55 protein-coding genes and 5 tRNA genes (1 of these 60 cut by a window edge) are annotated in these 57,172 nt (G+C 52.7%); 29 read left to right on the plus strand and 31 right to left on the minus strand.

Going from position 1 to position 57,172, the window contains the following annotated elements; translation table 11 throughout:
* Positions 1–1,329: amino acid permease (locus ACFFLD_RS20195; RefSeq protein ID WP_386043482.1), on the minus strand; the 1,329-nt coding region annotated here is incomplete at its 3' end.
* 473 nt (positions 1,330–1,802) lie between these two features.
* Here ACFFLD_RS20195 and ACFFLD_RS20200 point away from each other — a divergent pair.
* Positions 1,803–2,378 carry an adenylate kinase gene (locus tag ACFFLD_RS20200; RefSeq protein WP_386043484.1) on the plus strand — a complete coding sequence of 192 codons (576 nt, stop codon included), beginning with the start codon at positions 1,803–1,805 and terminating at the stop codon, positions 2,376–2,378.
* Positions 2,379–2,402: 24 nt separating this feature from the next.
* Here the strand turns inward: ACFFLD_RS20200 and ACFFLD_RS20205 are convergent, their stop codons facing one another.
* From ACFFLD_RS20205 to ACFFLD_RS20220, 4 genes are all read right to left on the minus strand, one after another.
* Entirely contained in the window at positions 2,403–3,323 is a 921-nt protein-coding gene (locus tag ACFFLD_RS20205; RefSeq protein ID WP_386043486.1) for a LysR family transcriptional regulator, read from the minus strand.
* Between the two features lie 173 nt (positions 3,324–3,496).
* The gene (locus ACFFLD_RS20210) at positions 3,497–4,126 is read right to left on the minus strand and encodes an SDR family oxidoreductase (protein ID WP_386043488.1); all 630 of its coding nucleotides are present in this window, start codon (positions 4,124–4,126) and stop codon (positions 3,497–3,499) included.
* An 81-nt stretch (positions 4,127–4,207) separates the two neighbouring features.
* A complete protein-coding gene (locus ACFFLD_RS20215; RefSeq protein WP_386043490.1) occupies positions 4,208–5,242 on the minus strand; it encodes a DUF2235 domain-containing protein in 1,035 nt (344 codons plus the stop codon).
* A gap of 28 nt (positions 5,243–5,270) precedes the next feature.
* Positions 5,271–6,881, minus strand: a complete 1,611-nt coding sequence (locus ACFFLD_RS20220; RefSeq protein ID WP_386043492.1) for a PQQ-dependent sugar dehydrogenase — start codon at positions 6,879–6,881, stop codon at positions 5,271–5,273.
* A gap of 147 nt (positions 6,882–7,028) precedes the next feature.
* On the opposite strand from ACFFLD_RS20220, the gene ACFFLD_RS20225 reads away from it, so the two are divergent.
* Positions 7,029–7,964, plus strand: coding sequence for a glycerophosphodiester phosphodiesterase (locus ACFFLD_RS20225; RefSeq protein WP_386043496.1), 936 nt, complete (start codon positions 7,029–7,031; stop codon positions 7,962–7,964).
* A gap of 56 nt (positions 7,965–8,020) precedes the next feature.
* Here the strand turns inward: ACFFLD_RS20225 and ACFFLD_RS20230 are convergent, their stop codons facing one another.
* Positions 8,021–8,929: a dihydrodipicolinate synthase family protein gene (locus ACFFLD_RS20230; protein ID WP_386043498.1), complete on the minus strand. Its 909-nt coding sequence runs from the start codon at positions 8,927–8,929 to the stop codon at positions 8,021–8,023.
* Between the two features lie 489 nt (positions 8,930–9,418).
* Between ACFFLD_RS20230 and ACFFLD_RS20235 the strand changes: the two genes are divergently transcribed.
* From ACFFLD_RS20235 to ACFFLD_RS20250, 4 genes are all read left to right on the plus strand, one after another.
* A complete protein-coding gene (locus tag ACFFLD_RS20235; protein ID WP_386043602.1) occupies positions 9,419–9,763 on the plus strand; it encodes a hypothetical protein in 345 nt (114 codons plus the stop codon).
* Positions 9,732–10,949, plus strand: a complete 1,218-nt coding sequence (locus ACFFLD_RS20240; protein ID WP_386043500.1) for a hypothetical protein — start codon at positions 9,732–9,734, stop codon at positions 10,947–10,949. The genes ACFFLD_RS20235 and ACFFLD_RS20240 overlap by 32 nt, the downstream gene beginning before the upstream one ends.
* Before the next feature lie 31 nt (positions 10,950–10,980).
* Positions 10,981–13,806: a bifunctional diguanylate cyclase/phosphodiesterase gene (locus tag ACFFLD_RS20245; RefSeq protein WP_386043502.1), complete on the plus strand. Its 2,826-nt coding sequence runs from the start codon at positions 10,981–10,983 to the stop codon at positions 13,804–13,806.
* Between the two features lie 61 nt (positions 13,807–13,867).
* Positions 13,868–14,680 (plus strand): PEP-CTERM/exosortase system-associated acyltransferase, encoded by an 813-nt coding sequence (locus ACFFLD_RS20250; RefSeq protein ID WP_386043504.1) that lies wholly within the window; start codon positions 13,868–13,870, stop codon positions 14,678–14,680.
* Positions 14,681–14,697: 17 nt separating this feature from the next.
* Here the strand turns inward: ACFFLD_RS20250 and ACFFLD_RS20255 are convergent, their stop codons facing one another.
* The 4 genes from ACFFLD_RS20255 to ACFFLD_RS20270 all read right to left on the minus strand — a co-directional run bounded on the left by ACFFLD_RS20255 (position 14,698) and on the right by ACFFLD_RS20270 (position 17,873).
* Positions 14,698–15,342, minus strand: a complete 645-nt coding sequence (locus ACFFLD_RS20255) for a hypothetical protein (RefSeq protein ID WP_386043506.1) — start codon at positions 15,340–15,342, stop codon at positions 14,698–14,700.
* 60 nt (positions 15,343–15,402) lie between these two features.
* Entirely contained in the window at positions 15,403–16,368 is a 966-nt protein-coding gene (locus tag ACFFLD_RS20260) for a zinc-binding metallopeptidase family protein (RefSeq protein WP_386043508.1), read from the minus strand.
* A gap of 161 nt (positions 16,369–16,529) precedes the next feature.
* Positions 16,530–17,261: an oxygen-insensitive NADPH nitroreductase gene (nfsA, locus tag ACFFLD_RS20265; RefSeq protein ID WP_386043510.1), complete on the minus strand. Its 732-nt coding sequence runs from the start codon at positions 17,259–17,261 to the stop codon at positions 16,530–16,532.
* Positions 17,262–17,381: 120 nt separating this feature from the next.
* Positions 17,382–17,873 (minus strand): metallophosphoesterase family protein, encoded by a 492-nt coding sequence (locus ACFFLD_RS20270; protein WP_386043512.1) that lies wholly within the window; start codon positions 17,871–17,873, stop codon positions 17,382–17,384.
* Between the two features lie 234 nt (positions 17,874–18,107).
* On the opposite strand from ACFFLD_RS20270, the gene ACFFLD_RS20275 reads away from it, so the two are divergent.
* On the plus strand, positions 18,108–18,875 hold the full coding sequence (locus ACFFLD_RS20275) for a class I SAM-dependent methyltransferase (protein WP_386043514.1): 768 nt from the start codon (positions 18,108–18,110) through the stop codon (positions 18,873–18,875).
* 77 nt (positions 18,876–18,952) lie between these two features.
* On the opposite strand, the gene ACFFLD_RS20280 is transcribed toward ACFFLD_RS20275, so the two are convergent.
* Together ACFFLD_RS20280 and ACFFLD_RS20285 are read right to left on the minus strand one after the other, a co-directional pair.
* Complete coding sequence (locus ACFFLD_RS20280) at positions 18,953–20,632, minus strand: methyl-accepting chemotaxis protein (protein ID WP_386043516.1); 1,680 nt, start codon at positions 20,630–20,632, stop codon at positions 18,953–18,955.
* A gap of 131 nt (positions 20,633–20,763) precedes the next feature.
* Positions 20,764–21,339 (minus strand): bactofilin family protein, encoded by a 576-nt coding sequence (locus ACFFLD_RS20285; protein WP_386043518.1) that lies wholly within the window; start codon positions 21,337–21,339, stop codon positions 20,764–20,766.
* 207 nt (positions 21,340–21,546) lie between these two features.
* Here ACFFLD_RS20285 and ACFFLD_RS20290 point away from each other — a divergent pair, with 207 nt between their 5' ends.
* Entirely contained in the window at positions 21,547–22,122 is a 576-nt protein-coding gene (locus ACFFLD_RS20290) for a bactofilin family protein (RefSeq protein WP_386043520.1), read from the plus strand.
* Positions 22,123–22,156: 34 nt separating this feature from the next.
* Here ACFFLD_RS20290 and ACFFLD_RS20295 read toward each other — a convergent pair whose 3' ends face one another.
* The 5 genes from ACFFLD_RS20295 to hemA are packed head-to-tail and all read right to left on the minus strand — an operon-like array spanning position 22,157 to position 26,697.
* Entirely contained in the window at positions 22,157–22,912 is a 756-nt protein-coding gene (locus ACFFLD_RS20295; protein ID WP_386043522.1) for a HesA/MoeB/ThiF family protein, read from the minus strand.
* 4 nt (positions 22,913–22,916) lie between these two features.
* Positions 22,917–23,417: an Lrp/AsnC ligand binding domain-containing protein gene (locus ACFFLD_RS20300; RefSeq protein WP_386043524.1), complete on the minus strand. Its 501-nt coding sequence runs from the start codon at positions 23,415–23,417 to the stop codon at positions 22,917–22,919.
* A 33-nt stretch (positions 23,418–23,450) separates the two neighbouring features.
* Positions 23,451–24,299, minus strand: a complete 849-nt coding sequence (gene prmC / locus ACFFLD_RS20305; RefSeq protein ID WP_386043526.1) for a peptide chain release factor N(5)-glutamine methyltransferase — start codon at positions 24,297–24,299, stop codon at positions 23,451–23,453.
* Positions 24,299–25,387, minus strand: coding sequence for a peptide chain release factor 1 (gene prfA / locus ACFFLD_RS20310; RefSeq protein ID WP_386043527.1), 1,089 nt, complete (start codon positions 25,385–25,387; stop codon positions 24,299–24,301). Before prfA ends, prmC begins: the two co-directional genes overlap by 1 nt.
* Entirely contained in the window at positions 25,384–26,697 is a 1,314-nt protein-coding gene (gene hemA, locus ACFFLD_RS20315; protein WP_386043529.1) for a glutamyl-tRNA reductase, read from the minus strand. Before hemA ends, prfA begins: the two co-directional genes overlap by 4 nt.
* Positions 26,698–26,953: 256 nt before the next feature.
* On the opposite strand from hemA, the gene ACFFLD_RS20320 reads away from it, so the two are divergent.
* From ACFFLD_RS20320 to ACFFLD_RS20360, 9 genes are all read left to right on the plus strand, one after another.
* Positions 26,954–28,774: a tetratricopeptide repeat protein gene (locus ACFFLD_RS20320; RefSeq protein ID WP_386043531.1), complete on the plus strand. Its 1,821-nt coding sequence runs from the start codon at positions 26,954–26,956 to the stop codon at positions 28,772–28,774.
* A 151-nt stretch (positions 28,775–28,925) separates the two neighbouring features.
* Positions 28,926–29,573 (plus strand): lipoprotein insertase outer membrane protein LolB, encoded by a 648-nt coding sequence (gene lolB / locus ACFFLD_RS20325; RefSeq protein WP_386043533.1) that lies wholly within the window; start codon positions 28,926–28,928, stop codon positions 29,571–29,573.
* Positions 29,574–29,587: 14 nt separating this feature from the next.
* Entirely contained in the window at positions 29,588–30,439 is an 852-nt protein-coding gene (gene ispE, locus ACFFLD_RS20330; RefSeq protein WP_386043604.1) for a 4-(cytidine 5'-diphospho)-2-C-methyl-D-erythritol kinase, read from the plus strand.
* 30 nt (positions 30,440–30,469) lie between these two features.
* Positions 30,470–30,544, plus strand: a tRNA-Gln gene (locus ACFFLD_RS20335).
* Positions 30,545–30,602: 58 nt separating this feature from the next.
* Positions 30,603–31,544 (plus strand): ribose-phosphate pyrophosphokinase, encoded by a 942-nt coding sequence (locus ACFFLD_RS20340; protein WP_386043535.1) that lies wholly within the window; start codon positions 30,603–30,605, stop codon positions 31,542–31,544.
* Between the two features lie 96 nt (positions 31,545–31,640).
* Entirely contained in the window at positions 31,641–32,285 is a 645-nt protein-coding gene (locus ACFFLD_RS20345) for a 50S ribosomal protein L25/general stress protein Ctc (RefSeq protein ID WP_386043537.1), read from the plus strand.
* A gap of 156 nt (positions 32,286–32,441) precedes the next feature.
* Entirely contained in the window at positions 32,442–33,029 is a 588-nt protein-coding gene (gene pth / locus ACFFLD_RS20350; protein ID WP_386043539.1) for an aminoacyl-tRNA hydrolase, read from the plus strand.
* Positions 33,030–33,146: 117 nt separating this feature from the next.
* Positions 33,147–34,238, plus strand: a complete 1,092-nt coding sequence (gene ychF, locus ACFFLD_RS20355) for a redox-regulated ATPase YchF (RefSeq protein ID WP_386043541.1) — start codon at positions 33,147–33,149, stop codon at positions 34,236–34,238.
* A gap of 77 nt (positions 34,239–34,315) precedes the next feature.
* Positions 34,316–34,392, plus strand: a tRNA-Met gene (locus tag ACFFLD_RS20360).
* Positions 34,393–34,459: 67 nt separating this feature from the next.
* On the opposite strand, the gene ACFFLD_RS20365 is transcribed toward ACFFLD_RS20360, so the two are convergent.
* On the minus strand, positions 34,460–35,779 hold the full coding sequence (locus tag ACFFLD_RS20365; RefSeq protein ID WP_386043543.1) for a M18 family aminopeptidase: 1,320 nt from the start codon (positions 35,777–35,779) through the stop codon (positions 34,460–34,462).
* A gap of 138 nt (positions 35,780–35,917) precedes the next feature.
* On the opposite strand from ACFFLD_RS20365, the gene ACFFLD_RS20370 reads away from it, so the two are divergent.
* Positions 35,918–38,026: a carboxy terminal-processing peptidase gene (locus tag ACFFLD_RS20370; protein WP_386043545.1), complete on the plus strand. Its 2,109-nt coding sequence runs from the start codon at positions 35,918–35,920 to the stop codon at positions 38,024–38,026.
* Between the two features lie 280 nt (positions 38,027–38,306).
* Here the strand turns inward: ACFFLD_RS20370 and ACFFLD_RS20375 are convergent.
* From ACFFLD_RS20375 to ACFFLD_RS20385, 3 genes are all read right to left on the minus strand, one after another.
* Positions 38,307–38,382 (minus strand) — tRNA-Asn (locus tag ACFFLD_RS20375).
* A gap of 46 nt (positions 38,383–38,428) precedes the next feature.
* Positions 38,429–38,504 (minus strand) — tRNA-Asn (locus ACFFLD_RS20380).
* Between the two features lie 58 nt (positions 38,505–38,562).
* Positions 38,563–38,638 (minus strand) — tRNA-Asn (locus tag ACFFLD_RS20385).
* A gap of 196 nt (positions 38,639–38,834) precedes the next feature.
* Here ACFFLD_RS20385 and miaB point away from each other — a divergent pair.
* The 5 genes from miaB to lnt all read left to right on the plus strand — a co-directional run bounded on the left by miaB (position 38,835) and on the right by lnt (position 44,446).
* Positions 38,835–40,178 (plus strand): tRNA (N6-isopentenyl adenosine(37)-C2)-methylthiotransferase MiaB, encoded by a 1,344-nt coding sequence (gene miaB / locus ACFFLD_RS20390; RefSeq protein WP_386043547.1) that lies wholly within the window; start codon positions 38,835–38,837, stop codon positions 40,176–40,178.
* Between the two features lie 86 nt (positions 40,179–40,264).
* Positions 40,265–41,347 (plus strand): PhoH family protein, encoded by a 1,083-nt coding sequence (locus tag ACFFLD_RS20395; RefSeq protein WP_386043549.1) that lies wholly within the window; start codon positions 40,265–40,267, stop codon positions 41,345–41,347.
* Positions 41,348–41,358: 11 nt separating this feature from the next.
* A complete protein-coding gene (gene ybeY / locus ACFFLD_RS20400) occupies positions 41,359–41,850 on the plus strand; it encodes an rRNA maturation RNase YbeY (protein ID WP_386043606.1) in 492 nt (163 codons plus the stop codon).
* A gap of 151 nt (positions 41,851–42,001) precedes the next feature.
* Positions 42,002–42,904: an HlyC/CorC family transporter gene (locus tag ACFFLD_RS20405; protein WP_386043551.1), complete on the plus strand. Its 903-nt coding sequence runs from the start codon at positions 42,002–42,004 to the stop codon at positions 42,902–42,904.
* 60 nt (positions 42,905–42,964) lie between these two features.
* Positions 42,965–44,446 carry an apolipoprotein N-acyltransferase gene (gene lnt, locus ACFFLD_RS20410; protein ID WP_386043553.1) on the plus strand — a complete coding sequence of 494 codons (1,482 nt, stop codon included), beginning with the start codon at positions 42,965–42,967 and terminating at the stop codon, positions 44,444–44,446.
* 120 nt (positions 44,447–44,566) lie between these two features.
* Here lnt and ACFFLD_RS20415 read toward each other — a convergent pair whose 3' ends face one another.
* Entirely contained in the window at positions 44,567–45,628 is a 1,062-nt protein-coding gene (locus tag ACFFLD_RS20415; protein WP_386043555.1) for an NAD(P)-dependent alcohol dehydrogenase, read from the minus strand.
* Positions 45,629–45,829: 201 nt separating this feature from the next.
* On the opposite strand from ACFFLD_RS20415, the gene ACFFLD_RS20420 reads away from it, so the two are divergent.
* Positions 45,830–46,723, plus strand: coding sequence for an AraC family transcriptional regulator (locus ACFFLD_RS20420; protein WP_386043557.1), 894 nt, complete (start codon positions 45,830–45,832; stop codon positions 46,721–46,723).
* A gap of 45 nt (positions 46,724–46,768) precedes the next feature.
* Here the strand turns inward: ACFFLD_RS20420 and ACFFLD_RS20425 are convergent, their stop codons facing one another.
* Positions 46,769–47,194, minus strand: a complete 426-nt coding sequence (locus ACFFLD_RS20425) for a VOC family protein (RefSeq protein ID WP_386043559.1) — start codon at positions 47,192–47,194, stop codon at positions 46,769–46,771.
* 134 nt (positions 47,195–47,328) lie between these two features.
* On the opposite strand from ACFFLD_RS20425, the gene ACFFLD_RS20430 reads away from it, so the two are divergent.
* Positions 47,329–48,213, plus strand: coding sequence for a LysR family transcriptional regulator (locus tag ACFFLD_RS20430; RefSeq protein ID WP_386043560.1), 885 nt, complete (start codon positions 47,329–47,331; stop codon positions 48,211–48,213).
* A gap of 30 nt (positions 48,214–48,243) precedes the next feature.
* Positions 48,244–48,474, plus strand: a complete 231-nt coding sequence (locus ACFFLD_RS20435; RefSeq protein ID WP_386043562.1) for a DUF3820 family protein — start codon at positions 48,244–48,246, stop codon at positions 48,472–48,474.
* Here ACFFLD_RS20435 and ACFFLD_RS20440 read toward each other — a convergent pair.
* Complete coding sequence (locus ACFFLD_RS20440) at positions 48,471–48,821, minus strand: hypothetical protein (RefSeq protein WP_386043564.1); 351 nt, start codon at positions 48,819–48,821, stop codon at positions 48,471–48,473. The genes ACFFLD_RS20435 and ACFFLD_RS20440 overlap by 4 nt on opposite strands.
* A gap of 205 nt (positions 48,822–49,026) precedes the next feature.
* Here ACFFLD_RS20440 and ACFFLD_RS20445 point away from each other — a divergent pair, with 205 nt between their 5' ends.
* On the plus strand, positions 49,027–49,794 hold the full coding sequence (locus ACFFLD_RS20445; protein WP_386043566.1) for a DUF1499 domain-containing protein: 768 nt from the start codon (positions 49,027–49,029) through the stop codon (positions 49,792–49,794).
* A gap of 10 nt (positions 49,795–49,804) precedes the next feature.
* On the opposite strand, the gene ACFFLD_RS20450 is transcribed toward ACFFLD_RS20445, so the two are convergent.
* The 5 genes from ACFFLD_RS20450 to ACFFLD_RS20470 all read right to left on the minus strand — a co-directional run bounded on the left by ACFFLD_RS20450 (position 49,805) and on the right by ACFFLD_RS20470 (position 55,216).
* Entirely contained in the window at positions 49,805–50,167 is a 363-nt protein-coding gene (locus ACFFLD_RS20450) for a ribbon-helix-helix domain-containing protein (RefSeq protein WP_386043608.1), read from the minus strand.
* 172 nt (positions 50,168–50,339) lie between these two features.
* A complete protein-coding gene (locus tag ACFFLD_RS20455; RefSeq protein ID WP_386043568.1) occupies positions 50,340–50,909 on the minus strand; it encodes a DJ-1/PfpI family protein in 570 nt (189 codons plus the stop codon).
* Between the two features lie 95 nt (positions 50,910–51,004).
* Positions 51,005–53,104, minus strand: coding sequence for a methyl-accepting chemotaxis protein (locus tag ACFFLD_RS20460; protein WP_386043570.1), 2,100 nt, complete (start codon positions 53,102–53,104; stop codon positions 51,005–51,007).
* Positions 53,105–53,160: 56 nt separating this feature from the next.
* Positions 53,161–54,345, minus strand: a complete 1,185-nt coding sequence (locus ACFFLD_RS20465; protein ID WP_386043572.1) for an ABC transporter substrate-binding protein — start codon at positions 54,343–54,345, stop codon at positions 53,161–53,163.
* 256 nt (positions 54,346–54,601) lie between these two features.
* On the minus strand, positions 54,602–55,216 hold the full coding sequence (locus ACFFLD_RS20470) for a flavin reductase family protein (protein ID WP_386043574.1): 615 nt from the start codon (positions 55,214–55,216) through the stop codon (positions 54,602–54,604).
* Positions 55,217–55,424: 208 nt separating this feature from the next.
* On the opposite strand from ACFFLD_RS20470, the gene arfB reads away from it, so the two are divergent.
* Entirely contained in the window at positions 55,425–55,841 is a 417-nt protein-coding gene (gene arfB / locus ACFFLD_RS20475; RefSeq protein WP_386043576.1) for an alternative ribosome rescue aminoacyl-tRNA hydrolase ArfB, read from the plus strand.
* A gap of 44 nt (positions 55,842–55,885) precedes the next feature.
* Positions 55,886–56,173, plus strand: a complete 288-nt coding sequence (locus tag ACFFLD_RS20480) for a DUF1289 domain-containing protein (RefSeq protein WP_386043578.1) — start codon at positions 55,886–55,888, stop codon at positions 56,171–56,173.
* Here the strand turns inward: ACFFLD_RS20480 and ACFFLD_RS20485 are convergent.
* Positions 56,076–57,146 (minus strand): proline racemase family protein, encoded by a 1,071-nt coding sequence (locus ACFFLD_RS20485; protein ID WP_386043580.1) that lies wholly within the window; start codon positions 57,144–57,146, stop codon positions 56,076–56,078. The genes ACFFLD_RS20480 and ACFFLD_RS20485 overlap by 98 nt on opposite strands.
* Positions 57,146–57,172 carry the end of a zinc-binding dehydrogenase gene (locus tag ACFFLD_RS20490; protein ID WP_386043582.1) on the minus strand. Its footprint extends 1,164 nt past the window's final position, so the window shows 27 of its 1,191 coding nt (coding positions 1,165–1,191); its start codon lies beyond the right edge, outside the window; the stop codon is at positions 57,146–57,148. The genes ACFFLD_RS20485 and ACFFLD_RS20490 overlap by 1 nt, the downstream gene beginning before the upstream one ends.

Below are 57,172 nucleotides of genomic sequence, written 5' to 3' on the forward strand. Positions count from 1 at the left end.
CACGCCGAAGTAGAGCGCCACGCGCTGCTGGGGATCAAAGGCGATGCCAATACACGCCGCCAGGCAGGCCGCAAAGGCGATCAGCGGTACCCAGGGGTAGAACGGCGTGCGGTAGACCAGATCCTCAAGACGCCCTCCTCCGCGCAGATAGTGGCGGCGGAAGTTGAGCTGGCTGAGCGCGATCGCCATCCACACCACCACCACAGCCAAGCCGGAAATCGACACCAGCACCAGATAGACGGTCTCAGGGGCATACATGCTGGAAAACAGCGCGCCGAAACCGCCGATCATGCTGAGCAGCAGCGCGTTCATGGGAATGCCGCGTTTGTTAAGTCGACCAAGTGACTTGGGCAGAGTGCCCTGATCCGACAGTGTCCAGAGCATGCGCGATGAGGCATACAGGCCCGAATTGGCCGCCGAGAGCAGCGCGGTGATAATCACGAAGTTCATGATATCGGCAGCACCCGGCACGCCCAGACGCTGGAATACCGCCACGAACGGACTTTGACTGAGCCCGGCTTCGCTTTGGGGTAGCAGCGCCGCGATCACGATGATAGTACCAACGAAAAACAGGATGAGCCGCCACAGCGTCGCGCGGATAGCCTTGGGCACATTACGCGCCGGGTCGACGGTTTCGCCAGCGGCAATGCCGATCAGCTCGGTGCCGGAAAAGGCAAACATCACCGCCAGCAAGGTGGTGCCAATGGCCAGCAGGCTCGGCGACATGGCGCCTTCGCCCCAGAACGCCGACAGCCCAGGCGATGCCACCCCGGCGCCGCTTGCATCCTGCAGCGGCACCCAGCCAATAATCGCGCCTGCGCCGACAATGACGAACACCACTACCGCGATCACCTTGATCAGCGAGAGCCAGAACTCGGACTCGGCAAAAAAGCGCGAGGTAAAGGCGTTCACACCAAACACGATGGCCGCGAACATGCCGCTCCAGTACCAGCCGGGGATATCCGGAAACCAGCGCCCCATGAACACCGCCGCGGCGGTAAATTCCGAGCCCAGCGCTACCGTCCAGGTGAGCCAATACATCCAAGCCACCATATAGCCGGTGCCGGGGCCGATATAGCGGCTGGCGTGGGCGCTGAACGCGCCGGAGTCCGGCATATGCACGGCAAGCTCACCCAGACACATCATCACCAGCCAGGCGACGATGCCGCCCACCAGATACGCCAATACCGCGCCCGTAGGCCCGGCCTGCTGCACGGTATAGCCGGAGCTTAAAAATAGCCCGGTGCCAATCACACCGCCAAGCGACAACATCACCAAATGACGCGTCTGCATACTGCGCTTGAAGTGCGCGCCCTCTTGCTCGTTCATAGTGCGTCCTAGATTTGCCTAACGGGCCATTGGTGCCCTGCGGTATCACTCATTAGGCGCACTATATTAGTGCAAATCAAAACCACCAAAAAGGAATAAAAAAATAATTTTATATTCCTTTTTTATATACACCTTTTGTATACATGCTGAACTGCAACGCCAATCGTTCAGGGCTTTGTTTCAACATGCACGATGGCGAGGAGAAATGAACAGCGGGGTCACCCCGCTTTATAATGAGCAGATACCGGCATGATCAGTAGTGACGCCAACATCAAACAAGGAGATGGGCGCCGCCTTAACGCAAGGGTTGATGCGCGACATTAGTGAAGGAGGCCCCTTGCTTAGACAAAGGTGCCTTAATGATTGGAGGCAATGAGCGTACCGCCCGCGGCCATGAACAAGCCGCCGGTTGCCAGATTTGCTCGCCCTATGCTTTGAACATAAACTGTTGCGCCGCAAAAAAGAGATTCGTCATGAAGATCAATGTGGTCGGCAGTAGCGGCAGTGGTAAAAGCACGCTCTCCCAGCGGCTCGCCAAGACACTCGACGTTCCCTACATTCAGTTGGACCAGCTCTTCTGGCGGCCCCATTGGCAAGGCACCCCTGACGAGGCGTTTTTCGCCAAGCTGCAAGCGGCGCTCGAAAGCGCCCCGGATGGCTGGGTGCTGGACGGCAACTTCAACCGCACGCGCGATATCAAATGGCGCGAGGTCGACATGATCGTATGGCTCGACTACGGTTTCTGGCGCACCTCCTGGCAGGGATTCAAGCGCGCAGTCGTGCGGATCAAAAGCCGCGAGGAACTGTGGCCAGGAACAGGCAACCGCGAAACCTTCCGTCAAACCTTTTTAAGCCGCGACTCTATTTTACTCTGGATGCTCACACACTGGCGCTCGAACCGCTGGCGTTACTTTGACGATTCTATCGACGCGCGCTACCGCCACATCAACTTTATCCGGCTCACCCACCCTGATGAAGCAGACGCACTTATAAAGTACCTGGCCGCGCAGCAGGCTCAATCCACCTCCCCTACTGCGCCCATGTATTGATGCCTTCATGACTGGAAAGCGACGTTAGCCGTTTAGCGGTTCTTGATGATGACTGACCAACTCCGCCAGAAAATCAGCCACTGCACGCACACGACCTGACTGGGTGAGATCTGTCTGAATAACCAGATAGATCGGCTGGCTCACTCCTATATCGGCAGCCACGCAGGCTAGCCCGGCCTTGGACGCCAAAAAATGGGGCAATACAGCAAGTCCAAGCCCCGCCTTGGCGGCGGCTACCTGAGTAGCGATTGACGTGGTGGTGATCGCCGGTTCACGACCTTGCAACGTATCCTCGATCCAGCGGGCGGCAGGCAAATGAGCGTATGTTTCATCCCAGGCAATATAGGACTCCGCTTCATGTTGGCTCGCGTCTTCGCCGGTATTGCGCGCGACATAACGTTCGCTGGCGTAAAGCCCATAGCCCAGCGTTCCCAGGCGGCGCAGCGTGACGTTGCCCCGCTCGGGCTTGACCATGCGCAGCGCCAGATCAGCATCGCGCCGGTGTAGGTTGGCGGTCGCGATATCGGTCACCAGTTCCAGCGTAATCCCGGGATACTGCTCATGGAAACGCGTCAAGGCTGGCAAGATCAGCGCGGTGGCCAGATTCTCGGCGGTAGCCAGGCGCACTCGGCCGGTTAGCTGGCTGGCGTGGGTAACGCCGGTGCTAAACGCGGCTGCTGCGGCCTCCAGGGCTTCGGCTTTTTCCATTAGCCCTGCGCCTTCCTGGGTTAACTGATAGCCCGACTGGTGGCGCACAAACAGCGGCAACTTCAAGGCTTTTTCCATGCGCTCGATACGTCGGGCGAGCGTGGCTATACCCAGCTTTAATTGCGTTGCTGCGCCACTTAGCGTGCCGTGGCGGGCCACTGCCAAAAAGGCACGCGTATCATCCCACACCCACCCTGGGGGCATTTGCTTTTCAAAACCGGGAAGTGGCATGTTCATTTCGCTCGTTATAGTGAATCGCGACAGGTGTTGGCGTGATGGGAGGCAGAGTCTACTGCTAGATGACTAAAGACAACTTGCACGGCCACCGAACATTGGCCGGTGACCGCCATGTGCCCAAAGGCACCAAGAGGGTGAGTGCCGTTGGGGCTTCGGTGTGGCTCACGCCACGCTTACAGAATTATATCGCCAATCGCGCGTTGCCCATCCAGCAACAGATACTCCTGGTTGATCACACTGGGCGTTTGCACGGTGTGGAGTAGCGCATGAGCGACATTGGCGCGCGAGATCTGATTATCGCCTGCTTCATCAAATGAGCTGGCAAACTGCTGGCTCGCCTCTTCATCGGTCAGCCGTCCAGGTTTAAGAATGACGTAGGAAAGGCCACTGTTGCGCAAGTGGGCATCCGCGGCAAACTTGGCGGCCATATAGGGGCGCATCTTTTCAGGTGCCTCCAAAGGAACTTCCGAGCGCATGGCGCTGATCATGATGTAGCGCGAGAGACCTTTTTGCTTGGCGATATCGGCGGTACGAATGGCCCCAAAAAGATCGATCATCAAGGTCTTGTCCGGACCGGTATGAGGGCCAGAGCCCGCCGTAAAGATCACTTGATCGCACCCTTCAAACGCGTGCTCAAAATCACCTTCCAGGTCTCCAACCACGGTATCTATACCGCGGTCTTTAAACCAGGCAGCCTGCTCCTCGTTGCGAATCATTGCTTTAATCGACGTGCCCGCTTGGTGGGCCAGCTCGCAAAACTGCTTGCCGATCTGCCCGTTCGCACCAATCACTAACGTTGTCATAACGCCTCCTTGTGAATTTGCTGTCGCTTTATCTATGCAGGCACCTAAACGAAATTCAACCGTTGGTTGCTATTACGTTTATCACGTTCCCAGTGGGAGCCCTTCCCAACCGTATTGTTCCACCAACGCTTTTAAGGCAGGTGGGCGATAGTTATCGTCCCGCTCATAGCGCGCCTTAACGCTAGGATGAATAAGCATGGGATGATCGTTAGGCATTAACGCCCTGTCCAAAGGACGCTTAAAGCGATAAACATGCTTGCGAGACTGGTGGATATTGCCTTGCACACCGTCAGTCAGGCGATTGTGCAGATGTGATTCCGTTATTAAACCAGCGGCGTTGGCTTCCTTTAGCATCCAGGCAAGGGGTGTATCTGAGGCCTGGGTCCCGTTTTTATCCGGTGAGTAGGCGCCGCCAATATCCGCATGCGCGCCAGCGAACCATATCTGTTCAAGATCAACGCCTTCTCTGGGTGTCCAAAGCGTGGGCGCAAAATCTTCACGCTTTTCATCAATCGCCAGTGCGTGGCGAGCAATATCGACGTTAGCCCCCATTTTGGTGTCGTAGAACTCATCGTGGCTATCAAATAGCCCCATCAGGCTGAACGGAATACCCAGCGCGCCTACGGTGTCCCATACGCCGATAAAATGTATATCGCGTGAAGCGTGACTGTAGTCGGCCCGGAATTGCCGGGCCGCCTTACCCTTAGGGTGGTTGGTTTTGGTTGGGCTTTTATAGATTTTCCAGGCCTGGGTGATTAGCTGAGCATCTTCACGCTTTACAATGCCGCAGTTGTTGATCAAACCACTAAGCGCCCGCACAGTGTAGGCACCACGGCTAAAGCCGAAGAAGTAGAGCTGGTCACCTGGGGCGTAGTTCTGAATAATATAACGGTAGCCGTCAACGATATTTTTATGAATCCCAACGCCGGTAACTCCCGCACTGATGCGGCTGTGGTAAGAACCCAATCCCCAATCGTAAAACACGTGTTGTCTTAACTCACCGGTGTCAGGCTTGATCGCGCGGGCAAGCTTTAGCACATTGGTGGGAAAATCTTTTTCCAGGTCTTCTTCGGGACGGTTCCAGGTGCCATCTGCACAGATCACGATATTGGCCATAAAGTTTTCCCTGTTACAGTGTCTCCATTTATTGCTGGGGGGTTACCCGTAGCACCCTGCCGTCAGGGCTGTCGGTCAGTAGATATAACGCTCCCTCAGGACCCATAAGCACCTCTCTAATGCGCTCTCCCAATTCGCCGAACAACCGTTCAACTTCCGTTGCGCGAGTACCCTCATCGTCGATATGCACACGGCGTACGTCACGAGAAGCCAGTCCCCCGACAAATAGATCGCCCTGCCATTGGGGAAATAGCGCTCCCGTGTAAAGCGCCATGCCAGAGGGGGCGATGGAGGGCGTCCATTCCAATAGCGCTGATTCGGTGCCTGGATACGTGTGGTAAGGCGTTATGTGCGCGCCGTTATAATCCAGCCCGCCCGTGGCCATAGGCCAGCCGTAGTTTGCGCCGGGTTTAATGATATTAATTTCATCGCCTCCACGCGGGCCATGCTCGTGAGCAATCAACCGCTGGTGCTGAGTATCGAATAACAGTCCCTGCACGTTGCGATGGCCATAGCTATAGATTTCGGGGCGCGCATCGTCGCGGCCAACAAAGGGGTTGTCGTCCGGCACGCTGCCGTCCTGGTTCAAACGCACGATACTACCGATATGGTTATGCAGATTCTGGGCCTGTTCACGGTAATCAAAGCCATCGCCCAAGGTGAGAATCAGCGTGTCATCCGGTAGCCAGGCCAGGCGGCCGCCAAAGTGAGAAAAGTGCTTTTTGGAAGGCTGGACACGAAATATTTCAGTCACGTTTTCCACGCGGGTATCCGCCAGTGTACCGGTGCCCAGGCAGGTATGGTTGGCTTCGTGAGTGCCACAGGCATAGCTAAAGAAAATCTTCTGATCAGTTTCAAAATCCGGCGATATCAGGATATCGAAAAGCCCTGCATTGCCACCCGTGTAAACAGCCGGCATACCGCTAAGCGACGCCACCAGCGTATCGCCATCCGGCCCAAGCAGGCGCAGGCGGCCTGGGCGCTCTGTCACCAGCAGGCGGCCATCCGGCAGAAACGCGAGCGACCAAGGGTACTCAAGCGAATCAGCAAACGTAGCCACGTGGTAGGACGGCTCGGCTTGCGCCTGTACCGGGGGTACGAGCGTCATAAGGCCGCTGACGCCCCCTACCAACAGAACACTGTATAGCCCGCTAGCATTGCGCACCTTAGGCGCTGACGAGTACCTTTCCGAACGCTTTTTGAGTACCGCAAACAACCAGCCCGCCAGTGCCGCCGTTATCAGCATGGCGACCAATCCTAACGTGCCTCGGGTAGCCGCGATAAACGTGGGCATAGGGGCGAAGGCATCAACGATTTTTATGCTAACCAGTAACCCTAACGCTGCTGCGCCCGTACTTAAGAGCGCCAAAAACCTACCACCCAGCCATTTGCAGAGCACGATCGCCGCCAGTTGTGACAATAGAAACCCTACTGAGAATAGCAGTGCGTAGATCGGCGCAAAGCTGACCAGATCGATAAGCGTGGTTTCCAGGCGTTGCGCTAGTGGAATCTCTACACCAATACCTTGAAGCGCGTTCAGATTGAACTGGGTTTGCACCACGCTGCCCAGCGCCACCCCGAACAGCAGAGCAATTGCAAAACTGATCAGGGAGGGCAGCCATCGTTTCGTTTTGGTCATAACGTGTTCCCTAGCGCTTGGCTCATATCCATTTATTCACTTAAAAGACTAGCAGTTTTCGCTCACGTGAAGACGAAAAGCGCGACTAGGTTTTATGGCTAGATCCGTGTAGGGTTATTAAACAACCATTCAATATAAGGAACAGCCATGCAACGGCATTTATTGATTATCTCGACCACAGTGGGTCTTTTTGCTGGTGCTGCTAGTACCTCTGCACTCGCAGATACCTCGCCACTTGAGCAACAGCTAAAAGATCTAGCGTCGTTTCAGGTAATTGCCCACCGTGGCGCCAGCGGACACGCCCCAGAAAGCACGATGGCGGCCTATGAACTGGCCCACGAGTGGGATGTCGATTACCTGGAGCTGGACGCTCAAATCACCGCCGACGGTGAGGTAGTCGTGTTTCATGATGACACCATTGAGCGCACCAGTAACGGCGAAGGCGCGATCACCGACTACACCCTGGAAGAGCTCAAAGCGCTGGATACCGGCACTTGGTTTAATGAGGCAAACCCCGGTAGTGCCGACCCCACCTTTGTAGGCGCGAAGATACTAACGTTGGACGAGGTATTAGAGCGCTTTGGCCACGATGCTCGCTACTACATAGAAACCAAGTCGCCGCATTTAAATCCTGGCCTGGAAGAGGCATTGGTAGCCATACTTGAAGAGCACGACATGATCGACAGTGGGCACGTACTGGTGCAGTCTTTTGAGCAAGAAAGTCTGCAAAAAATGCACCAACTCAACGAAAACGTTCCGCTTATCCAATTGGTATGGTATTACCCAAGCGAAGAAGACGACTCGCGTCTAGTGGAGTGGACAGGAGTGACACCTGGGCCTGCTGACATCGCCGACGAGGATTTTCAGGCAGTGGCGGAATACGCGGTCGGCATTGGCTCTAATTTCATCTATGAAGGCCAGGAAGTGATTGATGCTGATTTTATCCGCCAAGCTAATGAAAACGACCTACAGGTACATGTCTATACCATCAATGAAACCGATGAGATGAAACGCTTAATGGATATGGGCGTAAACGGGTTATTCACTAACTATCCCGATCGCCTGCTTGAGCTCGTTGAGTAATTGCCATGCAGACATGCCCTCGCCCAGCCTTGGCTGGGCGTTTTATTGGCGCTGTGTTAGTACTTAAATTCAGCTGCTAGGCTTAGTTTTTCCAGCACCTGCTCCACTTTTATGCGGTCATCACCCTGCAGTGTTTTTAGCGGTTGAGGCAAGCAAGGCTGACGGACGTTGCCCGTCACTTCTGCAATCGTGGCGGCCACCCTCAAGCTACCCCCATACTCACGATAAAGCGCCCATAACGGTTCTAGTGCATCAGAAAGCGCCTCGGCCTGTTTAGCATCCCCTGCTTGAGCAGCCCGAGTGAGTGCCAGTGCAGCGTTAGGATATAGCCCACCGATAACGGAGTACCACGCATCGCAGCCAGCATTTAGCCCCACCGCCGCTACCGGGTCGCCGCTGATACCGATAGTGACATCGTGGGGGATCAGCGCACGCAACCGAGCGATGCGCTCACGTGCTGTTGCCAGGTCGTTGATGACTGGCGGAATCTTGATAGAACGAATCTGAGGCAGGTGAGCAATACGCCCGTGCAGTTCATCGCTAAATTCAAAATGTGTAGTGCCCGGATTGTCGTAAACACATAGCGGCACACTCAATGAATGACAGACGGTTTTATAAAGATCGAACACTTCATCATCGGTCAATTTTTGATAGGAAACGGGAGCTAGCAGAACTCCACTCGCACCCGCTTTCTGGGCATTATCGGCGTTCGTCAGTACATCGCGGGTGCGAAGCGCACCAATCCCCACCACCACTGGCACATCCCCAGCGTTCTCGACGCAATGTTTAGCGACGCGAGCGCGCTCCTCAACACTCAAATAGGCGTAACTGCCGGTCGACCCCAGCACGCCAATGGAATCCACCTGGGCCTCGGCCAAGCGCGTAACTAAACCAATTAACGATTGCTCTTGGATGCCCTGCTCGTTCAAAGGGGTGAGTGGAAACGCACTTAGGCCAGTAAACATGATGCATTATCCTTGTGGTTAGGGTGGGCCAATACATGAAATGAAAAAACAGTAATAACAAGACTGAAACATTCATCATATTGGTACTGCCGATGACTTAGCGACTGATACTGTTACCCAAGGTTATAACCTTACCCCCCCTGTAATTCTCATTAATTTGTTGTAGTGTTTAGAAATAAATTGTGCCGAGATGGCAGGATAGGGTTTTGTATTATTTTACATTTAAATCAAAAAATTAGCTTGACAAAATTATAATGCCTTAGGAGGCAATGTCATCAAGTCATATGCACAGCAAGGACAGAGACTCTCTTCATGGTGCATGGGCTTGGCATCACGAAAATACCGGAACAATATCTCACAATGATACCGTTTGTGATAATCGGCGGCTGTGTTCGACGAGCCTACCGATCACTCATTTCCCTATTGATCATGGCTTGGCTATTAATCGCTTCAACACAAGTGGCGTCTCGGGAGCCACCTGTCTTGCTAGTGGCCAATTCAAATGTATCCACCCAATGGCTCAATCGCGACACGACGCGCGCCATATTTGCTATGCGCCAACGTACCTGGCCCTCCGGTCAAGCTGTGCAGGTATTTGTTTTAGGGAGCAACCACGCTATTCATGCCCGCTTCTGTAAAGAGCATTTATCGGTTTACCCACACCAATTACAGCTGGCATGGGACCGCATGGTTTTCTCCGGCACAGGCCAAGCACCCAACCGGGTAAAGGATCAATTGGAAATGCGTGAGAGGGTTGCCAATACACCTGGCGCAATAGGCTATCTTGAAAGGGAGTATCTGGATGACAGTGTCCAAGTCATTTCAATGGAATGAACGTTACGTTTTAGCCGCTACCGTAGGCGCAATAACGTCATGCTTTTCAGCTTATGCGCTAAGTGATAATGGCGTCATGGACACACTTCAAGTGCATGGTTTTCTTAGCCAAGCACTCGTCATTACGGATGAAAACAATTTTTTTGGTCAAAGCAGTAAAGATAACGGTAGTTTAGAATTTACCGAGATTGGCCTAAACGCCTCGCTACGCCCTCATCAAGACGTGTTGCTTGCTGTTCAGGCGCTAAGCCGCAATACGGGTGATAACTTGGCTGATGCAACTCCCAAGCTAGATTACGGCCTCATTGACTATCAGATTATTTCTAATCAACAACGTACCTCAGGTATTCAGCTAGGTAGATTCAAAAATCCGTTTGGTTTTTACAACCAGACTCGAGATGTCGCCTTTACTCGTCCGAGCATATTACTCCCTCAATCCATTTATTTTGAACGCACTCGCTCCTTAGGCCTTTCAGGAGACGGTATGAGTCTCTACCACGAAGAAAGAGTTCCTAATGGAATAGTGCGAACACAGATAGGTGTGGGGCGTGCTCGCATGGAAGATGATGTAGAACAAACACTGGGGCTTGATCAATTCCCGGGTTCTCTGGATGCAGGCTCTTCCGTGATTGGTCAAGTCCGCTATGAACATGACGGAGGCCGTTTTGTGACTGCCATTAGTGCTGCAAATGCTAATGCCGATTACTCATCCACCTCTGATGCTCCCGGTGATGGCTCTTTCCGCTTTCGACCTTGGGTGCTTTCTTTCCAGTACAACCAAGAACATTGGACATTAACTACTGAATATGCAATTAGAACATTAGAACTTACAGGTTTTGACTCCTTTCCCGATTCAAGTCGAACTGGTGAAAGTTGGTATGTTCAATTTACTCGCCGCTTAGATAGCCAATGGCAGTGGCTTGTCCGCTATGACAGTCTTATTAATAACCGCGATGATCGCTCCGGTCGCACATTTGCAGCAGAAGGCAAAGGACCTGCACATTCCCAATATTCAGACGACTTAACGTTCGGTTTGCAATGGACTCCCCACCCTCAAATCATGGTCGCTGGTGAATACCATTATATAGATGGTACTGGATGGCTTCCAAATAGGGACAATATCGACTCAACACAAATTAGTCAGCGTTGGAATATGTTTTTATTCCAATTATCGCTGCGTTTCTAAACAATAATCTATATAGCTGGAAACAGTAGCGATGAAAAAGATTATGCAATTTCGTAATTTTTATCGATTCGGTCTTACATGGCGAGTCACCGCTTTAAGTAGCCTATTACTACTTGTATTGGTTTCGTTGTTTACCTGGATTGGTCATGAGAATCTGACGCGCCAATTTGCAGAAAGCCGGTCGCAACATCACGAAAGACAGCAGCGTGAGATTCATCTAGCTCTGAAAAGATCGTCCGACAACCTTCGCCAGCTAGCCGGATTAACCGCTGCGTCAGCAGGGTTGGGGCTCCCCCTCCAAACAAGAAACTTACCGGAGCTTGAAAGTGCATTAGATGCGTTATGGCCAACGTTACAGCTTGAAGCAGGCATTGATGATATTTTAGTAGTTGATAGTAACGGTAGAACGTTAGGTAACTGGGGCATTAACGACACTAAAAATAGCTTGCCAATACAAAGCTGGATCAATCAGGTTTTAAATAATGAGGTGCCATTAACGACCCTACGCTGCACTTCCAGTTGCCAACAATTTGCAGCAGTACCTGTATTGGTAGAAGGAGAAAGCGTTGGGATGGTAGTCCTATCTCGCTCGCTAGCGGATGTCACGCGACAAGCCAAAGAAGTATCTAATAGTGAGATTGCACTCCTGGTCACCGGTTCCTTTAACGAAAGCACCGTCGGTTCTAGTCGTCAGTTAACAGGTTGGAATGGGCATATTGTTGCTTTAACTCATGAAGAGCATAGTTTAGAGCCACTTCGACATGCAGCCAGCAACGTTTCAGTGCAGCAGCTACTAATGTCACCATTGCGCTTACAGCATGAAGGACGCAACCTGGAACTTAGCGCAGTCTTTATGGAAGAAGAGTATCCCAGCAGCAATACCGGCTATTTTCTTTTAATTTCCGATATCACCGAGCAATTGATGGCTATCAAACATGATACTCGTCTTTTATTAACGGTGGGCGTGATCGGCTGGTTAGCGGCCGAGTTAATGCTGTTATTAATTCTAATGGGGCCCATGTCCAGGTTGCGCAGGGTAGCCGATTTATTGCCACGGTTAGCGAGTGGAGGTTTTGATGAAATTCGCACCGCAATACCAGCAAAGCAAAGCGCCATTCCTGATGAAATTGACGTACTGGAAAGCACTACGTTAGCACTTTCTCTACAGCTTGAAAGCCTGGAAACTGAAGTAAGAGATCGAGGCAATCAACTAACGGAGCGAATCAACGATTTAGCAAACGAGCGCGACTTTATAGGTAGCTTATTAGACACAGCACAAGTCTTTATTATTGCCCAAGATAGCGCTGGCCGTATCAGTCTCGTCAACGACTATACCTGTAAAATGCTGGAATTAAGCGAACCTTCACTGTTAGGTCGCCACTTTGTTGATATTTTCTCACCTGGTTCTCCTTCTCCCGTCGCAAGTTTTGACACACCTTGCCATGAAGAACAAACCTTTATCTCACCTAGTCAGTATTTACATACCATTGCCTGGTACCACGCCCCGCTTCGCTCGAGCGATGATGGCTACGTTTCCAGGATTTCGGTTGGCCTGGATATTACCGAACGTAAGTCTGCCGAGGCACGTTTAGTGTGGCTAGCAGAGCGAGATTTACTGACTGAGCTTTATAATCGCCGTCAGTTCCAGGAAGAATTACAAAAAGCCATTTGGCATCACCAGCACGGAGCCGTGCTATTACTGGACCTGGACCAATTCAAAGAAGTGAATGAGCTTAACGGCCATTACATAGGTGATAAATTATTACGCGAGGTAGCCAATACGCTTTCTCTCAACCTTGGTCATCGTAGCGTTATTGCTCGGTTGGGGGGCGATGAATTTGCATTATTGTTAGTAAACGCGGATGCCAACCACGCCACTGGAATAGCCCAGCAAATAGTTCAACTACTGGATAGCATGAGCTTTAAAGTTGCTAAACGGCGATTAAGAGTAACGGCGAGCATCGGTATTGCACTGTTTCCCGACCATGGAGGCTCTGCGGCAGACATTATGGCAAGTGCCGACGTAGCGATGTATAAAGCGAAAGAAAATGGGTTACAGCACTGGCATCTTCTATCTAAGACTGAGAATACCAAAGAAGCTCTGCAAGAACGTGTTTCCTGGGTTGAACGTATACGGACAGCGCTTGAAGAAGACAGCTTCGAACTGATGGTACAGCCGATTATGCGACTGGAAGATCAGGACGTTAAGCACCATGAAGTGCTGCTAAGAATGCGTGATCCAGATGGCAATCTAATCTCTCCTGGCCACTTTATACCTGTTGCTGAACAAAGTGGGCAAATCATCCAAATCGATAGATGGGTATTACGCCATAGTTTAAAAGCGCTCAGCCAGCTTCAGCAAAAAGGCATTACGCTGGCGGTAAACCTCTCTGGACAATCGTTACACGACGAAGGATTAAAGCAGTTTCTTGCCAATGAATTAGCAGCAAGTGGTGCCGACCCCCATCATTTGATTTTGGAAGTCACTGAAACAGCCGCAGTGACTGACTTCTCCACCGCTCGTGGTGTGTTGCAGGCATTTAGAGATTTAGGCTGCCGAGCAGCCTTGGATGATTTTGGAGTTGGGTTTAGTAGCTTCCATTACCTGGGTCAGTTGCCGGTTGATTATATTAAGATTGATGGCTCTTTTATTCGAAGCCTACTGATCAGTCCTGATAGCCGTGTTATTGTTCGAGCCATTGCCGATATTGCCACTGGATTTGGCAAACAAACGATTGCTGAGTTTGTTGAACAAGAAGACTTACTTCCAATATTGAAGTCGTATGGTATAACTTATGGTCAAGGTTATCACTTGGGAAGGCCTGGAAAAATAACTGAATTGATTAACAAACCATAAGTATTAATGACATCTGTCATTAATTAGCATTAGCAAACCATACAATGACTAGGAAAAAGGCATGGCCCCAACAGAAAACATTCGCCCTCCGAAATCCTTAGATACAATGCCGTTCAACAAACTGCTAGAAGATTACGAATTTACGATTGCAAGAACTAGCGAGGAAAGAAACCGAGCTTTGTTTTTAAGGCATGAGGTTTTCTTGCAAGAATTCAATTATGAAATGACGGAAGATCAAACTAAAAACTTTGAAATTGATGATTATGATACAACCTCTATTCACTGTTTAATAGAACATAAAAGAAGCGGCATGCTTGCAGGCTGCATGAGGTTAGTAATGCCATCGGCTGACACCTCCTCTAAACTCAGCAAGCTACCGGTAGAGATACAAGGTGATGGTAAACTTAATCATGATACATTTCACCCTGGCTTGATGCCTAAACAACAGACATGCGAGGTGTCACGCCTAGCAATTTCTCGTCGTTTTCGTGCCCGTCAAAAAACAGACACTCCGGTAGATAACGCAGCTGATGGTAAAAAATTCACACTGGAAGAAGAAAAGACATTCCCATTAATAGCTATTGGACTTTTCTTATGCACTTACTCCTTAGTTGGGTTAAGTAAAAAAAGACACGTGTTTGCGATGATGGACGCACGTCTACCTAGACTTTTAGCACTGTCAGGTTTTTACTTCACCAAAGTCAGCGAAGCAATAGAATACCATGGCTCAAGATATGCTTTTTACATTGATCATACTAAAGCAGAAAAAGAAATGCATAAGGACTTAATGCCTTTCTATCTACATATTAAGCAGACACTAGCTCCTCAGCTAGAAGAGCTCTTGGCAGCCCAAGAGACCAGCGCTGTAAACTAGCAAACCACTAAAAAGCATTACCCTCCGACATGCTCACCCGATGCTGTCGACTTAAAATCGCTTACCGATACGCTAGTGAATTTCTCCAGGAAAAACACTAGCGTTTCTGGATAACGAAAACGTTCTTCAAACCGCTCCTGCCCTGTTGGCGTTCGCCGCGTCACGTGGGCTCTATATCCCTCTATCGACTTTGTCACTTTAACGCTGTTCTCTCGCTCACTATCGCGGTGGGTGGCGATTAAAAAAGAGCGCCCTGCTAACATTGCGTCTAATTCACGCCCTGCTTCCCGCTCCTTCTGGGATGCCCAGAGTGGTTGGTCACGATCTCCATAGCGATAAAGCAGGATCGCGAGCATGACTGAAAAAATGCTGCTGGCTAGCATCCAGGTTAAGAGAACGCTCGACACCGTCGTTGTCAGCATAATAATTAACTGCATGACACTGCCTACCGCTAGAACAACTGCCAAGGGCCGCCACATACGTGGATTCATAAACCTGCGTTTTAAGATGTATCCCCAGAGACCAGCCACGGCGATAGCGCCCAATAGTAAATACACAGGCGCTAGCAATGTACCCCCGCCTATCGCTAAAGCGATCCCCCCCATGAACAGCATTAAGGTGAAAAAAGCGGCTAACAGACGATAAGCGCGGTCTAGGTTCATCACTCACCTCGATAGTTTGCTACAAACTCTCGTTATAGTTTTTGAGTTACAGTCCTTGAGTTATAGTCCTTGCGCCCCGCGGCGCAACCAATCATGTACAAAGGCAAGTTTGCTCCGTGCTGTATCTGATAGCACAAAGGGATAGAGATCAGGCAGCCCCATTGAGCGATTGACGTGATTAACACCCATCGTTAGTGCTGCTGCCACATAGATGAGCTGGTCAGCGTCGTGCTCAGCATACGGCTCCCAGTGACTGCCTGGCAGTTCTGGAGAGGAGAGTCCGGAGGCTGCAAAGCTATCGGCAATATCCGTCAAGTGCAGCAAATGAGCCGCCGTTTCAGCCCAATCCTCGTGGGGGTGTGCCGAGGCATAAGTGGTCAAGTAACGCTCTTTCCAATCAGGCGGGGGGCCTTCTTGATAGTGGCGCTGAAGCGCAGCGGTATAATCCTGGCGCTCATCACCAAACGTCTCGCGGAATGCGTCAAGGAAATCCTTGCGCAGACTCAGCCGCCACCAAAGCATATGCGATATTTCATGTCGCATATGTCCAATCATGGTGCGATACGGCTCTTCCAGCGCTTCACGTCGAGTGGCCACCAGCACCGGATCTACCTCGGCAACACTAATCGTCACGACACCTTCAATATGCCCCATTGGAACTGGGGTCTTACCCTCCGCAAGCAGATGGAACACGGGGGGCGCGCCGGGATCCTCAGGGCGAAACCAATGCCAACGCCCCAGGTTATCCAGTACCCAGCGTTTAGCCGCTTCCGTTTGCGCCCAGTTCGGTATCGCATTCGGCAAACTAGGATCGGGCGCCAGGGCAGTCATGGCGCAAGAGCGACAAAAAGCGCCCTCTTCAGGCGCGATCCAATTACAGCCAATGATATCCCGATTAATACAAAAAGGCGGCATGGGCACAAAAGCCCTGGCCTGTGGGTCATAGGCAACGGGGGTACCGTTGGCCGTGGCAAGATTGTCAAACCAAAGGGAGCCAGAACCGACGGGATTAGAAAAAACGCGCATGCGGTTGAGCTCCTGATAATAAAGAAAAGAGAACGTGCATCACTTCTTGAACGTTCTCTTGTTGTATAGATGATTAAATAGAATCTAGCCTATTTATTTATTACCTTTCCTGGCTATTTCATCTCAAGGCCAGTTCATCTCAAGGCTATTTCATCTCAAAGCTACTTCATTTCAAAGCCACGCTTCACCAAAAATTCATGCATATGAGGGCGCAGTTTGGTATCAAATAATGGCTTAAGGTTTTGCGACCAGTCAGTATCCTTGTTGCTGCTCGTACGAGCCTGATAATAATCGTGCATAGTGGCGTCGAATGTTTTTACCTGCTCGTCATCTTCAGTGTAGTAGTCTTCTTTCAGAATAGCTTCCACGGGGAGTCGCGGTTTCACTTCAGGGGCGTGGTCAGGGTAGCCCAGACACATGCCAAACACGGGGTAGACATGCTGAGGTAAGCGTAGCAGGTCGCTAATTTCCTGAGGATTGTTACGAATACCGCCAATATAGCAAATACCTAACCCTTCGGACTCGGCGGCCACTGCTACGTTTTGCGCCATCAGTGCTGTATCCACCGTCGCCACCAGCAACTGTTCGGTCATCCCTCTGACTACATTTGCCCCTGTCTGCTCAGAAGCTTCCGTAGAACGTTTCATATCCGCACAAAAGACTAAAAAATCCGCACAACTAGCGATATAACTCTGACCTCCCGCAAGCTCAGCTATTTGCTCACGGTTGGCCTGATTTTTGACATGAATGACACTATACGCTTGAACATGACTGGACGTAGCGGCCCCCTGCCCCGCCTGAATAAGCTCGATCAGTAATTCACGTGCAATGGGACGGTCACTAAATTTGCGGATCGAACGGTGGGATTTAAGAAGATCAATAACGTTGCTCATAGAACCTCGCTTAGTTGGATAACACTTAACCGAATAATATGAGAATAGGGTAACAGAATCTCCGCACGTGACAGGATTTGCTTGGCATGCCCCGTCAACTGAAGTGGCATGCTTATTCAACTACAGCAAATGGATAATCGCCCCGCGCATACCGTTCTGATCTATCCATAGCTTGCCTAACGTAATAGGCAGCTTGAAGCGACGTTTCCCCGCAGCGCCAGGGTTAAAGAGCAGTTTTCCCGCCTGACATTCATTACGAGGTTTGTGGGAGTGACCATGCAATACCGCGTCGCAAGGTGTTGCTGAATCAAAATCTTCTAAACGATGAACAAGATGCAGGTGACGATCATTAACGATGAGATCCTGATGTAGTGGTAAACTTGCCGACCATGCTGCCGTGTCAATATTACCGCGCACGCAATGGACGAGGGCGATTGCTTCCAGGCGCTCCAGGATCGCTTTATCCACATCTTTGTTACCCACATCTCCTAAATGCAGAATTAGTTCGCATTCTTGTAGTAATAAGCACACCTCATCACGCAAGAGCCCATGAGTATCGGCAAGCACACCGATAGGCGAAGCAATGCTATAACGCATAATGGGTGGTTTCATTACTGTCCTTTTAGCTTACCTGTCTACATTGGGCGGCAACCTTATCGTAGCGCTTGGCAATAAAGCACTGCGCAACCGTCAGTCTGAAGGCATTAACCAAAACAAGGCAATGATCGAAATTATTGCTTCGATTTTCATTAGCCGCTAATAAGTTAGAGATTAGCAAGCTATACTAGTGTAGCACTATTTTATGACGCCCCCTTGATGGAATAATAACGACGCCAGGAAGCCGATATGACCAATACCCACCCAAGTGTGCCAGGACAAGAGTGGAACGCCAGCGGCTATGCTCAGAATGCCAATTTTGTGCCTAAGCTAGGCAGCGAAGTAGTTAAGCTTTTAGCACCACAACCCGGCGAACGCATTTTGGATCTTGGCTGTGGCGATGGCGCACTGTCAGAGCGCTTAATGCAACTTGGCGCCGATGTACTAGGCATAGACGCATCAGAAGAAATGGTTGAAGCCGCCCGTCAACGTGGCGTTACTGCTCGCGTGATTGATGGGCACCAAATGCCTTTTGATCATGAATTTGACGCGGTGTTTAGCAATGCAGCGCTACATTGGATGCTTGATCCCCAGGCCGTTTTATCTGGGGTTAAAAGGGCGTTAAAGCCCGGCGGACGTTTTGTTGCTGAGTTCGGCGGTCATGGCAATGTCGCCGCTATCTGTACGGCGCTGATAGCCGCACTTCAGTTTCGTGGCATTAGTGTGCGTGGCAGGCACCCCTGGTACTTTCCCACTCCCCAGGAATACGGCCACATATTGCAAACAGTAGGCTTCAAAGTAGACAGCATTGAGCTGATTCCGCGACCAACGCCGCTACCTACCGGCATGATTGGATGGCTTGAAACCTTTGCCAGCCCTTTCCTACATGGGTTGGATGAAGACATTCGTGAAGCCGTGCTTGAAAACACCTTAACGCTGTTAGGCCATAGCCTACGCGATGAGCAAGGAAACTGGTCGGCTGACTATGTTCGTTTACGTGTTTCGGCCCACGCATAGCGTTTAAGTGATAGTAAGCACTCACAGCCGCCGTTAATAGCCATACTTGATTAGCGGCGGCGTTGAGTTAATAACGGCTAGAATTCATCCCACTCATCAGCGGTGACTTTGTTACTTTTCGGCTCTTGCTGTGGCGGCAATGCATGGCGACGCTGCTTGATTTTTGTCTCTTGAGCAGCACGAGGCTCGGTTAGTGTTACGTTACTCTCTGCATTCTCATCTATACGGAAAGTAGCCATTAAGTCGGCGAGCTCGCGGGCTTGTCCTTCCAAAGAATTGGCAGCTGAGCTGGTTTGTTGCACCAGCGTAGCATTTTGCTGTGTTACGGAATCCATTTCGGTAAGCGCAGCGTTAATCTGCTCAATCCCACTCGTTTGCTCTCGGGTGGCGGTCGAAATTTCAGCCATCAGTGTCGTCACCTGGCGAATCGCGTCTACCGTTTGATGAATCGTCTGCCCACTGCGCTCTGCTTGCTCAGCCCCGCCGGTAATCTTCGCGGTGGTTTGCTCGATCAAATGACGGATCTCTTTCGCTGAGTCGGCGCTACGCGTTGCTAATGTGCGTACTTCGCTGGCCACCACCGCAAAGCCTCGCCCCTGTTCGCCTGCTCGCGCAGCTTCAACCGATGCATTAAGCGCTAGGATATTGGTTTGAAAGGCAATCGAATCAATCACACCAATAATATCGTTTACCTGACTTGCGCTGGCAGAAATATCGCGCATTAGCGCTACTGTGCGCTCGACCTCCTCACCGCCGGATTCGGCTGAATGTGACGCCGCGACCGAAAGATGATCCGCTTCTTGTGCCGTTTCAGCATTTTTCCTGACAGTAGCCGACATCTCCTCCATGCTAGAGGCGGTTTGCTGAAGCGCAGAAGCTTGCTGTTCAGTCCTTGAAGAAAGGTCCTGACTGCCCACTGAAATATCACCTGCCCCGCTAAAGACCTGCTCGCTACTGCCGCGCAACGCGATTACCAGCGTTTTTAACTTTTCCTGCATGGCAGCTAACCCAATGTACAGCTGACCAATTTCATTGCGGCCGCGATCTTCAATGTGGCTTGTCAGATCACCATCGGCAATCCGTGAAAAATGCTCACTGGCCTCACGAAGCGGCCTGACCACTATGCGCATCATTGCCCACCTGATCACCAGCGCCGCCGCAATTGACACTAGTAGAAGCGCAATGGCAATGACGCCAATCACGGTTTCAAGTTGATTGACCTGTCGAAGGACGTTCGCCCCGCGCTCTTCGGTATAGGCAATAAACCCACTCATTGCCGCATCCAACTCGGTGCTTAAGGCTCCCAGCGCTTCTTGTCTACGCTGAATTTGAAAAGGGGCAGCGTCTAATAAAGGCACCATGCCTTCCGTCACAAACGCTGTATAGGCACTGATAATGGCATCACGGTGGGGGGCTAGCGTGCCGTCAGGATCGATGGGCACGTCACGAAATTCCTGAAAGCGCGCCTCAGCATCTGCAACGGCCTGGGCCGCCATGGCAAGGCTCTCCTGGCCTTTTTCTGGGTTACCCTGAGTACTAAAATTTGCGGAGCGATCCAGGAAGGTTTGCGCTCTTAGTGCATTGACTTGTGTCCGGTTAGCTAGGTTCGTGAGCCGCACGTTAGTAGAGGCTAGCTCTTCCAGTACCTGCGAACTGTTGTTGTTAGCATAAAATCCAAGACCGCTGATCAGCCCTATCATAAGCACTAGCAAGGCTAACGCAGCCGTCAGGCTCCATTTAAGAGAAAGGTGCTTCATCCCGTTGATCCTTTTTTAGTTTATAAGCTGTTTATACTTAAGTATCAGCCAAGCAAAGGATCGCCGAAACACTCCAGCGCAGTGATTAAGGTTGGCAACGTGCACCCTGCCATAGATGACCCGTATCTGACTTACGACACCATGGCCACTTTTGGGCGACTGGCTTTTTTGGCCACATCTACCTGAAGCCAGGCGCCCGCCGCACACTCCAGACACGGGGCTTCGATTGCCCCCTGAAGGCGCGCTCTCGATAGCAGCGTGGCCTTCTTATTAGCTCTCAACGTCCCGGCAAGATGTCCATCAATATCGACACAGTCCCCCTCGACGTAAGACGTGACATAGCCAGTCGAAGTGATTGTGACAGGGTGATTGGGAGCAAGGAGCGTGCCTTCTAAGCGACCTTTAACCAGCACGGGTTCGTCGGCGATCAGCTTGCCTGAAATCTGAGTAGCTGCGCCAATGAGGCTGCCCTCGCGGATACGTTTTGGCTCGGGCTTCGCGATGGGAACGACAGCGGGCTTTGCAGCAGGATGTGAAAACGCTAAATACGGCACGCTAGCGGGGAGAGACGCATGAATCGCAGATGCATGTTGACGGTTAGCAGTGTGGTTAGAAAGACGCTCTTTTGCTTTCAGGCGCTTACCATCCCATACAATCAGCGTCATTGAGATAACGCCTAATATAATAAACCATGCTTGAATGCCCATATCTTTATCCTGCCGCCTCAGATGTGGTTAGCCCAGTTAATGTTATACGCGTTCTACTTTCTGATGACGGCGTGAATAAGCCACCTCACTCGGCTTAACTCTGGGCTTTGTTAAGGGAGCAAGCAGACTAAAGTGGAGGATGACTTTTTTCATGCTCGTTACCTCAGCCTAGATAGTTCGCTGACGCCATTCACCAGGAGTTACTCTATGTTTAACAAAGCCAAGCATGCCACCACTGAGGATAACGCCAAGACGTTAGTAGCGCCTGAAACTCGGCCAGCATCGTCCTCTGGACCATCAAGCCGGCCAAGCCTTTCGGTGATTGGCAGCCAAACGCAAGTAGAAGGCGATATTAATAGTGATGAGGATTTGACGATTGAAGGTCGCGTCAGTGGCGTTATTACCTGCAAACAACATACGGTAACGCTAGGAGCCAATGGCTATGTTAACGGCGATGTGTTTGCTCACACGCTACATGTATCGGGTGAAATAAACGGCAACTTGGTCGTCCTCAATCGTGCCACGATTCACAAAGGCGCGCAGGTGTCAGGCACGATCATTGCCCCATGCCTAGTATTGGAGGACGGAAGCGTTTTCCACGGTAGTATCGATATGAACCCGAACAACGAAATACTAAAAAGTGCCTTTAACGACACGAAACCAAGCGCTCCAACCTCATCAGCGCGTCGCAACGACTCGGCGCCTGTCGTGCAAAACGCCGCTACTGACACCCAGACTAACGCGCCGAAAACCGTCGAAAAACAAGGTAAAACAAGCGCTTAAAGAGGCTAAAACGCCCTCAGTTGCTGTGTGGATATTAATATCGTTGAGCGCAGACCGGGCACGCGGGGTCGCGTGGCACCTTAAAGTGGCGCCATTGGCCGCTTAATCCCTCAAACGTTGAGAGACCTTGATGAATAGTGCCTGCCCCACTCAATAGCTTGAATGCCTCTACCGCTTGAAAGCAGCCTATTACGCCTACCAGCGGCGCCATCACCCCGCTTTCAGCGCAACTGAGTGCTTCATCGCCCTGATCATCAGGCGGATAAAGGCAGGCGTAGCACGGGCAATTTACATCACGCGGGTCAAATACCGCTAACTGGCCTGAAAAACGGATTGCCGCCCCGGAAATCAGCGGTACTTTTGCCTTCTGCGATGCAGCGTTGATCATGTACCGGCTTGAGAAGCGGTCAGTACAATCCAGCACCACATCGGCTGACGCCACCAGTGCCTCAAGCGGTTCGCCTTTCACATCCTGGTCTAACGCGACCACCTCGCAGTGCGGATTAAGCGCCTGCATACTGGCCTGGGCAGAGTGCGCTTTATTCATCCCTAGACTGTTTTGATGGTGGGCAATTTGGCGTTGAAGATTGGAAAGTTCGACCTGATCGGCATCGGCAATCGTGATTTTCCCTACCCCGGAGGCGGCTAAATAAAGCGCTGCCGGAGAGCCTAGCCCCCCTGCGCCAATAATCAACGCATGAGCCGAGTGCAGACGCGTCTGCCCCTCAATATCTACCTCAGGAAGCATAATCTGACGGCTATAGCGCAGCAGTGCCTGGTCATCCATCATCGGGTTACTTGTCCTCAAATTCCTCAAAAGCGGGAATATGTAGATTGAAGCTCTCTTTTACTTCTTCCATCACCACGTAGCTTTTAGACTCTTTAACGCCTGGAAGCGTCAGCACCACGTCTCCCAGCAGTTGACGATAAGCGGCCATTTCTGGAATGCGGCATTTTAAAATGTAATCGAACTGCCCCGACACAAGGTGGCACTCCTGTATCTGCGGCAACGTCTCGACAGCGCGACGAAACTCATCAAAGACCGCAGGTGACTGCGTTTCTAAACTAATTTCAACAAAAACTAATAAATTAGCTTTTAACGCACAGGGATCAAGAATCGCCTGGTAGCCACGAATGATACCCGCCTTCTCTAAACGTTTGACCCGCTCAAGGCAAGGGGTGGTCGATAGACCCACTTCCGAAGCTAAATCAACGTATGAAATACGTGCATTTTCCTGCAGGCAGCGCAGAATTTTAAGGTCGATACGGTCCAGCGTTCTATTTTTAGATTTCATGCCAGGATCCAATACTGATAAATCAGGGAGTTATCAAAGATGCCCTAGGGTAACCCGTTCATGGCCGCCCAGATCAAAAACGCTTTCAACGTTTTGATAGCCAGCATTAATCAACGCTTCGCGCACCTGGGCTGCTTGGTTATAGCCGTGTTCAAGCAGCAACCAACCTGACGCCGTTAAATAGTGCTGTGCTGACGTTACCAGATACAGTAAATCAGCCATGCCATCGGCGTTTGATACCAACGCTGAGCGTGGCTCAAAACGTACATCGCCTTTGCTTAGATGAGGATCATCGGCGGCGATATAAGGGGGGTTACTAACAATAATATCGAACTGCGTATCAGCTTCACCGGCAGCCTCCAGCGCACTAAACCAGTCACTTTGCGTAAACCGAGCATTCTTTATCGATAATGCGTCCGCATTACGAGTCGCCAACTCGACCGCTTCTTTACGTAGATCGACGCCAAGTACGTGCCAGTGTGGCTGTTCGCTGGCAAACGCCAGCGCAATAGCGCCAGTCCCGGTTCCCAAATCCAGTAGTCGGCCTTGTGGGCTTAGCGCTCGGCTCAGCGCCTGCTCTACCAAGGTTTCAGTATCGGGCCTGGGAATTAACGTGTCAGGTGAGGTCGCTAAGCGCAACCCCCAGAATTCGCGTTCACCAGTAAGGTAAGCAACCGGTGTGCCCTGGGCACGGGCCGCTATCAATGCATCGAACCTATCGCGCTCTCCTTGCGGACATTGTTTATCCCCCCACGTATAGAGCCACGTACGGTCACGTCCAAGAACGTGACCTAACAGCACTTCAGCATCGACGCGAGGCGAATCGATGCTGGCGGCCTGTAGCCTCTGAACGGCCTGCTTAAGCAGTTCATCAAGCGACATTAGGCGTCCTGAAGGGCTGACAGTTGTTCTGCTTGATACTCATGAATCAGCGGATTAATCACATCATCCAGTTGCTCACCGCTGACCACTTCATTGAGCTTATAAAGGGTTAGATTGATGCGGTGATCGGTAATCCGCCCCTGGGGAAAGTTATAGGTGCGAATACGTTCACTGCGATCCCCCGAGCCAACCAACGAACGACGCGCATCCGCTTGCTCCTGGCGCTGGGAATCCACGGCGTTTCGTTTCAGCTTGGCGGCCAGCAGTGACATCGCTTTAGCACGGTTTTTATGCTGACTGCGCTCCTCCTGACACTCCACCACCACACCGGTAGGTAAGTGAGTAATCCGGATGGCCGAGTCGGTGGTGTTAACGTGCTGCCCACCGGCGCCACTGGAACGGTAGGTGTCGACGCGCAGATCAGCCGGATTGATATCGATATCGCCCACGTCATCGACTTCAGGCATGACCGCCACGGTGCAGGCAGAGGTGTGGATACGGCCCTGCGACTCTGTCGCTGGTACGCGCTGTACGCGATGGGCGCCGGATTCAAATTTCAGCTGTGCATAGACGCCATCGCCCTTCACGCGGGAAATAATCTCTTTATAGCCGCCCTGCTCGCCGTGGCTGGCGCTGACGATTTCGACCCGCCAGCCGCGTTTCTCTGCGTAACGTGAGTACATACGAAACAGGTCGCCAGCAAAGATAGCCGCCTCATCGCCGCCGGTACCCGCGCGCACTTCCAGAAATATGCCTCGACCATCGTCAGGGTCTTTAGGTACGAGCAAGCGCTTCAACTCTGTGTCTAGCTCAGCTAGCCGCTCGCGCCCTTCGCTAAGCTCCATCTCCGCCAGCTCGCGCATGTCAGCATCACTATCGCGGCTAAGCTGCTCGGCTTCTTCCATGTTGGTTTCGATATCACGATAGCGCTGCCAAGCTGCCACGAGCTCCTCTAGTTCAGCATACTCACGGGAGTAGTCGCGAAAGCGCTGCTGATTATTGATTACGTCAGGATCCGACAGCAACATCGCCAGTTCTTCAAACCGTTCCGTAAAGCTGTCTAAGCGTTGGCGCAAGGTCTCTTTCATGCGGGCGTATCATCCTTCTGGCGGTTTTTTGTCGTCGCCGGTGCAGCCTCAAAGGCTGGCTTAGCAGGCAATAGCAGTCGCGTTGCCGCATTTAAAAGCTCGTGTTGCTCTTCAGAAGCGGCGTCGCGTATTGCCTGAGTAGGCTGGTGGAGGAGACGGTTAGTCAACTGATGTGCCAAACGTTCAATGATTTTAGCAGGGTCTTCGCCACGGGCGAGCCGCTCCAGCGCCTGGTCACGAGAAATATCACGTAGTTCTTCGCCATGCTGGCGGTAGTCACGAATCAATTCACCGCCGTGGCGAATGCGTCGCTCGTGCTGCCAACTACCCACGCCATGCTCAATCAGCGATTCGGCTTGATCAGCAGCAACCTGGCGATGTCGGCGATTTTCCTGGATCACTTCTTCCAGGTCGTCCACGGTGTACAAAAATACATCCGCTAACTCACCTACTTCAGGTTCGATATCGCGTGGTACTGCAATATCCACCATAAATACTGGCCGGTGACGGCGTTTTTTAAGGGCGCGCTCGACCATTCCTTTACCAAGAATGGGCAGAGGGGCCGCGGTGGAGGAGATAATGATATCAGCATGCTCAAGCGCCTCAGGGATTTCCTGAAGTGTAATGGCGGTCCCGTTTAAAGGACCTGCCACGAGTTCGGCACGCTCTCGGGTACGGTTGGCGACTGTTAGCTGGTGAACGCCGGCTTCGTGTAAATGACGGGCGACCAGTTCAATGGTTTCACCAGCACCAATTAGCAGCGCGCGGGAGCGGCTGAAATCGTCAAAAATGCGGCTGGCCATACTGACCGCAGCATAGGCCACCGATACCGGGTTTTTACCGATGCCTGTTTCGGTACGCACTTGCTTGGCCACGGCGAATGTATGCTGGAATAGCCGCTCAAGCTCGCCTCCCAACCCTTTCGATTGACGCGCCTGCTGATAAGCGTCTTTCAACTGACCGAGAATTTGCGGCTCGCCCAGTACCATTGAGTCCAGGCCCACCGCCACACGCATTAAATGGCGCGCGGCATCATTATCTAAATAGTGATAGGCACAGCGCGTTAGCTCATCGACGCGTAAGTTATGAAAGCGTCCGAGCCAATTGAGGACCGCCTGCTCGCCAGCAGCATCCGTGACGCAATAGAGTTCCGTGCGGTTGCAGGTAGAAAGCACCGCCGCTTCACTCACTTGTGGCAGGCCACGCAATTCAGTCAACGCGGTTTCAAGCTGCGTTGGCGTAAAAGCGACCTGCTCACGTACAGCCACGCTGGCGGTACGATGATTTATTCCCAGGGCAAGAAGCGTCATGCGTTATGCGTCTTCGCTAGTGTGTCGGACTGTTCGTCAACCGCCGGTCTAATAAGCGGCTACAGCGTCAATTAGGGCTTGCTAAAACAAGTCTTGGGGATAGGGTGAGCACGACCTAACAACATGTATATGCGTTGCTCCCCACTTTTTTCAAGGGAAACATTCTAGCACAGCAGGCCATCATCTGGCCCACACCACTTTGCCGCAGGCAGGCAAGCCGCTATGCTGGGCATTCGGCCACCAAATCGAGAGACGCATGCGACCTCGCTCACACCTTTTTAGCTCTACCTTGTCGAGCTTTTCATTTCCGAGCTCTGCATTAACGCGCTCGGCGCTATTGCCCGTGGCCGCCGTCGCTTTGCTACTCAGCGGCTGTCAGTCCTCGCCTAACCTGCAGGATAGGTCATCGGCCAGTTGGGCTGAAGACCCCATGCGCAACGCGCCGCCGATCACCCGCGGGCTGGATGCCAACAGTTTAAGCACGCTGCTGGGTGCTGAGCTTGCTGGCCAGCGGGGCGATTACCGTTACGCAAGCCAGGGCTACCTAGAGGCAGCACAACGCTATCCGGCCCCCGAGCTTGCCGAACGCGCCACCTTTGCAGCCCGCTTTAGCAACGATGCCCCTCTCATTGAGGCGTCCGCGCTGCGCTGGCGGGAACTGGCGCCACAGGCTGAAGCCCCGAACCGTCTGCTGGCGGCGTTTTCGATGCAGCGCGGCGACTGGCTCGACAGCCTTGCCCAGCGTCTGGACATCGTTAAGGCGGGCGGCCATGGCGACGTGGCCGCCTTTGCTGAAATGGCGGTAGCGGAGGGCGCGCCGTTAACATTAATCGCCCAGCAGCTACACGAACATTTAGCCCGCCCTGATGCCGACCAATTGGAGCACCACAGCGACGTACTGCTAGCCACGGCGTTAATTGAAGCCGCACTCGGCGACACCGCTCGCGCTCAGCAGCGGCTGGATCACGTCGCCACGCTTACTCCTGAGTCAGCAACCTTGTGGTTAGTAAATGCTCGCTTGGCGCTGAATACAGGGGATTACTCGGCGGCAAGGCAAGCGGCCCGCCAGGGCCTGGCGCTTGCGCCTGACGATGTACGCTTTATCTTGCTGCTGGCCCAGGCGGAAATTCGTCTCAACAACATTAGTGCTGCCGAGATTCAAACAGATGCCTTGCTGGAGAGCCATGGAGGCAATGAGGATCTACGCGTATCGCTGGCCCAACTCTATTTAGAAGAGGGCCACCCCGAACCGGCTAAACGCCTATTGCAGCCACTAATGGGTCAACCCGAGGTACCTAACTTAGCGTACTACCTGCTCGGCGCGATTGCTCAATCCAAAGGCGAGACTGACAATGCGCTCATCTACTACCGCCAAGTGAGCGAGGGAGATGAGTTTTTGCCTGCGCGTGCGGCAGCGGCGCAGATGCTGATTGAAGAAGACCGCCTGCTGGATGCCCGCGCTTTTTTGCGTATTGAGCGCATGCGCTTTGATCGCTATTTTACTGAGCTGGTAATGCTTGAGGCGCAACTCCTTGATGAAGCCAATCTACAAGAAGAGGCGAATGCGCTGCTGGATCGCGAAATCACCCGCACGCCTGACGATGCCTCGCTGCTTTATATGCGCGCGATGCGCCGATGGGAAGCTGGCGATCTGGCTGGCATGGAGGATGATTTACGCCAGATATTACTCATCAACCCAAACAATGCCGAAGCATTGAATGCCTTGGGCTACACGCTGGCCGATCTCAACATAGCGGGGCGGTTAGAGGAGGCGTTTGAATTAATTGAGCGCGCTTATGAGGCAGCTCCCGATAACCCCGGCGTGCTCGACAGCATGGGTTGGGTATATTTCCGCCTAGGCCAGCCCGAGCAAGCGCTGCTTTGGCTTGAAAGCGCCTACATGCAAATGCCAGATCAAGAAGTGGCCGCTCATTTAGCGGAAGTATTGCATGCACTGGGGCGCAACGAAGAAGCCCGTCAGTTGCTGGAACGCCTTATGCAGAGAACCAGCCTGCACCCGCAGATTGACCACCTGCTTGAACGCTACCCGGAACTAACACCGACCAACGTGCACTGATAACATGTCGAGCTAATGCTACCGGCACACTAGCATCGGGATTGCCGATGCAGTGGTTACCGATACAGTGGTCACATATGGGGCAACGAGGATAGCGTTAATGCTACCTTTATAGCCCCTTTAACATCTTCATTTTAATGGAATCTAACCTATGCCGACACTGACGTCTCACATCCCCGGCCAGATTGCGCGCTTTCCCTCACCGCGCTTATGGCTCGCGGGCCTTGCCCTTCTTTTGCTTGCTGGGTGTGCCACCCAAACCCCAATGGACGAGGGTGGTCGCCAAGCAGGCCAGTGGGAGCGCCAGCAGGCTCAGGTAGAGGCGTTCGACACCTGGACGCTTATTGGCAAAGCGGGCTTACGCACGCCGCAAGAAAACGTCAGCGCCAATCTGGACTGGAACCAAACCCCTTACTATTTCCGCATGTTGATCAGCGGTCCTTTCGGTGGTGGCCGTAGTGTACTGGAAGGGCGCGAAGGACGGTTTTCGCTGACCAATAGCGAAGGACGTTTCGAAGCCGAAACGCCCGAAGCCCTGATGGAAGAGCAGTTGGGCTGGTCGTTACCGGTCAGTGCCATGCCTGACTGGGTGCGGGGCCTGCCCGGCGACCATTCTAGTTACCAGCTGGAAACCGATGAGCTGGGCTTTCCAAGCCATCTCGCCCAAGACGGATGGAAAATTGATTACCGAGACTGGGAACAGTTTGAGGATATGTGGCTACCGCGCAGACTCGTGATGCATTACGACGATGTACGCATTACGCTGGTCGTCAATCAATGGCAAACCAACGACAACTAAGCGTGACGACTGCAATGATGGCGCCGTTAACACTGCCCTCCCCGGCCAAGTTGAATCGCATGCTGCATATCGTGGGCCGTCGTAAAGACGGCTATCACTCGCTGCAGACGCTGTTTCAGTTTATCGACCTATGCGATCACCTTACCCTGACGCCTCGTCACGATGGCCAGGTTCAGTTAACCAGTGAGGTGGACGGTGTCGATCATGATGACAACCTAGTCGTGCGCGCGGCTAAATTATTGCAGCGTCATAGCGGCACGTCACTAGGGGCCACCCTGTCGATTGAAAAACAGCTTCCCATGGGGGGCGGATTGGGAGGCGGCAGCTCCAACGCAGCCACCACACTCGTAGGCCTTAACCAGCTGTGGCAGCTTCACTTGCCACTGGAAACGTTGGCTGAACTTGGCCTACAGCTGGGAGCCGATGTCCCTGTCTTTGTACACGGCCATAGCGCCTGGGCTGAAGGTATTGGTGAACAGCTCAGTGCGGTAACGTTGGATACCCCATGGTTTGTACTTATTCACCCCGGGATCAGTGTGTCGACTCCTGCCGTGTTCCAAGACCCGCAATTGACACGTGACAGCCGCCCCATTACTATGGCGCGCGCACTGCAGGGGGGAGCGTCGGAGTGGCGCAATGACTGTGAGGCCGTAGTGAAGGAGCGCTATCCGCCTATTGCGGAGGCTCTAGACTGGCTTACACAGCATGCACCTAGTCGACTGACCGGCACGGGTGCTTGTGTGTTTGCTGCGTTTGAGACGCAACAAGCGGCGCAGGCTACTGCATATTTAGCTGCTGAACGCTGGTCGACATGGGTAGCACGCGGGCTCAACACCTCTCCCCTACATGATGCTCTGGGCGGCTGAAAACGTCCGGTCATTGCATTAGGTTATTGTTGGGGTATCGCCAAGTGGTAAGGCACCGCTTTTTGGTAGCGGCATTCCCAGGTTCGAATCCTGGTACCCCAGCCAACCTGATGGTTGTCTGCGTTTTCTCCCCTGATTCCCAACACTGCAAAGGTGGCTGCGCGTGTCAAAATTGATGGTTTTCGCCGGGAATGCCAATCCCGTACTCGCTCATAAAATTGCCGAGAGCTTAGACAGCCGTATGGGCAATGCTACGGTGGGTCAATTCAGCGACGGTGAAATCGCAGTCGAGATCAATGAGAACGTGCGCGGTAAGGATGTCTTCATCCTGCAATCCACCTGTGCACCGACGAACGATAACTTGATGGAGTTGATTCTGATGGTTGACGCGTTGCGTCGTGCCTCAGCAACTCGCATTACGGCGGTACTTCCCTACTTTGGTTATGCTCGTCAGGATCGCCGTGTGCGCTCCGCGCGAGTGCCTATTTCCGCCAAAGTGGTTGCCGACATGATGGTCAAAGCCGGCGTTGACCGCGTGATGACCATGGATCTGCACGCAGACCAAATCCAGGGTTTCTTCGATGTGCCGGTCGACAACGTCTACGGCTCACCGATTCTGCTGGACGATATTGAGCGTCAGAACTATAGCGACCTCGTTGTCGTATCGCCGGATGTAGGCGGCGTTGTACGCGCTCGCGCCATCGCCAAACAGCTCAATGCCGATCTTGCCATCATCGATAAGCGTCGCCCTCAGGCCAATCAAGCCCAGGTCATGCATATTATCGGTGAAATTGAAGGCCGTACCTGTGTGGTGGTCGACGACATGATCGATACTGCCGGCACGCTATGCAAAGCTGGCGAAGCACTCAAGGATCACGGCGCCAAGCGTGTTGTGGCCTATGCGACACACCCAATCTTGTCTGGCCCGGCGGTCGACAATATTACCAACTCTGTGCTGGACGAAGTGGTGGTGACCGACACCATCCCGCTATCCGAGATTGCACGTCGGAGCGGCAAAATTCGCCAGTTGAGCGTTGCCGGCCTGATCGCAGAAGCGATTCGCAGGGTCAGCAACGAAGAATCTGTCAGCGCGATGTTCCACTAATCGTCTGACGATATAGCCCCCTTTTGGGGCCACGGAAGCGTCGCCGTCTGGTCGCGGTCGACGGCGTATTCCTTACTTAAACTAAGAGGCAATTCCATGTCTGATTTTATCCTGAAAGCCGAAGTTCGTAATGACCTGGGGAAAGGTGCGAGCCGCCGCCTGCGTCGTGCGAACCAGCAAGTGCCCGCCGTTGTATACGGTGGCGAGAAAGGCGCGCAGTCTATCTCTGTCGAAAAAACCGCTTTCTACAAAGCGATCGAAGATGAGTCCTTCTTCTCCTCAGTTATCAAACTGATGATCGACGGCAAAGAAGAGCAAGTCGTTGTGCGTGATCTACAGCGCCACCCGTTCAAGCCGTTGCTGACTCACGCTGACTTCTTGCGCGTTGACGCCACTCACGAAATCACCATGAACGTGCCGCTGCACGTCACTGGTGAAGAACAGTGTGTCGGCATCAAGGACCAAGGCGGTGAACTGCACGTACTGGCCAACGAAGTGGCGATCAGTTGCTTGCCGAAAGACCTGCCTGACTTCATTGAAGTCGACATCGCGGCGATTGAGCTTGGCACTACACTGCACCTGTCAGATCTTAACCTGCCGGCCGGCGTCACCTCTGTTGACCTGTCCCACGGTGAAGAGCACGACAACGCAGTACTGAGCATCACGAAAGTGAAAGTACGTGATACAGAAGAAGACGAAGACGGTGAAAACGAAGGCGAAGAAGATTCTAGCGCCGAGTAAGCATTCGTCGTTGAGCATCCTATTAGGGCCATGTCTGTATGGCCCTAATAATGCTGACATGATGTTAAAATCAAGCGCTTCGGCGCTTGATTTTTTTTGCGACTGTCGCGGAGGCGATGTCGCCCATGACTCTAGGATATTGTGTGAGGTGGCAAGATGAGCCAGGTAACGGCCATTATTGGCTTAGGCAACCCCGGTGCGGAATACCACGAGACACGCCATAATGCTGGTTTCTGGATGGTAGACGCGATTGCCCACAGCGCCCATGCTGAACTGCGCCCGGAAAAAAAGTTTCTCGGCCACTATGCCAAAGTACGTCTAGGCGAGCATGAGGTCCACTTACTCAACCCTGTCACCTTTATGAACCGTAGTGGCGCCTCAGTGGCGGCCTTGTGTCAGTTTTTTAAACTAACTCCCGACAATTTGCTGGTTGCCCACGACGAACTCGACCTCCCCCCCGGCCAGGCGCGCTACAAAACCGGCGGCGGGCACGGCGGTCACAATGGCCTGCGTGACATCATCAGCGCGTTAGGCAATCAGAAGCAGTTTCACCGGGTGCGGATTGGTATTGGTCATCCCGGCGAGGCGCGCCAGGTCACCAATTACGTACTTGGTCGTCCTGGCAAGCCCGAACAAGAGGCCATTGGCCATGCGATGGATGCTTGCCTTGCGACGCTTCCGCTAGCACTTTCTGGCGACTGGGCAAAAGCCATGAATCAGCTCCATAGCGTGAAACCGGACTAGCCTTGCGTGAAACAGACGGGGCATGCCGGTGGCTGACAACTGACTCATCTCGTAGAATGGCGATAACGCTTACGCCTTACCTCTCTATCCTCAAGTACATTTTTTCAGGAACATTTTATGGGTTTCAATTGCGGCATCGTGGGTCTACCCAACGTCGGCAAGTCCACACTGTTTAATGCGCTGACGAAGTCAGGCATCGATGCAGAAAACTTCCCTTTCTGCACCATTGAGCCAAATGTCGGCATTGTTCCCATGCCCGACCCACGCCTCGATAAGCTTGCCGAGATCGTCAAGCCGCAAAAAGTGCTGCCGACCACCATGGAATTTGTTGATATCGCAGGCTTGGTCGCCGGGGCATCAAAAGGCGAAGGCTTGGGTAACAAGTTCCTGGCCAATATTCGTGAGACCCAGGCGATCGCTCACGTAGTGCGCTGCTTTGATAATGACAACGTTATCCACGTGGCCAATCAGGTCGACCCGCGCGCCGATATCGAAACGATCAATTTAGAGCTGGCACTCGCCGACCTGGATACCGTCGAAAAAGCCAGTCAGCGCCTGGTTCGCTCTGTGAAGGGCGGCGACAAAGATGCCATTGCCACCAAAGCGATTCTTGATCGTATCCAGCCGCACGTGGCCGAGGGCATGCCCTTGCGCAGCTTTGGCTTAAGCGAAGAAGAGCAGCGCCAGGTGAAGAGCTTCGGCTTTTTGACTCTGAAGCCGACCATGTACATTGCCAACGTCAATGAAGACGGTTTTGAAAACAATCCCTACCTGGATATTGTTAACGAAATCGCCGCAGAAGAAGGCGCGCTGGTGGTGCCTGTTTGTAACCAGCTAGAAGCCGAAATTGCCGAGCTGGATGACGAAGAGCGCAGCATGTTCCTGGCCGAGATGGGCATGGATGAGCCAGGGCTTGATCGTGTCATCCGCGCGGGCTACTCATTACTAGGACTGCAAACCTACTTCACTGCCGGCGTTAAAGAAGTTCGCGCCTGGACAGTAAAAGAAGGCGCAACAGCCCCTGAAGCCGCTGGCGTGATTCATACCGATTTCCAAAAAGGCTTTATCCGCGCCGAAGTGATCGCCTATGACGACTTCGTTACACTCGGTGGTGAGCAAGGCGCCAAGGATGCCGGCAAGTGGCGCCTGGAGGGCAAAGAGTACATTGTCAAAGATGGCGATGTCGTCCACTTCCGCTTCAACGTCTGATAGGTCGCCAGCATCATTGCCAGCAACAATATATTGACGACTGAGGGCGTTACGAGTATCATTCGCCCCCGTTGAAAGGCTACGTAGCTCAGCTGGTTAGAGCACATCACTCATAATGATGGGGTCCCCTGTTCAAATCAGGGCGTAGCCACCATATTCAAGCAAAAGCCCGCTGCCATTAGCAGCGGGCTTTTTGTTTTAGTAGCGTTTCATACAGCTTTTTAGTGCAGCGTCGCTCGGTTTAAAAACAACGTCAGCGCACGGGTAAGGTATTCGACATCCTTAGCGCCCGCGGTTTCACGAATCGAATGCATCGCCCACTGAGGAACCCCCACATCAATAGTGGGCACGCCTATTCCTGACGCAGTAATTGGGCCGATGGTACTGCCACAGCCCATATCCGCCCGCGTTGCAAAAGATTGTACCGGCACGTCCGCTTCGCGACAGACATCTCGAAACAACGCCCCCGTGACACTATTCGTGGCATAGCGCTGGCTGGCATTGACCTTGACCACCGGACCACCGTTAATGGCCGGGCCGTGACGTTCATCGTGTTTGTCACGAAAATTGGGATGCAGTGCGTGGGCGTTATCGCATGAGATCATCAACGACGATTGAATCAATTGAATCAGCGACTCTTCACTTCCCTTATTGCCATCCCTGCCCCCCATCTGGCCATTAATGCGCGTCAGCACATCCGCCAGGAAAGGGCCTTGTGCACCGCAGGCACTGGCACTACCCACTTCCTCGTGGTCGTTGGCGACCAGCACGGAACCTTGGTGGCCATCGCATGCAAGCAACGCCTCTAGCCCCATAAAACAGGAAAGCAGATTATCCAGCCGAGCGCTGGCGACTAGCTCTTGTCTAATGCCCACCAGGGAGGGTGGCTGAACATCGTAAAACGCCAATTCAAAATCGACCACCTCCACATTACGTAGCCCATGCTGTTCGGTAACCCATTGCGTCACTAGCTCAGCTAACGTTGCCGTTTCGCTCTGCATCAACACGGGAGCCATCTGAGTCTGCGGGTTCAGCGGACGGCCGCTATTGACATCACGATCCAAGTGGATGGCCAGGCTCGGCACCATCGCAATCGGTTTGGCGACATTCAGTAATACGCTTTCCAGACGCCCATCGGCATGACGCACATGCACGCGTCCCGCCAAGCCCAAGTCGCGATCAAACCAGGGCGCCAGCAACGCGCCTCCATAGACCTGCACGCCAAGCTGTAGCCAGCCAGCAGAGCGCTGAGTCGCATTAGGTTTCAAGTGCAGCCCTGGGCTATCCGTATGCGCGCCGATCATGCGCAGCGATGCCAGTTCGGCCTCAGGCAACTGAAAAGCAATAATCGCCGAGTCATTACGCGTCACGTAGTAACGCTTACCAGGCGTTAATTGCCAGTTCGCCTTCTCTTCCAGCCGCTGAAATCCGGCTTGTTCCAAGCGCGTGGCCATATTGGCAGTGGCATGCCAAGGCGTCGGTGATTGACGTAAAAAATCGCATAGACGTGTTAAGCGCTCAGCGTTGAAAGTCTCGGACATGTAAATCCTCATAACCGTAATGATTGAGTCTCATAGTGCAAACGACCTGCTACAATACTCCCTCGGCCTACGCAACTCATGGGTCATTTGCGTGTCTAGGGAACGATGAGTGTACACAAATCCGGGAGAGCTTGACTGATGAGCTTGTTTGCAACGCTTTCGCGTTCGGTCGCCCTGGCGGTCATGCTGGTGGTTACCAGCCCAGCTGCCTTTGCACAACTTGAACCGACCGACGAACAACGCCAAGCGGCAGTGGAAATTGCGGACTCGCTCCGCTATGGACATTATGCTGATATAACGTTCGATGAAACGTGGTCCAAGGACACATTCCAACGCTATTTGGATATCCTGGACAACCAACGCGCTTACCTGCTGCGAAGTGATATCGAGCCCTACCGCCACCTAGAAACCAGCATGGCAGACGCCCTTTTTAATGGCGATCTGAATGATGCGTTTGCACTCTATAACGTGTTCAGTGAGCGCCAGCGTGCTCGCCTTGAATCGCTGCTGGCCCAACTGGATGACGGTCTTGATTTCAATTTTGATGGCGATGAACGCCTAGAAATTGATCGTGAGAAGGCGCCTTGGGCAATGCGTGAAAGCGAGCTTGATGAGCTGTGGCAAAAACGCCTCAAAAATGACGCTCTGACCCTCGCCCTCACCGAGCAGGATGACGAGCAGATTGAAACCACGCTGCGCCAACGCTACGAAGGCCAACTGACACGGCTGGAGCAAACCGAGCCAGAAGATGTGTTCGGCGTGCTGATGGCGGCGGTTACCGGCAGCATCGATCCGCATACGGGCTACCTTTCTCCCCGTCAAAGCGAATCGTTTGATATTCAAATGAGCCTATCCCTTGAAGGCATCGGTGCGCTGCTTCAATCGGACGGTGAGTACGTTAAGGTTGCAAGCTTAGTGCCTGGCGGACCAGCAGAGCGCGCTGGCGTGCTGGAGCCCGCAGACCGCATCCTGGCAGTTGGTCAGGAAGACGGCGAAATGGTCAATGTCGTTGGCATGCGCCTGGATAACGTGGTGGACCTGATTCGCGGCCCCAAGGGCTCCGTTGTACGCCTGGATGTCGTGCCCGCTCAGGCGGTCGACATGACCCGCTCTCAAATCGTCGAGATCACTCGCGATACCGTCAGCCTTGAAGATCAAGCAGCCAGTAGTGAAATTATTGAGGTTGAACGCAATGGCGAGCCTCACCGCCTTGGGGTCATCAATATCCCCACGTTCTATGTAGATTTTGACGCTTGGCAAGCGGGCGAAGAGGAGTATCGCAGCACCACACGCGATGTCGCCAAAGAGATAGAACACCTAAAAGAAGAGGGTGTAGAAGGCATTGTGCTTGATCTGCGTAACAATGGTGGTGGCGCCCTGCAGGAAGCCAACTCACTCATTGGACTGTTTATTGATCGTGGCCCTACGGTACAGGTGCGCGACGCCCAAGGGCGTATTCAGCTATATGGCGATAGCGACCCAGGCACGCTCTACGACGGCCCATTAGGCGTGTTGGTCAATCGCCTTTCTGCATCAGCCTCGGAAATTTTCGCAGGCGCGATCCAGGACTACGGCAGAGGTCTTGTTCTTGGTGCCCCGACCTTTGGTAAAGGCACCGTGCAAACGCTTAACGAGCTAAGCCATGGACAGATCAAGCTAACCCGTGCCAAGTTCTACCGTATCTCCGGAGACAGCACGCAAAACCGCGGTGTTGAGCCGGATATTCACTTTCCTAGCCTCATTGACCCGGAGCGTATCGGTGAAAGCAGCCTGGACAATGCCCTGGAGTGGGATAATGTTCAGAACGTTCAGTACCGTCGCTATGGCGAGCCTGAGACCATGCTGGACGAGCTTATCGCTCAGCACGATGCCCGCGCTCAGGACAATGCCAACTTCCGCTACCTTGAGCGCCAGTCCACCCTCGCCCGCCAGCTTCGCGAGCAGCACACCAGCGTGAGCTTGAATCGCGAGCAGCGTCAACGCGAAATGGAAGCCCAGGAAGCCGAACAGCTTTCCCTGGAAAACCAACGTCGCCGCGCGCTGGGGATGGAAGAAGTTGAGGAGTGGATGGATACCCGTACAGACACCATGTCAGGGGTGACGGACACAGACGCTGATAGCGAAGAAGCTGAAAGTAAAGAAGAGGAGGCGATGGCCGTTGATCGCGCTTACGTGCTCGAAGCGGCTGAAATTCTACTCGACTTTGCCCACCTGCAAGCGACTCAACGGATGGCCGCTAAACGTTGATCCGACTGAGATAAAACTCAAGCGTGATAAAACCTAGCGGAAAAAAACGCCGGCCCCTTAAAAAGGGGCCGGCGTTTTTATAGGTATTTGAATATAGCCATTTGAATACAGCCAGGAGAAAGAGTGCTGTTAGCAGCCTCTGGGCTTAACAAAACGACGGTTAACAAGACGAAGGACAGAAAAACGACGGGCAGGGAAAACGAGCACTAGAAAGGCAGAAGCTACACAATCAGTAAGTAAATAATGATCAGAGGTGATGTAGACTAGAAGATGAAGCCGTTGGCTCCTCGAGCAGGACTCGAACCTGCGACCCAATGATTAACAGTCATTTGCTCTACCAACTGAGCTATCGAGGAATCACGCACTACCCATAGGGTAGTTAAAAAAAGCAGAGGTACAGCTTGGCTCCTCGAGCAGGACTCGAACCTGCGACCCAATGATTAACAGTCATTTGCTCTACCAACTGAGCTATCGAGGAATATCATAAGCTGTCGTGTTTAAGGCAAGCCCTTATGATGAAAATATCATTATAAGATTGGCTCCTCGAGCAGGACTCGAACCTGCGACCCAATGATTAACAGTCATTTGCTCTACCAACTGAGCTATCGAGGAACTGCTCAAACACGGTGCGTAGTATACCCATAGAAATGTGACGGTCAAGTATCGATTATGGCAGAACGCTAGCCGCTGGTTTCTTGTATCCGTATAATGCCTCCATTCATATAGCGTTAAGCCCGTATAACGGCATACCGCACAAGATTACTCCATTCATCCTCGTCCCTTGACGACTCATAGATGACAGGTACTGATGGCGAAGAAGCTCTTCATCAAAACGCACGGCTGCCAAATGAACGAGTACGACTCCTCCCGTATGGCGGATCTACTCGGCGAATCTCACCAGCTCGAACTCACTGATAATGAGCGTGAAGCCGATGTCATTTTGTTAAACACCTGCTCGATTCGCGAAAAAGCGCAGGAAAAAGTTTTTCACCAGTTGGGGCGCTGGAAAAAGCTCAAAGATGCTAATCCTGATTTAGTGATTGGCGTCGGCGGCTGCGTGGCTAGCCAAGAAGGTGAAGCCATCCGCAAACGTGCCCCTCACGTCGACATGGTGTTCGGACCGCAAACGCTGCATCGGGTACCCTCGATGCTGGATGCCCGTGGCAATAATCAGATCGCCGCGGTAGACGTCACGTTTCCGGAAATCGAAAAGTTCGACCACCTGCCCAAGCCTACGTCTGACGGGGCGACGGCGTTTGTGTCGATCATGGAAGGCTGCTCCAAATACTGTACGTTCTGTGTGGTTCCCTACACCCGCGGCGAAGAAGTCTCCCGCCCCTTTGAAGCGGTCATGGATGAAATCATTCATCTTTCTGATCAGGGCGTGCGCGAAATCAACCTGCTGGGGCAAAACGTCAATGCTTACCGAGGTGAGAACCAGCTAGGCGATGAAATAGATCTAGCTGAACTGATTGCCTGTGTGGCGGCGGTAGACGGTATTGATCGTGTCCGCTTTACCACCTCCCATCCGGTCGAGTTCACCGATAGTCTGGTGGACGCGTATGCCGACATCCCTGAGCTGGTGAGCCATCTGCACCTACCCGTACAGTCTGGCTCTGACCGGATACTTAGCGCCATGAAGCGCGGGCATACGGCAGCTGAGTATATCGAAAAGATGGAGCGTATCCGCGCTAACCGTCCGGACATCAGCTTCTCATCTGACTTCATCATTGGCTTCCCTGGTGAAACGGAAGAAGATTTTGAAGCCACCATGGATTTGATTCATCAGATTGGTTTCGATCACTCCTTCAGCTTCGTTTACTCTGCGCGGCCAGGCACACCCGCTTCGGGGTTGCCTGATGAAACACCCGAGAGTGTTAAGAAGCAGCGCCTGGCGATCTTGCAAGAGCGGATTATCCAGCAAACAGCGCAGATCAGCCGCCGCATGGTGGGTAGCACTCAGCGCGTGTTGGTTAATGGGTTTTCACCTCGCGATCCAGGTCAACTTTCCGGCCGCACCGAGAATAATCGTGTCGTCAACTTCCGTGCGGCTAACCCAACTGAGCTGATTGGCTACTTCGTTGATGTCGAGATTACCGAAGCATTTCCCAATTCACTGCGCGGTGAACTTGCCTCGCCCGAACGCTACTGATCACTCAATTAGCATAGGTAATTGCCCCGGCCCCCGTCGGGGCAGTAAGCTGAACGACAAACACACTAACGAGGGGTTTCCCACTCTTGAGCCAGCCATCACCTCAGGTCAATCGCATCATCACCTTAAGCCTTGAGCCCAATGATCCGCAGCGTCTTGCCAGCCTTTGCGGGCAGCAGGACGAGCATTTAAAGCTGATTGAAAGCCGCCTGGATGTGACGCTGCGCAACCGCGGCAACGTGTTTCAATTAGCGGGGCCTGCCAACCGCATTAAAGCCGCCGCTAATGTGCTGGAACACCTGTATCGCGAAACCGCGGCGAGCGAGCTTGACGCTGACACCGTTCACCTTTTCCTGCAGGAATCAGGGCTAGAAGCGCTGGAAGAGGAAGAGGACGGTGGTAGCCACAGCAGCGATGAAGTGATCATGCGCACACCACGGACCATGATCAAACCGCGAGGGCTTAACCAACAACGCTATGTCTCAAGCATTCGCGAACACGATATCAATTTCGGTATCGGCCCCGCGGGTACGGGCAAAACCTACCTGGCGGTCGCCGCCGCGGTAGAAGCGCTTAACCAGCAGGAAGTGCGCCGTATTCTGCTCGTTCGGCCTGCGGTGGAAGCGGGTGAAAAGCTGGGCTTCCTGCCGGGTGATCTTGCTCAGAAAATCGACCCCTACCTGCGCCCACTTTATGACGCGTTGTATGAAATGATCGGTTTTGAGCAGGTGGCGAAGCTGATCGAGCGTCAGGTAATCGAAATTGCTCCACTGGCCTATATGCGCGGGCGCACGCTCAACAACTCCTACATCATCTTGGATGAGAGCCAGAATACCACCCCGGAACAGATGAAAATGTTCCTGACCCGGATTGGCTTTGGCTCCACTGCCGTCATTACTGGCGACGTCACCCAGGTCGATCTGCCTAAGGGGCAACGCTCAGGGTTGATTCAGGTGCTCGACGTGTTAAAAGACACCCAGGGGATCGGCGTCACTCATTTTGCCGCCAAGGATGTGGTACGCCACCCGTTGGTACAGCGGATTATCGAAGCCTACGACATGTTCGAATCCCAGCAGGAAGTGGAAGAACGTGCCCGCCGCGAAGTGCGTCAGCAAGAGCGCGACGCACGCATGCAGGCGCGTGAAGGCTCATGGGACAGCTCGCGATGAGCAGCCCTGCCATGCGCGAAATCATCATTGATCGCCAGGCGGCGATCAATGAACCGTTACTTCCCTCACTTGAACAGCTTACCCATTGGGTGAGCTGTGTGTTTGCGCATCATCCCGACGAACAGCGCCATGAGGTGACTATCCGTTTCGTGGATGAGCGCGAAAGTCAGACCCTAAACCATGATTATCGTGGCAAGGATAAAACCACCAACGTACTATCCTTTCCTTTTGAAAGCCCACCGGGTATTGAATTACCTCTACTCGGCGATCTGGTGATTTGCCATGCGGTGGTAGCACAAGAGGCCAGCGAACAAGGCAAACGGCTTGAGCACCATTACGCTCATATGGTCGTGCATGGCATCCTGCACTTAATGGGCTACGATCACATTGATGATCAAGAAGCTGAAGAAATGGAACAGTTTGAGCGCGAACTGTTGGCAGAGCTGGATATTCATGACCCTTATTCAGATTCCACTCTAGCCACGAACAACAATGGCGCCTAAAGGTGTAGCGCCGTGTGGCCTGACAGAAGATAGGTTAAATCAGGTAACAGCGAATCTGGTACTACCCCCTGTTTCAGTGATAAAACAATGCTAGTGATACCATGGCTACTTGATGTAGCAACTGTCTGCACGCAAACGAGAGAATTGACGCATGAGCGAAGACCGATCGAGCACTCCTAATCAAAAATCCTGGCTCGAGAAAATCTTTGGCGCCCTTTCCGGAGACAATGACGAACCCAGCTCACGTGATGAGTTGTTGACGTTTTTACGCCATACCGCAGGGAAATTAAAGCTGGATCAAGACGCCATCATGATCATTGAAGGCGCGCTTGAAATCAGCGATCAGCAGGTTCGAGAAGTACTTATTCCCCGCTCACAGGTTTCCGCTATTGCGCTGGATCAGACGAGTGATGGCTATTTACCGCTGATTCAGGAGACTGGCCACTCCCGCTACCCGGTCATTGGTGAAAATCTAGATGAGATAAAAGGTATTTTGCTGGTCAAGGATCTGCTGCCGTTACTATCTCAAACCCAGGATCAGCGTGACGCCTTCAAACTAGAAGATATTGTGCGTCCGGCCATGTTCATCCCAGAATCAAAACGTCTCAATAGCTTGCTGAAAGAGTTTCGTGATACTCACAACCATATGGCCATCGTGGTCGATGAATATGGTGGCACAGCGGGTATTATCACCATCGAGGACATTCTTGAGCAGATCGTCGGCGATATCGAGGATGAACACGATACCGATGAAGAAGACGATATCCGCGAACTGGAAAATGGCCACTTCGCTATCCGCGCCCTCACCCCCATCGAAGACTTTAACGAGCGTTTTGATACCGAGTTCTCTGATGACGAATTCGATACTGTGGGTGGCCTCGTTATGCAGCAGTTCGGTCACTTGCCACGCCGTGGTGAGCACACCATCCTCGGCGGCTGGCGCTTCGTCATTCTTAATGCCGATACCCGGCGTATTCGTCTGCTGGAAGCGTACCGTGATACCCGGCGCGATAATGACGATGATGAAGAAGAGCCATCAGATAACCAAGCTTAATCCGCGCTCTTTTTAATCCCCCTTTCTTTCCTTCACTCCTTACCGTGAATAGGTTTCGCCATGGGTTTGAACCCCGCGTTGTTATTACAGCTGCTTGCTGCCCTGGTGGCGGGCGGCTTCACCACTCTCACCGCCTCGCCCTTTGAGCTTTGGTGGCTGGGGCCTGTCGCGATGGGGCTACTGTATACTGGGCTGCATGCGTTAACGCCCGCCCAGGCCGCGTTAAAAGGCTGGCTATACGGCGTTGCTCTCTTCGCCAGCGGTGCCTCATGGGTCTATGTTTCAATCCATGATTATGGCTATACAGGGGTGCCGCTCGCGGTATTTCTGACCACGCTATTCGTCACCATTCTGGCACTATTTTTCGCGGGCACTTTCTGGCTATACCGACGCTTCACGTCTGCTCGTCTCGCGTTTATAAGCTTTGCTGGCGCCTGGGTATTAGGCGAAGTAGTGCGTACTTACCTGTTTACCGGCTTTCCCTGGCTATTGGTGGGTTCAGGCTTTATCGACTCACCACTGGCTGCCTGGGCACCCATTGGCGGCGTATACTTGCTTTCACTATGGGTAGTGCTAAGTGGTGCTCTCGCCGCTGAATTGTTGCTACGCCGTCAGTGGTGGACGCTCGCGCCCCTGGCGGCCATTTGGCTACTCCCGCTGGCATTGCCCCAGCAGTGGACTACCCCAGCCGCCGAGCCCACCCGCGTTGCCCTGCTGCAAGGTAACCTGCCACAACTTTCAAAGTGGACCCCTGAAGGCCAGCGCGAGGCGGCTAATACCTATAGCGCCCTTACCCGCGATGTGGCCGACGAGGTTGATCTGATCTTATGGCCGGAAACCGCGTTACCGATGATGGAAGCTCAAGCACGCCCGGTACTCGAGCGCGTACAAGCAAACTTGCCGCCAGACGTTGCCCTGCTAACCGGCATTGTGCAACGCGATGAAGCGGGCCGCTATTACAACAGTGTCATTGGCGTAGGTAACGTAGAGGGCAGCTATCAGAAAGAACACTTGGTGCCTTTTGGTGAATATCTACCGCTTGAAAGCGTGCTGCGCGGTGCGATTGATTTTTTTGATCTGCCGATGTCGACCTTTACTAAAGGCGACGCCGAACAAACGCCCATGCAGGCGGCGGGAATTCATATTGGCAACGCTATCTGCTACGAGATTATTTATCCACAGCTGGTTGCCCGACGGGCCAAAGATAGCGATGTCATCGTGACGATCTCCAACGACACCTGGTTTGGTGCCTCTATCGGCCCGCATCAGCATCTTCAAATGGCACGGCTACGCGCACGCGAGAATGGCCGCTATGTGGTTCGCGCTACCAGCAATGGCATTACCGCCATTATCGATCCAAAAGGGCGTATTGTTGAACGTGTACCTCAGTTTCAAACCACCGCACTCACCGGCGAGTTCTTCGCCATGCAAGGCCTGACGCCGTTCACCCGCACCGGCAGTTGGCCTGCCTGGTTGTTGGCAGGCTTGATGCTGATAACGGGCGTGGCATCAACGCGAAGACCTCGCCAAACGCGAACATGAGTTCTTAACCAGACGTACATGCTTAGCAAAAAGGCCCGCTTCCTATCGGAAGCGGGCCTTTTCTTAAGTAAGCCGGCTGACTCAGTCAGCATGCCGGCCTAGCCTCTCAAACGTGGCTTTTTAGGCAGCGCTGTTTTTCAGTGTTGCCATATCAATCACGAAACGATAGCGCACATCACCCTTTTCCATGCGCTCAAAGCCTTCGTTGATATCATTGATATCGAGCATTTCGATATCGCAGGTAATGCCCTGATCGGCGCACAGCTTGAGCAACTCTTCAGTTTCAGCGATACCACCAATCAGCGAACCCGCCACGACACGACGCTTGAAAACCAGATTAAAGGCTTCAATGGCAGGCTCAATCGGCTCGAGCAGCCCGACGATGATATGCGTACCGTCGTATTTCAGCGCAGCAAGGTAAGGATTGATATCGTGCTGTACAGGCACGGTGTCGAGCATGAAGTCAAAGTTCTCAGCAACAGCGTCCATCTGTGCCTGATCGCTGGACACCACGACGTGGTCGGCACCATTGCGTTTAGCTTCTTCAACCTTGGCATCGGAACGGGTAAATACCGTTACTTCGGCCCCCAGTGCCTTGGCAAGTTTAACGCCCATGTGACCGAGACCACCCATGCCAATCACGCCGATTTTATGGCCTTTTTTGACACCGTAATGCTTAAGCGGCGAATACGTCGTTACCCCGGCGCATAAAATGGGAGCCGCGGAGGCTAAATCAATGCCATCGGGCATTTGCAGTACAAAGTGCTCGCTGACCACAATGGAATCAGAGTAGCCACCCTGGGTCATGGTGCCGTCTTGGCGATCTTCACCGCCATAAGTCATGGTGAAGCCTTCCAGGCAGTACTGCTCGACGCCATCTTTACAGGCTGAACAAGTACGGCATGAGTCCACCATGCACCCTACGCCCACCAAGTCACCTGCTTTGAAACGCGATACTTTGTCGCCGACGGACGTGACACGGCCAACAATTTCATGGCCGGGGACAACAGGATACTGACTCATTCCCCAGTCGTTACGCGCAAAGTGAAGGTCACTGTGGCATACGCCGCAGTAAAGGATTTCAATAGCGACATCATCGGGACGTGGCTGGCGACGCTCAACGTTGTAAGGCGCTAGGGGCTTGTCAGCAGCAAAAGCGGCATAAGATTTTGCTTGGCTCATCGGTAGGACTCCTTGTCTTACATGAAAGCAGTAGTCCCCGCGTGCGAGGATAGGACACCAGTATTGGCCTAATCCGTCAGGATAGCGATGATGGAAGCTCCGTGATTTTTGCTTATTACTCCAGACTAACGTAATAAAATAACAATAATTGGAGAAAAAACGCTATGATTATACAAAATCCATCATTTTAAAGAGTGCTCTATGACCTCTATGGCGCAGGCTGGGAATACACTGACTGACGTTATTCACCCCCTTGTAACGAGCGATGGGATGACTAAGACACGACTGTCGGGCGTATCGCTACTTTGTTTAAGCCGCCATCAAAAGCGCACTCCATTAATGTATGAGCCTAGCCTGACCATCATTGCTCAGGGGCGCAAACTGGGCTATCTGGGTGACCGCGAGATCCATTACGACCCAGGCCACTATCTAGTCCAGACACTGCCGCTGCCCTTTGAGTGTGAAACCTACGGTGTGCCAGAGGCACCTTTACTCGGCATATCGGTGCGCCTGGATCCCGCGCTATTAAGCGAAATGGTCACGGTGATGGGCAACCCAGGCCAGCCTTCCCAGGCGCCCCTGCCAATGGCGTCAGTGGCGATGACCGAGGGCATGCAGGAGGCAGTGTTACGCTTGGCACGCACGCTACATGCTGAAGTAGAGTGCAACACAATGGGTGCTGCGCGAGTCCGCGATGTGGTGTTTGAAGCATTAAAGGGGGAACAAAGCCAAGCGCTGAGGGCACTGGTATCAGGGCACGGAAACTATTCACGTATCGTGCAGGTACTGTCTCATCTGCACACGCACTTCGCCGTCGGCGTCAGCGTAGAACAGCTAGCCGCTCAGGCCAACATGAGTACATCGACGTTTCATCAGCACTTCAAGCAGATTACCCGCTCGTCGCCTGCTCAGTACTTGAAACGATTAAGATTGATCAAAGCCCAGCAGCTATTATTGCAGGACGATCATAATGTTAACCAAGCCGCTGCGGCGGTGGGTTACCGCAGCGTGCCTCAGTTCAGTCGCGACTATAAACGTTATTTCGGTGAGCCACCCCTGCAACACAAACGTCAGGAGCAGGCGCTAAGAGCTTAGCTCTATACCGCCTCAATGGCGCGAAGCCTTGGACAACGACGCAGATTATTTAGCAAACACTTGGCTCATATCTTTAAACGCTTTGAATTCCAGTGCATTGCCGCAAGGATCAAGCAGGAACATGGTGGCTTGCTCGCCCACTTCCCCTTTGAAGCGAACATAAGGCTCGATCACAAACTGGGTGTCACGCGCTTTCAAACGCTCTGCCAGTGCCTCCCATTCTGCCCACTCTAGAATAACCCCAAAGTGGGGCACCGGGACGTCGTGACCATCCACAGGGTTAGTGTGGGCACTCTCCTGTCCAGGTGTTTTGGGCTGCTCATGAATCACCAGTTGATGACCGAAAAAGTTGAAGTCGACCCACTGCGCGCTGGAACGCCCTTCTTCTAAACCAAATACATCGTTATAAAACGCTCGCGCCAACGCAACATCATAAACGGGAATAGCTAAATGAAAGGGTGAAAGGCTCATCATCATCTCCTGATTATTAGGGTAGTAGAGGATATGGATGGCGTTTTAAAGCGCCACGTTATAGGCATCCTAGGCGGAAGCATGGGAAAATAAAATCAATAACTATTTGGCTGATTCATAAAAAGGATTGATCAATGATCCGCGAGCTGAAAACGCTGGTGGCGGTAGCAGAGGAAGGCACCTTTGCCGCGGCAGGCAATAGAGTGGGCCTGACTCAGGCGGCGGTAAGCGCGCAAATGAAACGACTTGAGGAAGCGCTGGGTATCGCCCTGTTCGAACGCAAAGGTCGCGTGGCATTGTTAACCCTTCGAGGCCAAGAGACATTAAAGCAGGCCCAGGCACTGCTCACTCTTTACGGCACTCTGGGCGCCTCTGTGGCGGACCCATCAACAACACAACGTGTCACGATTGGTGCGATTGCCTCTATACAACGCTCATTAATGCCCGATGCATTAGCCCGTTTTCATCACCTTTATCGTGAATGCCGCACCCGTGTTGTGCCGGGGCTTTCAATGGAACTGCTCAACCAGGTTGATGCAGGCAAACTTGATATGGCGGTGATTATTCGTCCACCCTTCTCGCTACACAGCGATTTGCGTTGGACACCGCTTGCCCACGAACCTTTTCGACTTATTGTGCCGCGCACGCTAGAAGGTGATCAATGGCGCGAGTTGATTAATCATCATCCCTTTGTTCGCTATGACCGGGCCTCTTTTGGGGGGCGACAAGTAGAACGTTTTCTTCGCCAGAACCATTGCCACGTGCACGAAGTATGTGAAGTTGACGAACTTGAAGCGATCATTAAGCTGGTGGCTAAAGGCGTCGGTGTGGCTCTGGTTCCCCAGGCTATCGCGCAGCAAGGTTGGCCTGAGGGTGTGCGGGCGATTGATTTAGGCGAGCGGACCTTTCATCGTGATGTGGGTTTGATACACCCCTCTAGCGGCCACTTGAGCGCCTTAACCCGAGCACTATCCCACCTGATCAGCGACACCGCGCAACACTACCATTACCATGATTAACCGCGTTGATTACCCTTTAAGGAGGGCAACATGCATGCTGAAGATTTAGAGAAATTAGTGACGTACACCATGCCCTTTGGAAAGTATGAGGGTCGACTCATTGCCGACCTGCCCGGCCCTTATTTAAATTGGTTTGCTCGCGAGGGATTTCCTGCTGGCCAGATCGGGCAGTTGCTACACTTAATGCATGAAATCGATCACAATGGGCTTGGATCACTATTGGACCCGCTTCGACAAGCTCACCATCGCAACGACGCTTAATGCACGTGCGGTTGGCTACGCTCACTTAGCGCGAGCTGGTACTCAACTCGATACGTCGTTTCATGCAGTGCTTCATCGGCTGGAAATCGACCTAAAGTGACCGCCAGTTCAAAAAAGCCCGCCGCGGGTAAGTTATCCCCACGTCGGCTAACAACCAGTGCCGCCGTCAGCGGTTTTTGCTGTTCGGCATCCTCGCGCATTAATTGCTCTAACCCTTGAGTCACTTGAGCAATGGTGCGCGGCGGCGTTAGGCCAAGTGCGGATGCAACCTGCTGATAGGTCATGGGCAGCACTTCACGCGGGGCATTGAGTAGCAGTTGGCGTAGCGCCGCTGCGATATCAGTCATATATTTCCTGTGGTTGATTGGCCAATGCTCACCTAAAGGGAGCCATGATTGCGATTGAGGAACCTAGCATCAGCCACATGACTTTCTAGGGTAAAATCAGGTTACCGAGCCGTGCTTTAATATGACAGGCTGGGCTTTTAATCTTGCCAACCAGTCTAGCATTTATGCTAAGAAGGGCTGACTACAATGCGCGCCAGGAGAGCATATGACAACGCCACTAACATCATTACGACATAAGGGAGGCCGCTGGCCAAACCTGCTGGCAACGGTAAGCTTGGTGCTTCTTGCTGCGGCTGCGTTGATGATGGCTGGATCCGGGCCTGCTTATCGTGGTGAGTTTGTTTCGTTAGGCGAGGCATTTAACCTGCTGCGCTACGGTGTCTATGCTGCCGCGGGTGCCGCTGCGATCAGTATTATCACGCTGCTGGTGAGTATGCTCACTCGTCGCTTCACCCCCAGCGTAATAGCGGCTTTGGTCATTTTGTTGGCTGGTTCACTGCTGTATATGCCGTGGCAACTTTGGCAGCGTGCCCAAGCGGTACCCGCCATTCACGACATCACTACCGATTTGCAAAACCCACCCGCGTTTGAAGCACTGGTCGATGCCCGCGAAGCAGCGCCTAACGGGGTCAACTACCCAGGCGAGGCAACTGCTCGACAACAGCAAGCGGCTTACCCTCATATTCAATCGGTCATCATTAACGCAAGCCCGCAGGTGGTGCTGGCGGCGGCGCAAGCAGAAGCAGAAGAGGCCGGTTGGCGAATTGCCAGGATTCGCGACAATCACATAGAAGCGACCGCGACAACGCGTTGGTTTGGTTTTCAAGACGATGTCGTTATTCGCTTAAGCGAGCAGGAAAACGGCGTTAAAGTCGATATGCGCTCGGCATCGCGTCTGGGCGCAAGCGATGTGGGTACTAACGCTGCCCGTATCGATACCTTCTTGAAAGCTCTGAAAACGCGGATTAAATAACACCTATTGATTAATGCAGACGCCCGTCCCTGTGGCCGTACTCGCTCGCTAAAATTTGCTCCGCATCCAGACTGGCAATGGGCACTTGGGACTGTGTCGGGATATCACCAGAGAGTTGGAGCGCTTGGTAACGCAAGACACACACGCGTAAAAACGAGGTGAAATTCCCCAAATCGTGCCCAGCATCGATAGACTCATGATAAAGACGAGTAATCATCTGGGCCGTGTTCATGCCGTCACGCTGGGCAATTTCTTCCAGGATATACCAGAAATAATTTTCCATTCTCACGCTGGTGACCATGCCATCAATACGCAACGAGTGTGTCGCGCTGCGCCACAGCTCAGGGTCAGCTTGAATAAAGAGTTTACACATGGGCGTGGCCTCGGCGTCGTGGTAACTGTCGACCATAACAGTCAATGGTTTAGCATAGCGTACCACTTACCAAACCCCAGAGCGTCCAGCGGAGTGCTGGACGCAAAAGATGCTTCTGCTCGCTTATTGATGCTTAAAACGGGTTGAAGCTTAAAAGGTGGCAAGGCTTAGTTCATTTAGTTAACAGCGTCATGAACTGTGCAAGCCAGGCTGGATGGGCAGGCCAGGCCGGTGCAGTAACCAGGTTCCCATCGGTTACCGCTTCGGTCACCTCTAGCCCAACAAACTCGCCGCCTGCCAGTTCTACTTCAGGCTGACAGGCAGGATAAGCCGAGCAGCGCTTGCCCTCTAGAACCTTCGCCGCGGCCAATAGCTGTGCGCCATGGCAAATCGCAGCCACCGGTTTATTGGTTTCAAAGAAGTGCTGCACCATCGTTAGCACCTCTTTGTTCAAGCGTAGATATTCCGGTGCGCGGCCACCGGGAACGACCAGCGCATCGTAGTCGGCGGGGTTGGTGCTGGCAAAATCGGCATTCAAGGCAAACCGATGGCCGGGCTTTTCTGAATAGGTTTGATCGCCCTCAAAATCATGAATGGCGGTTGCTACGCTATCACCTGTGCTTTTACCGGGACAAATAGCGTCAACCTGGTGCCCAACGGCCATAAGGGCCTGGAACGGCACCATGGTTTCATAGTCTTCAGTATAATCACCGGTAATCATTAAAATGCGCTTGCTGCTCATTGTCGTCTCCTTATCGTTATTAATCGATTGTGAGCACACGTTACGTGTCTAATGAGACTAGCAAGCGCCTTCTGCCAAGGGGTAGTAATTACCTACTACGTCGTTACTTCCTCCTGCGGGGGAAGTGACAGGTAACGTTGACCGGCCCCATCGCTTACCCGAAAGCGCCCCATCAATGTATGCATATCGCCTGCACGTTCATCCAGTGTATGGCTCGCAGTCGTGGCTTCTTGAACCAATTGGGCATTCTGATGCGTCACTTGGTCCAATTGTGAAATCGCCTGGTTGATCTGATCAATACCCGCTGATTGCTCATGGGTCGCCCCGGCAATCTCAGTTACGTAGCGGGTTACTTCACCCAAGCTATCAATAATATCCTGAAGATGTTGGCTAGAAGCGTTCACCAGCGTCTCACCTTCGCTCACCTTCGCCACGCTGTCGTCGACCAAATGACGAATTTGCGCCGCTTCCTCAGCGCTTCGGCCCGCTAATTTACGCACTTCCTGAGCCACCACCGCAAAGCCACGGCCCTGCTCACCCGCCCGTGCTGCTTCAACGGAGGCATTTAGCGCCAATAGATTGGTTTGGAAAGCGATATCATCAATGGCTTTGATGATAGAGGTGATTTTTTCGCTGGCCTCACGAATATCGCCCATCGCCGCTGTCGTGCGCCTGGCAACATCGCCGGCTGAACGGGCACGTTGATCAACGCTGCCGCTGGCCCCTTTCGCCTGGTCTGCATACTCAGCGGTTTGTTTCACCGTTGCCGTAATCTGCTCAAGGCTTGAGGCAGTTTCAGCCAACGAGGCTGCCTGCTGATCAGTACGCTGAGACAGGTTTTCATTACCTGATGCGATTTGACGGCTGCTAACCGCAATGGCTTCAGCGCTTTCACGCACCTGGGCCACCATACTTTCAAAGGTATCCATCATCTGATTAAACGCTTGGGCTGTTTGGCCCACTTCATCATTTCGCTTAATTTCAAGACGCATCGAAAGGTCGGCATTTTCACCAGCGGCACCGCTGATACTTTCCATTTGGCGACGCATGGCGACCAGCGGCCCCAGCACTCGCACCATGGTGCGCCAGCCAAAGATGGCCAGCAAAGCAACGACCACCAGCGTCACCATCACCAGTAATGAGCGCCCGGCATTGGCTAATGCTTCAGCATTCGTCGCGGCATTATCGGCCTGCTCAACGGTATACGCTTCAAGGTCGTTCAAAGCCCCACGCATTTGTTCCATGGCTTGGGCAACGTTGGTAAGCGCCGTCTGCACCTCGGTGTGCAACCCAATCTGCTGCAGGCGAAGTTCATAAACAGCGTTGTCATCAGATACCATCAGCCCTTCAAGGGATAAGATAACATCGTCCAACTCCCGAATCAGGGCGCGCTGCGCCACCTCCGTGCTGGGAGCTTCAGCAATCTCCGCCAACGACTGACGCGCAAGCCCTATCTGCTGGGCAATTTCGTTGTGACGTAAATTGACGAGCGCATCGACGCTATTGGTTTGCATCATCTGGCGGCCCAAATCCGACAGCACGGCTAGCGCCATACGAACATTACCGCTTAAACGACCAATATCCGCCTGAGCGATGTACATGTTATCCAGCAGTTGGGTCGGCAGCGAGGTCATGCCCTCTTCACGCCAGGCCTCCATCAAATTACGCTGTTCACGGTCACGGCGGACTCGTGCCAACGCGGTACGTCCGGCAATATCCTCAGCACTCAACATGACTTGGGCAATTGACGCCTGCATCGAGGCAATACGTTCGGCCATCTGCGCCTGTAGGCTAAGTTCTTCACGGCGAACGGCCTCCAACGCCGTATCCCCCGCCAGTAGCGCTTGATAATTGTTATCCAAAGCGCTCAATCCGGCCGAATGTTCGATTCCACTCAGACGCTCTAGTGAATGGCGAAAGTTCTCGTCCAATTCGCGTTGAGGAATAGCATTATCAAGGGCCTCTACATCGTTTGCAGCCAGCAAATCCGCATGACGTTGGCCGAACGAGCCCATGGTAAGGATCATGCCCCGGCTGGCATCTTCAAGCGGTAGCACCTCACCGATAAGATAGCGCTGAGAATCGATAAGTCGTTGGTTGGTGATCCAGCCCGTTGTTGCCAGCACAATAGAGCCAAGAACCGCTGCCAAAAACAGGCTAATTAACATCGCCCGGATACTGATGGTTTTTCTCATTATCTGCTTTCACTTGTGTCAGGGTTAGCTGGTAACTTAGTTAGTAACGTCTTTTTTTATGGCAACAGACTTGCCCACTCCACCAGCTCGAAGCGGCCGTTTTTGATAATGGTTGGCCATACCGCATCGCTGGCTTGATGATCGTTTGGCCCTAGGCTTAGCGGTTCAGCTAAACCAATATCGATTGATCCCAGCCCTAGCAAGCCATTCACAATGGCTTCGCGATTAGGCTCAGCGCCAGCCGCTTTTACCCCTTCGACAAAAAGCTTTGCCGCAAGATAACCCTCTAGAGAGATAAAGTCGGGCTCACTACCGCCAGCATAGGTATTCAGCGCTTGGCGATAGTCGTCTACGGCGGGTAGGTCGGCATCTAGCGGGGGGACTACCTGAGTAATGATGACGCCTTCGGAAAGGTCGCCAAGCTCATCCAGCAACGCTTGACTGCCCACAAATGAGACGTTCAAAAAGAGCGCATCAGGAAGATCATTTCTTGCTTCACGAATAAAATCTGCAGCGGGCCCATAAGTTCCCACAATAATAATTGCCCGTGGCGTCACCGGTTCTTCAAGAACACTCGCCAGGCCTTGGTGAATATTACGCGTACCGCGGGTAAAGCGCCCATGGGCGAGGGAAGACGTATTGTCAATGCCATGGGCATTTAATGCCTGCATCGCGCCATTGTATCCAGCGTCGCCAAAACTATCATTCTGGGTAAAAAAGGCTATCTCTTCTGGCTTAATTCCCGCCTCTAATAGGCCGTTCACCATGGTGGCCGTTTCCTGCACATAGCTGGCACGATAGTTAATGACGTAACGGTCTGGCGGTGTCTTGCGCAACACACCAGCACCTGTAAAAGCACCATACAGCAGGGTTTCAAATTCATTGTAAAGAGGAATGGTCACGGTAGCCGTTGGAGTGCCAACGTTACCGATCGCTGCAAGCACCTTGTCGTCATGAACAAGTTGGCGCGTGTTACTGGCAGCTTGCAGCGGTTTATACTGATCATCACGTGCAATCAAGGCTAACTTTTCGCCATTAACGCCACCCGCCGCATTGACCTCCGCAAAGTAGGTCTCGATACCTTTTTGCATACCCAATCCCAGCGGCGCAGCACCGCCACTGGCAGGCGCAACAAGACCAAACGTAAGATCGGCTTGGGCCAGGGGCGAAACTAACATCCCGGCTAGCAAAGCTATTTTTAATAGTGCTAGGTTTAAAAAAGGTGCTCCTGAGCGCCGCATTGATCTGCTCCTTTCTGGCTAGATCATCCCACCATTAGATTAAACAAAAGAGACCGGTGGTTACCTCTGCCCTTTTGCCACGTTACCGAGCACTAGCTAACAGGTTTTATTATCGGCAGGAGGATATACAACTAAAGGTTAATTATCGCCACTTTCTAAGTAATTATTGTTACTTGTTATGTAAGTGTTTAGAAACATTTAGGAAACGAAACAAATTAACCTTTGCACTCATGGAGTTAGTTTAATTTAGTTATTGCTAATCAGGCCGTTCAATGGCAAAACGATCGCTGATCCGGATGTAATCGCTGCCCGCCAGCCTGCCCACGGGTTTGAGTAAATCCATATCCACATGACGGCCATCCCATAGCGCATCATTAATATGGATTGACACCACTTGGGCTAGCACTAACGTGCCTGCCAAGGGTTGATCGCCAAACTGAATTACATCGTACAGTGTGCACCCGAACGCGACCGGTGCATTGGCAATCCTCGGAACGCTAACGCCCGGCATGGACGCTTTTTCAAGGCCTGCCAGGGCGAATTCATCTTCTCCCGGCGGTAGGCTGGCGCTCGTGGTGTTGAGCGCTTCAATTAATTCTTCACTGCCCACATGCACGACACATTCAGCAACGTCTTTTAAATTACGCACGGTGTCCTTACGCTCCCCGCTACCATTGAGTAAAGGCGAGAATGCCAATACTGGCGGATTAACACTGGCCACGTTGAAAAATGAAAATGGCGCTAAGTTAGTATTCCCATGCGTATCCTGGGTCGATACCCAGGCTATAGGTCGTGGGCAAATGCTGCCGGATAGCAGACGATAAATAACCCCTGGGCTTAAGGATGAATCTGCTAGTAGATAGTCGCTCATGTCAGAACTCCTTATTGAGCAAGATGTACTTAGTTTTAAAAAAAACGTTATCTGGGATTAGTATTTTTAAGCGGGCTTTTCTAAGGGCGCATTTATAAAGGTACGATGCGCTAAAGCCATCATCAACCTAGCAGGCATTTCTCTCCTCACCCACCTATGGAGCAATTGTGCTAGCCTTATAGGTTCATAAGCCACAAAGAGGAAAGCAATGCTGACTATTTCCAATAGCGTGACGCTGGCCGATTGGGAAATTGATATTAGCCAGATCCGCGCTCAAGGTGCAGGGGGGCAGAACGTCAATAAAGTCGCCTCAGCGGTACACTTGCGATTCGATATTCTGAGTTCTACGCTGCCACCGCTCTACAAAGAGCGCTTGATGGCATTATCGGATCAGCGTATCAGTAAAGAAGGCGTGGTAATCATTAAAGCCCAGAGCCATCGTAAGCTTGAATTAAATAAAGAAGATGCCCTGGCACGTTTAAAAGAGCTGATACAGAGTGCCACCAAGCAACAAAAAGTACGCCGCCCTACCAAGCCCACCAAAGGCTCGCAGCGTCGACGCGTTGACCATAAAACCCGCAAGGGCAAAATCAAGTCGTTACGCGGTAAGGTGTCGGCTTCCTAGGGTAAACGCCTATTTACAAGAACCTGTTTACAAGAACTTATTAAATGACCCGACACTTCACGCCATCCTCTGCTCGCCCACTGTCACCTTGTGTTAAAACATGCCGGATCGAGACCTCAACATCACGGTGCCAGGGCTGTGGCCGCACGCTCGATGAAATAGCCAGTTGGGGAAGCATGACCGAGGCCGAAAAAGCCCCGGTATGGGAGCGCCTGGAAAATGAAGGCTATGTTGCTAAGAACTTCTCTCTGAAGGCAAAGCCGATGGCTGATGACGATCGCGCAAAATATGGTGCAACTCACCGCAAGCCACCATCGGGTCATCGCAGTTAATGACAATATCTGAGTGGGCCAACACATAGCTGCGCCCGGTGATCGTATTCTCGACCACTTGGTAAGCGCCCTCTTGATGGGTGTCGACAAAGGTGCCGATAAATCCCGTATCACGCAGCGACACCGTTTCTAGTTTATCGCCAATGTTCAACCGCCCTTCGTAGTTCATCAGTGCGAGGCGCGCCGAGGTCCCTGTACCCGTTGTACTGCGGCAGATCACGCCAGGGTGGACGTATGTGGTTGAACGCGACCGAACGTAGCCCTCCGCTATCTGCTCTTCCGGCCCCATAAAATGTAGAAATGGCAGAGGCCCGACATCCCCCAGCGTATAGTGGGAAAAACCACGCTGTGCTTTAATCGCTTCAACAATCTTATAAGCACACTCAGAAAGCGCACGCTCCTCATCACGCGTCAGTTTAAAGCCCAATTCCGTCGCATCCACCAGGGCATAAAATCCACCGCTATAGGCAATAGAGTAAGTAATTGAGCCAATACCCGGTACATGAATGGTATCGCGGTAGGTATCGATATAGCTGGGCAGGCCACCACAGGTGGCCGACTCGACTACCCCGTTATGTACTTTCGCCTCGATCTGCACAAGCCCTGCTGGTGCTTCCAGCTTAAAACGCTGAATGCCTTCCTGCTTGGGCACAATGCCGCTCTCCAGCACGGCAGTAGCCGTACACAGCGTATTGGAACCGGAGTAAATGGGATATCCCATCACTTCCATGATGATATACCCCGCTACCGCTTCCGGGTGGCTGGGCGGCACTAGTAAATCAACCGACATTTCAGGTATGCCGTAGGGCTCTTCCAGCAGCAGGCGGCGTAAACCGTCAGCATCATCGCGCAGGTACTCCATCTGCTCGCGTACCGTAGCGCCAGGTAAAAGATCAATCCCTCCTGTGACAATACGGCTAACATCGCCACCGGCATGAGTATCCATCAGTTGAATGGTATGCAGATTACGCACTAGCAGTGCTCCTGATCGGCATTAGA

The sequence above is a fragment of the Vreelandella sulfidaeris genome, assembly GCF_042429665.1.
In the GTDB taxonomy this organism is placed as follows: domain Bacteria; phylum Pseudomonadota; class Gammaproteobacteria; order Pseudomonadales; family Halomonadaceae; genus Vreelandella.

Bases quoted from the DNA above. Each gene is read 5' to 3' on its own strand.
- prmC (WP_386043526.1), bottom strand. From the start codon at position 24,299: ATGTCGCTTGATGAACTGCTTAAGCAGGCCGTTCAGAGGCTACAGGCC.
- ACFFLD_RS20470 (WP_386043574.1), bottom strand. From the start codon at position 55,216: ATGAGCGACTATCTACTAGCAGATTCATCCTTAAGCCCAGGGGTTATT.
- ACFFLD_RS20300 (WP_386043524.1), bottom strand. From the start codon at position 23,417: ATGAAATCTAAAAATAGAACGCTGGACCGTATCGACCTTAAAATTCTG.
- ychF (WP_386043541.1), top strand. From the start codon at position 33,147: ATGGGTTTCAATTGCGGCATCGTGGGTCTACCCAACGTCGGCAAGTCC.
- ACFFLD_RS20430 (WP_386043560.1), top strand. From the start codon at position 47,329: ATGATCCGCGAGCTGAAAACGCTGGTGGCGGTAGCAGAGGAAGGCACC.
- miaB (WP_386043547.1), top strand. From the start codon at position 38,835: ATGGCGAAGAAGCTCTTCATCAAAACGCACGGCTGCCAAATGAACGAG.
- ACFFLD_RS20370 (WP_386043545.1), top strand. From the start codon at position 35,918: ATGAGCTTGTTTGCAACGCTTTCGCGTTCGGTCGCCCTGGCGGTCATG.
- ACFFLD_RS20200 (WP_386043484.1), top strand. From the start codon at position 1,803: ATGAAGATCAATGTGGTCGGCAGTAGCGGCAGTGGTAAAAGCACGCTC.
- ACFFLD_RS20420 (WP_386043557.1), top strand. From the start codon at position 45,830: ATGACCTCTATGGCGCAGGCTGGGAATACACTGACTGACGTTATTCAC.
- ACFFLD_RS20225 (WP_386043496.1), top strand. From the start codon at position 7,029: ATGCAACGGCATTTATTGATTATCTCGACCACAGTGGGTCTTTTTGCT.
- ACFFLD_RS20465 (WP_386043572.1), bottom strand. From the start codon at position 54,345: ATGCGGCGCTCAGGAGCACCTTTTTTAAACCTAGCACTATTAAAAATA.
- ACFFLD_RS20260 (WP_386043508.1), bottom strand. From the start codon at position 16,368: ATGCGCGTTTTTTCTAATCCCGTCGGTTCTGGCTCCCTTTGGTTTGAC.
- ACFFLD_RS20445 (WP_386043566.1), top strand. From the start codon at position 49,027: ATGACAACGCCACTAACATCATTACGACATAAGGGAGGCCGCTGGCCA.
- ACFFLD_RS20345 (WP_386043537.1), top strand. From the start codon at position 31,641: ATGTCTGATTTTATCCTGAAAGCCGAAGTTCGTAATGACCTGGGGAAA.
- ACFFLD_RS20480 (WP_386043578.1), top strand. From the start codon at position 55,886: ATGACCCGACACTTCACGCCATCCTCTGCTCGCCCACTGTCACCTTGT.
- arfB (WP_386043576.1), top strand. From the start codon at position 55,425: ATGCTGACTATTTCCAATAGCGTGACGCTGGCCGATTGGGAAATTGAT.
- ACFFLD_RS20210 (WP_386043488.1), bottom strand. From the start codon at position 4,126: ATGACAACGTTAGTGATTGGTGCGAACGGGCAGATCGGCAAGCAGTTT.
- nfsA (WP_386043510.1), bottom strand. From the start codon at position 17,261: ATGAGCAACGTTATTGATCTTCTTAAATCCCACCGTTCGATCCGCAAA.
- ACFFLD_RS20240 (WP_386043500.1), top strand. From the start codon at position 9,732: ATGACAGTGTCCAAGTCATTTCAATGGAATGAACGTTACGTTTTAGCC.
- ACFFLD_RS20365 (WP_386043543.1), bottom strand. From the start codon at position 35,779: ATGTCCGAGACTTTCAACGCTGAGCGCTTAACACGTCTATGCGATTTT.
- ACFFLD_RS20215 (WP_386043490.1), bottom strand. From the start codon at position 5,242: ATGGCCAATATCGTGATCTGTGCAGATGGCACCTGGAACCGTCCCGAA.
- ACFFLD_RS20270 (WP_386043512.1), bottom strand. From the start codon at position 17,873: ATGAAACCACCCATTATGCGTTATAGCATTGCTTCGCCTATCGGTGTG.
- pth (WP_386043539.1), top strand. From the start codon at position 32,442: ATGAGCCAGGTAACGGCCATTATTGGCTTAGGCAACCCCGGTGCGGAA.
- ACFFLD_RS20290 (WP_386043520.1), top strand. From the start codon at position 21,547: ATGTTTAACAAAGCCAAGCATGCCACCACTGAGGATAACGCCAAGACG.
- ACFFLD_RS20285 (WP_386043518.1), bottom strand. From the start codon at position 21,339: ATGGGCATTCAAGCATGGTTTATTATATTAGGCGTTATCTCAATGACG.
- ACFFLD_RS20245 (WP_386043502.1), top strand. From the start codon at position 10,981: ATGAAAAAGATTATGCAATTTCGTAATTTTTATCGATTCGGTCTTACA.
- ACFFLD_RS20435 (WP_386043562.1), top strand. From the start codon at position 48,244: ATGCATGCTGAAGATTTAGAGAAATTAGTGACGTACACCATGCCCTTT.
- ACFFLD_RS20250 (WP_386043504.1), top strand. From the start codon at position 13,868: ATGGCCCCAACAGAAAACATTCGCCCTCCGAAATCCTTAGATACAATG.
- ACFFLD_RS20320 (WP_386043531.1), top strand. From the start codon at position 26,954: ATGCGACCTCGCTCACACCTTTTTAGCTCTACCTTGTCGAGCTTTTCA.
- ispE (WP_386043604.1), top strand. From the start codon at position 29,588: ATGATGGCGCCGTTAACACTGCCCTCCCCGGCCAAGTTGAATCGCATG.
- hemA (WP_386043529.1), bottom strand. From the start codon at position 26,697: ATGACGCTTCTTGCCCTGGGAATAAATCATCGTACCGCCAGCGTGGCT.
- ACFFLD_RS20425 (WP_386043559.1), bottom strand. From the start codon at position 47,194: ATGAGCCTTTCACCCTTTCATTTAGCTATTCCCGTTTATGATGTTGCG.
- lnt (WP_386043553.1), top strand. From the start codon at position 42,965: ATGGGTTTGAACCCCGCGTTGTTATTACAGCTGCTTGCTGCCCTGGTG.
- ACFFLD_RS20295 (WP_386043522.1), bottom strand. From the start codon at position 22,912: ATGATGGATGACCAGGCACTGCTGCGCTATAGCCGTCAGATTATGCTT.
- ACFFLD_RS20220 (WP_386043492.1), bottom strand. From the start codon at position 6,881: ATGACCAAAACGAAACGATGGCTGCCCTCCCTGATCAGTTTTGCAATT.
- ACFFLD_RS20255 (WP_386043506.1), bottom strand. From the start codon at position 15,342: ATGAACCTAGACCGCGCTTATCGTCTGTTAGCCGCTTTTTTCACCTTA.
- ACFFLD_RS20230 (WP_386043498.1), bottom strand. From the start codon at position 8,929: ATGTTTACTGGCCTAAGTGCGTTTCCACTCACCCCTTTGAACGAGCAG.
- ACFFLD_RS20460 (WP_386043570.1), bottom strand. From the start codon at position 53,104: ATGAGAAAAACCATCAGTATCCGGGCGATGTTAATTAGCCTGTTTTTG.
- ACFFLD_RS20280 (WP_386043516.1), bottom strand. From the start codon at position 20,632: ATGAAGCACCTTTCTCTTAAATGGAGCCTGACGGCTGCGTTAGCCTTG.
- ACFFLD_RS20405 (WP_386043551.1), top strand. From the start codon at position 42,002: ATGAGCGAAGACCGATCGAGCACTCCTAATCAAAAATCCTGGCTCGAG.
- lolB (WP_386043533.1), top strand. From the start codon at position 28,926: ATGCCGACACTGACGTCTCACATCCCCGGCCAGATTGCGCGCTTTCCC.
- ACFFLD_RS20205 (WP_386043486.1), bottom strand. From the start codon at position 3,323: ATGAACATGCCACTTCCCGGTTTTGAAAAGCAAATGCCCCCAGGGTGG.
- ACFFLD_RS20440 (WP_386043564.1), bottom strand. From the start codon at position 48,821: ATGACTGATATCGCAGCGGCGCTACGCCAACTGCTACTCAATGCCCCG.
- ACFFLD_RS20415 (WP_386043555.1), bottom strand. From the start codon at position 45,628: ATGAGCCAAGCAAAATCTTATGCCGCTTTTGCTGCTGACAAGCCCCTA.
- ACFFLD_RS20450 (WP_386043608.1), bottom strand. From the start codon at position 50,167: ATGTGTAAACTCTTTATTCAAGCTGACCCTGAGCTGTGGCGCAGCGCG.
- ACFFLD_RS20455 (WP_386043568.1), bottom strand. From the start codon at position 50,909: ATGAGCAGCAAGCGCATTTTAATGATTACCGGTGATTATACTGAAGAC.
- ybeY (WP_386043606.1), top strand. From the start codon at position 41,359: ATGCGCGAAATCATCATTGATCGCCAGGCGGCGATCAATGAACCGTTA.
- prfA (WP_386043527.1), bottom strand. From the start codon at position 25,387: ATGAAAGAGACCTTGCGCCAACGCTTAGACAGCTTTACGGAACGGTTT.
- ACFFLD_RS20275 (WP_386043514.1), top strand. From the start codon at position 18,108: ATGACCAATACCCACCCAAGTGTGCCAGGACAAGAGTGGAACGCCAGC.